The 52,893-nt window shown below is 73.8% G+C and carries 49 protein-coding genes and 1 pseudogene; 22 read left to right on the top strand and 28 right to left on the bottom strand.

The window, feature by feature from the left end; genetic code table 11:
- Positions 1-78: 78 nt before the first annotated feature.
- The 6 genes from ABZ215_RS23710 to ABZ215_RS23685 all read right to left on the bottom strand — a co-directional run bounded on the left by ABZ215_RS23710 (position 79) and on the right by ABZ215_RS23685 (position 5,055).
- Complete coding sequence (locus ABZ215_RS23710) at positions 79-561, bottom strand: hypothetical protein (RefSeq protein ID WP_354951628.1); 483 nt, start codon at positions 559-561, stop codon at positions 79-81.
- 19 nt (positions 562-580) lie between these two features.
- On the bottom strand, positions 581-2,224 hold the full coding sequence (locus tag ABZ215_RS23705) for a hypothetical protein (RefSeq protein ID WP_354951626.1): 1,644 nt from the start codon (positions 2,222-2,224) through the stop codon (positions 581-583).
- Positions 2,225-2,359: 135 nt separating this feature from the next.
- Positions 2,360-3,820, bottom strand: coding sequence for a hypothetical protein (locus ABZ215_RS23700; RefSeq protein ID WP_354951624.1), 1,461 nt, complete (start codon positions 3,818-3,820; stop codon positions 2,360-2,362).
- Between the two features lie 67 nt (positions 3,821-3,887).
- Positions 3,888-4,178 carry a hypothetical protein gene (locus tag ABZ215_RS23695; protein ID WP_157358854.1) on the bottom strand — a complete coding sequence of 97 codons (291 nt, stop codon included), beginning with the start codon at positions 4,176-4,178 and terminating at the stop codon, positions 3,888-3,890.
- A gap of 32 nt (positions 4,179-4,210) precedes the next feature.
- Positions 4,211-4,657 (bottom strand): WXG100 family type VII secretion target, encoded by a 447-nt coding sequence (locus ABZ215_RS23690; protein WP_020423215.1) that lies wholly within the window; start codon positions 4,655-4,657, stop codon positions 4,211-4,213.
- Entirely contained in the window at positions 4,654-5,055 is a 402-nt protein-coding gene (locus ABZ215_RS23685; RefSeq protein WP_354713310.1) for a YbaB/EbfC family nucleoid-associated protein, read from the bottom strand. Before ABZ215_RS23685 ends, ABZ215_RS23690 begins: the two co-directional genes overlap by 4 nt.
- 117 nt (positions 5,056-5,172) lie before the next feature.
- Here ABZ215_RS23685 and eccCa point away from each other — a divergent pair, with 117 nt between their 5' ends.
- The 4 genes from eccCa to ABZ215_RS23665 all read left to right on the top strand — a co-directional run bounded on the left by eccCa (position 5,173) and on the right by ABZ215_RS23665 (position 11,255).
- Complete coding sequence (eccCa, locus tag ABZ215_RS23680; RefSeq protein ID WP_354951622.1) at positions 5,173-9,120, top strand: type VII secretion protein EccCa; 3,948 nt, start codon at positions 5,173-5,175, stop codon at positions 9,118-9,120.
- An 11-nt stretch (positions 9,121-9,131) separates the two neighbouring features.
- Positions 9,132-9,428 (top strand): hypothetical protein, encoded by a 297-nt coding sequence (locus ABZ215_RS23675; protein WP_354951620.1) that lies wholly within the window; start codon positions 9,132-9,134, stop codon positions 9,426-9,428.
- Positions 9,429-9,430: 2 nt separating this feature from the next.
- Complete coding sequence (locus tag ABZ215_RS23670; RefSeq protein ID WP_354951619.1) at positions 9,431-10,606, top strand: hypothetical protein; 1,176 nt, start codon at positions 9,431-9,433, stop codon at positions 10,604-10,606.
- Between the two features lie 148 nt (positions 10,607-10,754).
- Positions 10,755-11,255, top strand: a complete 501-nt coding sequence (locus ABZ215_RS23665) for a hypothetical protein (RefSeq protein WP_354713303.1) — start codon at positions 10,755-10,757, stop codon at positions 11,253-11,255.
- 13 nt (positions 11,256-11,268) lie between these two features.
- Here the strand turns inward: ABZ215_RS23665 and ABZ215_RS23660 are convergent, their stop codons facing one another.
- The gene (locus ABZ215_RS23660) at positions 11,269-12,189 is read right to left on the bottom strand and encodes a hypothetical protein (protein ID WP_354951617.1); all 921 of its coding nucleotides are present in this window, start codon (positions 12,187-12,189) and stop codon (positions 11,269-11,271) included.
- 68 nt (positions 12,190-12,257) lie between these two features.
- Positions 12,258-13,055, bottom strand: a complete 798-nt coding sequence (locus ABZ215_RS23655) for a hypothetical protein (protein WP_027936651.1) — start codon at positions 13,053-13,055, stop codon at positions 12,258-12,260.
- A gap of 79 nt (positions 13,056-13,134) precedes the next feature.
- On the opposite strand from ABZ215_RS23655, the gene ABZ215_RS23650 reads away from it, so the two are divergent.
- Complete coding sequence (locus tag ABZ215_RS23650) at positions 13,135-14,532, top strand: ATP-binding protein (protein ID WP_354951615.1); 1,398 nt, start codon at positions 13,135-13,137, stop codon at positions 14,530-14,532.
- Entirely contained in the window at positions 14,529-16,487 is a 1,959-nt protein-coding gene (locus ABZ215_RS23645; RefSeq protein WP_020423224.1) for a VWA domain-containing protein, read from the top strand. Before ABZ215_RS23650 ends, ABZ215_RS23645 begins: the two co-directional genes overlap by 4 nt.
- Positions 16,488-16,754: 267 nt before the next feature.
- Here ABZ215_RS23645 and ABZ215_RS23640 read toward each other — a convergent pair whose 3' ends face one another.
- Positions 16,755-17,132, bottom strand: a complete 378-nt coding sequence (locus tag ABZ215_RS23640) for a hypothetical protein (protein ID WP_354713297.1) — start codon at positions 17,130-17,132, stop codon at positions 16,755-16,757.
- Positions 17,133-17,210: 78 nt separating this feature from the next.
- Between ABZ215_RS23640 and ABZ215_RS23635 the strand changes: the two are divergent.
- Positions 17,211-17,297, top strand: a pseudogene (locus ABZ215_RS23635) (transcriptional regulator); the annotation flags it as partial.
- A 253-nt stretch (positions 17,298-17,550) separates the two neighbouring features.
- Here ABZ215_RS23635 and ABZ215_RS23630 read toward each other — a convergent pair.
- Positions 17,551-18,342 (bottom strand): metalloregulator ArsR/SmtB family transcription factor, encoded by a 792-nt coding sequence (locus ABZ215_RS23630; protein ID WP_020422795.1) that lies wholly within the window; start codon positions 18,340-18,342, stop codon positions 17,551-17,553.
- Positions 18,343-18,425: 83 nt separating this feature from the next.
- Between ABZ215_RS23630 and ABZ215_RS23625 the strand changes: the two genes are divergently transcribed.
- A complete protein-coding gene (locus ABZ215_RS23625) occupies positions 18,426-19,355 on the top strand; it encodes a LysR family transcriptional regulator (RefSeq protein ID WP_354951612.1) in 930 nt (309 codons plus the stop codon).
- On the opposite strand, the gene ABZ215_RS23620 is transcribed toward ABZ215_RS23625, so the two are convergent.
- The 7 genes from ABZ215_RS23620 to ABZ215_RS23590 all read right to left on the bottom strand — a co-directional run bounded on the left by ABZ215_RS23620 (position 19,352) and on the right by ABZ215_RS23590 (position 24,748).
- Positions 19,352-20,026: a sigma-70 family RNA polymerase sigma factor gene (locus ABZ215_RS23620; protein WP_354951610.1), complete on the bottom strand. Its 675-nt coding sequence runs from the start codon at positions 20,024-20,026 to the stop codon at positions 19,352-19,354. The genes ABZ215_RS23625 and ABZ215_RS23620 overlap by 4 nt on opposite strands.
- Positions 20,019-20,312, bottom strand: coding sequence for a sigma factor-like helix-turn-helix DNA-binding protein (locus ABZ215_RS23615; RefSeq protein WP_354951608.1), 294 nt, complete (start codon positions 20,310-20,312; stop codon positions 20,019-20,021). The genes ABZ215_RS23620 and ABZ215_RS23615 overlap by 8 nt, the downstream gene beginning before the upstream one ends.
- A 191-nt stretch (positions 20,313-20,503) precedes the next feature.
- Positions 20,504-20,860: a hypothetical protein gene (locus ABZ215_RS23610; RefSeq protein ID WP_354710726.1), complete on the bottom strand. Its 357-nt coding sequence runs from the start codon at positions 20,858-20,860 to the stop codon at positions 20,504-20,506.
- A gap of 76 nt (positions 20,861-20,936) precedes the next feature.
- Entirely contained in the window at positions 20,937-21,473 is a 537-nt protein-coding gene (locus ABZ215_RS23605; RefSeq protein ID WP_354951606.1) for a sugar O-acetyltransferase, read from the bottom strand.
- A 3-nt stretch (positions 21,474-21,476) separates the two neighbouring features.
- Positions 21,477-22,265, bottom strand: coding sequence for a cyclase family protein (locus tag ABZ215_RS23600; RefSeq protein WP_354951604.1), 789 nt, complete (start codon positions 22,263-22,265; stop codon positions 21,477-21,479).
- A gap of 3 nt (positions 22,266-22,268) precedes the next feature.
- Positions 22,269-23,552 carry an MFS transporter gene (locus ABZ215_RS23595; protein ID WP_354951602.1) on the bottom strand — a complete coding sequence of 428 codons (1,284 nt, stop codon included), beginning with the start codon at positions 23,550-23,552 and terminating at the stop codon, positions 22,269-22,271.
- Positions 23,549-24,748 carry a M20 family metallopeptidase gene (locus ABZ215_RS23590; RefSeq protein ID WP_354951600.1) on the bottom strand — a complete coding sequence of 400 codons (1,200 nt, stop codon included), beginning with the start codon at positions 24,746-24,748 and terminating at the stop codon, positions 23,549-23,551. Before ABZ215_RS23590 ends, ABZ215_RS23595 begins: the two co-directional genes overlap by 4 nt.
- A 113-nt stretch (positions 24,749-24,861) precedes the next feature.
- On the opposite strand from ABZ215_RS23590, the gene ABZ215_RS23585 reads away from it, so the two are divergent.
- Positions 24,862-25,869 (top strand): Lrp/AsnC ligand binding domain-containing protein, encoded by a 1,008-nt coding sequence (locus ABZ215_RS23585; protein ID WP_354951597.1) that lies wholly within the window; start codon positions 24,862-24,864, stop codon positions 25,867-25,869.
- A gap of 3 nt (positions 25,870-25,872) precedes the next feature.
- On the opposite strand, the gene ABZ215_RS23580 is transcribed toward ABZ215_RS23585, so the two are convergent.
- Both ABZ215_RS23580 and sigJ read right to left on the bottom strand, forming a co-directional pair.
- Complete coding sequence (locus tag ABZ215_RS23580; protein WP_020422805.1) at positions 25,873-26,217, bottom strand: MmcQ/YjbR family DNA-binding protein; 345 nt, start codon at positions 26,215-26,217, stop codon at positions 25,873-25,875.
- A 48-nt stretch (positions 26,218-26,265) separates the two neighbouring features.
- The gene (gene sigJ, locus ABZ215_RS23575; RefSeq protein WP_354951595.1) at positions 26,266-27,147 is read right to left on the bottom strand and encodes an RNA polymerase sigma factor SigJ; all 882 of its coding nucleotides are present in this window, start codon (positions 27,145-27,147) and stop codon (positions 26,266-26,268) included.
- A 122-nt stretch (positions 27,148-27,269) separates the two neighbouring features.
- Here sigJ and ABZ215_RS23570 point away from each other — a divergent pair, with 122 nt between their 5' ends.
- On the top strand, positions 27,270-28,253 hold the full coding sequence (locus ABZ215_RS23570; protein WP_027936584.1) for a GlxA family transcriptional regulator: 984 nt from the start codon (positions 27,270-27,272) through the stop codon (positions 28,251-28,253).
- A gap of 66 nt (positions 28,254-28,319) precedes the next feature.
- Entirely contained in the window at positions 28,320-28,922 is a 603-nt protein-coding gene (locus tag ABZ215_RS23565; protein WP_354951593.1) for an isochorismatase family protein, read from the top strand.
- 345 nt (positions 28,923-29,267) lie between these two features.
- Here the strand turns inward: ABZ215_RS23565 and glpK (ABZ215_RS23560) are convergent, their stop codons facing one another.
- Positions 29,268-31,139: a glycerol kinase GlpK gene (gene glpK / locus ABZ215_RS23560; protein WP_354951630.1), complete on the bottom strand. Its 1,872-nt coding sequence runs from the start codon at positions 31,137-31,139 to the stop codon at positions 29,268-29,270.
- Positions 31,140-31,169: 30 nt separating this feature from the next.
- Positions 31,170-31,931, bottom strand: a complete 762-nt coding sequence (locus ABZ215_RS23555) for an IclR family transcriptional regulator (RefSeq protein ID WP_354951590.1) — start codon at positions 31,929-31,931, stop codon at positions 31,170-31,172.
- A 156-nt stretch (positions 31,932-32,087) separates the two neighbouring features.
- Here ABZ215_RS23555 and ABZ215_RS23550 point away from each other — a divergent pair, with 156 nt between their 5' ends.
- The 3 genes from ABZ215_RS23550 to glpD all read left to right on the top strand — a co-directional run bounded on the left by ABZ215_RS23550 (position 32,088) and on the right by glpD (position 36,217).
- Entirely contained in the window at positions 32,088-32,903 is an 816-nt protein-coding gene (locus ABZ215_RS23550) for an MIP/aquaporin family protein (RefSeq protein WP_020422810.1), read from the top strand.
- Between the two features lie 18 nt (positions 32,904-32,921).
- Positions 32,922-34,433 carry a glycerol kinase GlpK gene (glpK, locus tag ABZ215_RS23545; RefSeq protein WP_020422811.1) on the top strand — a complete coding sequence of 504 codons (1,512 nt, stop codon included), beginning with the start codon at positions 32,922-32,924 and terminating at the stop codon, positions 34,431-34,433.
- 98 nt (positions 34,434-34,531) lie between these two features.
- Positions 34,532-36,217 carry a glycerol-3-phosphate dehydrogenase gene (gene glpD / locus ABZ215_RS23540; protein WP_020422812.1) on the top strand — a complete coding sequence of 562 codons (1,686 nt, stop codon included), beginning with the start codon at positions 34,532-34,534 and terminating at the stop codon, positions 36,215-36,217.
- Positions 36,218-36,251: 34 nt separating this feature from the next.
- Here glpD and ABZ215_RS23535 read toward each other — a convergent pair whose 3' ends face one another.
- The 4 genes from ABZ215_RS23535 to ABZ215_RS23520 all read right to left on the bottom strand — a co-directional run bounded on the left by ABZ215_RS23535 (position 36,252) and on the right by ABZ215_RS23520 (position 40,417).
- Positions 36,252-38,576, bottom strand: a complete 2,325-nt coding sequence (locus tag ABZ215_RS23535; protein ID WP_354951588.1) for a galactose oxidase-like domain-containing protein — start codon at positions 38,574-38,576, stop codon at positions 36,252-36,254.
- A 75-nt stretch (positions 38,577-38,651) separates the two neighbouring features.
- Positions 38,652-39,113: a hypothetical protein gene (locus tag ABZ215_RS23530; protein ID WP_354951586.1), complete on the bottom strand. Its 462-nt coding sequence runs from the start codon at positions 39,111-39,113 to the stop codon at positions 38,652-38,654.
- 10 nt (positions 39,114-39,123) lie between these two features.
- Entirely contained in the window at positions 39,124-39,390 is a 267-nt protein-coding gene (locus tag ABZ215_RS23525; protein ID WP_237334744.1) for a hypothetical protein, read from the bottom strand.
- A gap of 100 nt (positions 39,391-39,490) precedes the next feature.
- Positions 39,491-40,417: an Lrp/AsnC family transcriptional regulator gene (locus tag ABZ215_RS23520; RefSeq protein ID WP_354951583.1), complete on the bottom strand. Its 927-nt coding sequence runs from the start codon at positions 40,415-40,417 to the stop codon at positions 39,491-39,493.
- Positions 40,418-40,592: 175 nt separating this feature from the next.
- Between ABZ215_RS23520 and ABZ215_RS23515 the strand changes: the two genes are divergently transcribed.
- Positions 40,593-42,086 carry a peptide MFS transporter gene (locus ABZ215_RS23515; protein ID WP_354951581.1) on the top strand — a complete coding sequence of 498 codons (1,494 nt, stop codon included), beginning with the start codon at positions 40,593-40,595 and terminating at the stop codon, positions 42,084-42,086.
- The gene (locus tag ABZ215_RS23510; RefSeq protein ID WP_354951579.1) at positions 42,083-43,297 is read left to right on the top strand and encodes an amidohydrolase family protein; all 1,215 of its coding nucleotides are present in this window, start codon (positions 42,083-42,085) and stop codon (positions 43,295-43,297) included. Before ABZ215_RS23515 ends, ABZ215_RS23510 begins: the two co-directional genes overlap by 4 nt.
- Before the next feature lie 5 nt (positions 43,298-43,302).
- Here ABZ215_RS23510 and ABZ215_RS23505 read toward each other — a convergent pair whose 3' ends face one another.
- The 3 genes from ABZ215_RS23505 to ABZ215_RS23495 all read right to left on the bottom strand — a co-directional run bounded on the left by ABZ215_RS23505 (position 43,303) and on the right by ABZ215_RS23495 (position 46,168).
- Positions 43,303-43,797 carry a hypothetical protein gene (locus ABZ215_RS23505; protein ID WP_354951577.1) on the bottom strand — a complete coding sequence of 165 codons (495 nt, stop codon included), beginning with the start codon at positions 43,795-43,797 and terminating at the stop codon, positions 43,303-43,305.
- A gap of 18 nt (positions 43,798-43,815) precedes the next feature.
- The gene (locus tag ABZ215_RS23500; protein ID WP_354951575.1) at positions 43,816-44,376 is read right to left on the bottom strand and encodes a class F sortase; all 561 of its coding nucleotides are present in this window, start codon (positions 44,374-44,376) and stop codon (positions 43,816-43,818) included.
- 88 nt (positions 44,377-44,464) lie between these two features.
- Entirely contained in the window at positions 44,465-46,168 is a 1,704-nt protein-coding gene (locus tag ABZ215_RS23495) for a GAF domain-containing protein (RefSeq protein WP_354951573.1), read from the bottom strand.
- A gap of 119 nt (positions 46,169-46,287) precedes the next feature.
- On the opposite strand from ABZ215_RS23495, the gene ABZ215_RS23490 reads away from it, so the two are divergent.
- The 6 genes from ABZ215_RS23490 to ABZ215_RS23465 all read left to right on the top strand — a co-directional run.
- Positions 46,288-47,769 (top strand): aldehyde dehydrogenase family protein, encoded by a 1,482-nt coding sequence (locus ABZ215_RS23490; RefSeq protein WP_354951571.1) that lies wholly within the window; start codon positions 46,288-46,290, stop codon positions 47,767-47,769.
- A 30-nt stretch (positions 47,770-47,799) separates the two neighbouring features.
- On the top strand, positions 47,800-49,161 hold the full coding sequence (locus ABZ215_RS23485; RefSeq protein ID WP_020422823.1) for an MFS transporter: 1,362 nt from the start codon (positions 47,800-47,802) through the stop codon (positions 49,159-49,161).
- On the top strand, positions 49,161-50,345 hold the full coding sequence (locus ABZ215_RS23480) for an FAD-dependent monooxygenase (protein ID WP_354951568.1): 1,185 nt from the start codon (positions 49,161-49,163) through the stop codon (positions 50,343-50,345). Before ABZ215_RS23485 ends, ABZ215_RS23480 begins: the two co-directional genes overlap by 1 nt.
- A 15-nt stretch (positions 50,346-50,360) precedes the next feature.
- A complete protein-coding gene (locus ABZ215_RS23475) occupies positions 50,361-50,804 on the top strand; it encodes a hypothetical protein (protein WP_354710747.1) in 444 nt (147 codons plus the stop codon).
- Entirely contained in the window at positions 50,801-51,772 is a 972-nt protein-coding gene (locus ABZ215_RS23470; RefSeq protein WP_354951566.1) for an amidohydrolase family protein, read from the top strand. The genes ABZ215_RS23475 and ABZ215_RS23470 overlap by 4 nt, the downstream gene beginning before the upstream one ends.
- The coding region (locus tag ABZ215_RS23465; protein WP_354951564.1) for an NADH:flavin oxidoreductase/NADH oxidase at positions 51,769-52,893 on the top strand (1,125 nt) is incomplete at its 3' end. The genes ABZ215_RS23470 and ABZ215_RS23465, both read left to right, overlap by 4 nt.

Genomic DNA, 52,893 nt, shown 5'->3' with positions numbered 1-52,893 from the left:
CATCTGGGCACTGCTGCGCGACGGCCGCGAATTCCACCACTCACCGCCGCCCATCAGCCCTACAGCTGCTTGACACGATCATTGAGACTCCTCGTCCTCCTGGCTGGTGCCCGGCCGGATGGAGCCGAGGAACCGGCGGAAGTCCTCCGCGAGTTCCCCGGCCCCGGTCGTGGCCATCACGAACCGCAGCACGGCGCGTTTGCCGTGGTCGTCGACGTCGTGCAGCGCGAGGAACGCCTGGCACTGCACGACCTCCGCCGCGCCCGGTGCGCGGACGCGCAGGACCTGCGCGAGCCCTGGCGAGCCGGCCGCGCCGACTTCCGCCCGGCGCAGCACCTCGACGACGGCGCCGGACTCGCGCAGGTCACGCACCGACTCGGCGGCGATCTCGGGCAGGCTCGCGCCGTCCGGCCGGAACCCGCCGGCGGCGGCGATGACCGCGGCCGGTTCGGACCGCACGCAGGCCACCGTCCCCAGTGGACAGCCGGTCTCCGACGGCCCGGGGGCCCGCCACCCGGGCGGAACGGCGAACCCGACGGGGAACGGCATGCTCGTGAACACGGTGGGGCTCCTCGATGCGCTAGTAGAAGGTGGGGGAGGGGATCGCGGGGCCGGGGTTGCGGAATCCATCGGCGATCGCCGATCCCAGATCGGCGAGCGTCCGGCCCGCCCGCTCCGGATCGATGACGATGTGCCCCTCCACCTTCCCGCCGATCCCGAGCGCGGCGCCGATCTTGCCGCCGATCACCCAGTCGCCGTCCTTGTTCTCGCCGAAGGTGACGCCACCCTCGATCCCGAGCCCGAGGATCCCCTCGGCCCGGCCGCTCGCGCCGATCCCGCCGTACTCGGCGATCCCGCCGACACCCGCGCGCGCCCCGATCGAACCGCCGGCCTCCCCGCCGAAGAACCGCGACCCGACATCGAGTTTCGCCTTGCCCTCCAGGCCCACCGAGGCGTTGACGTCACCCAGCGCGGTGACGTCGCCGACGGTGCCGCGCGCGACCAGTGACGCTCCGGCTCCCCACGCGGCCTTGCCTTCGAACCGGCCCGCCTTCGGGGTCGGGGTGTCCAGGTACTCGGTGTACCACCCGCCCTGGTCCGGCAACTGGTCGCTGCGCCACGCCGTGGCGTCGGCCGTGACCTGGACGGGCACGTCCCGGCCGGCGAGTTCCAGCCGGCGCTGCCCGGAATCGAGCTGGATGGACGCGTCCCGCACCGCGTCGTAGTTCACGGTCGCCGACGGATCGGTCAGCTTGCTGCGCTGGGCGTGGTCGCCGGTCTTGTTCGCCCCGGACAAGCGCTCGCGCCATCCGGCCTTCCCCTCCGCGACGGTGGTTTCCAGCCGGTGCGCGCGCTCCACCGGTCCCCGTTCGTACTGGACCGGCGTGACGTGCCAGCCCTGGTCCCGGAGGGCTTGGCCGACCTGCTCCGTCGGCTCGCGCAGCGCCCCGAACGCCTGCTCGGTGCCGCGCATGAACCGCTCGCCGGCCTGGCGCATCAGTTCCACGCCCTGGTCGATCACCTCCCGGTCGCGGGTGATCGCGTCGCGGGCAACGCGGTTCTGAGTGGCGTCGCTCTCCGGCGGGGGCAAGGTCGCGCCCGCCAGCTCGTAAACCGGGTTGTCCTGGTCGACCGCGCGCACCCGCGTATCGCGGACGCCGTCGTGGATGCGCGCGCCTTCGTCGAGGTACCGGCCGAGTGCGTCCATGCCGTCGCCGAGCGCGGCGGCGTCGGCTGCCTGGGCGTTCACCTGCTCGCTGTGCCGTTGCCCTGCCGGATCTTGCCACTGGCCATCGCCGGCCGCGCGGGTGGTGTTCTCGGCGGTGCCCCGCAGGTCCTCCCCGGCCCGCGCGGCCCGGTCGCGCGCCTCACCCAGCGCGCCGGTGTCGGCGTCGGACAGCGGATTCTCCCCGAAGACGCGCTTGCCGAGTTCGCCGCCGGGAGAATCACCCGGAGCGGAGTTGTCGTCGCGGGCCGGTGCCTGCCGGCCCGGCTCGCTCCGGGGTTCTTCCTGGCCGGAGGTTTGGGCCGATGCGGGCTCGGCCCGTTCCGCCGGTGCGTCCTTGGCTGGTTCCGCCGACGCGGGCTCGGACGATTCCGGTTCGGACGATGCCGGCCCGGCCGGTTCCGCGGGGGCGGGCTCGGCCGCGGGGGCGGGCTCGGCGGGTTTCGCCGGTGCGGCCTCGGCCGGTGCGCTGCCGCCGTTTCCTGATGACTCGGGCACCTCTGCACTCCCCTGAAGCGTCGCCGGTCTGTCCGGAGTCTCGGTGTTTTCAGTGTCGCGGCCGCGGGAGGGGCACAGTGGACGGTGACCTGTTCCGGCCACGCGGCGGCCTGGCGGGACAGCGACCCGGGACGGTCACGGCGGGAAGTCCTCGGCGCCGCCGCTGGGCACGAGGCCGGTGTGGTCCTGGTTGAACACGACCAGTTTCCCGCCGCGGATGGCCTGCTCGATCACGGCCCGGACGTCGGCGTCGGTGGCCTGCGGTCCCAGCTCCGTCGCGATCCGGCGGCCGATCTCGTTGTTGTAGAGGTCCATCGCCTCCTGCCGTTCCGCGAACAGCGGGGGCTGCCCGTCGACCGGGTCGTCGGGCCGGCGCTCGTGCGCGGTGCCGACCTGCTCGGCCGAATTCTCGCCGAACTCCCTGGTCATCAGCGCGTTCCAGTAGGCGTGGCGGAACGCGTCGCGATGGTTGTCGCCGGTGCCCTCGCGGCCGCCCGCCGGTCCGGAACCGTCGGGATCCGGGAAGCTCTGCTCGCCCGCGGCGGTGGCGTCCTCCGAGATCTCCCAGTGGCGCCAGGAGTTGGCCGGGTTCACCCTCATCGGGTCGATCATCGGCAGGCCCCTGGGGTCCCGCAGGGCGCTCGCCAGCACCTCGCTGGGCACCACCTGCTTGCCCATGACCTCGATCGTCTCCTCGTCCTCGGTCTGGTAGCCGCGCAGCAGCTCCTCGTCCGTGGGCGGCCTGGGAAGGTTCGCGACGAGGCCGTCGCGGCCCGCCTGGTCGAGCACGCGCTGGGCGTGGTCGAGGTCGCCGGCGGCGTCCGGCCCGGCGCCGCCGGGTTGGGGCGCCGGGTGACCGGGGTCCGGAGTCCCCGGCGGTTCCTCCGCTCCGGCGAGGCGGACGTTCGCCCAGTCCGCGTCCACCTGCCGTTGGGTCGCGGTGCGCACTTGCAGGTTCGCCTCACGCGCGGTCTGCTTGACCCGCTCGGTGGCGAGGTCGGCCTCGGGGCCGGGGCCCATCGTCGCGTGGGCGAGCCGCGCGTCGTCGTCCGCCTGCCGCGCCTCGGCCTCCATCTGGGACCGGGCGCGTGTGTAGGCTTCCCGCGTCTTGTTCAACGTGGCGGACACGGTCTGCGCGTCCTGAGCGACCTCGTCGGTCTCCCGCACGGCGGACCCGGTGCGCTCGGACATGGCGGCGCCGCTGTCGTCCGGCCACGCGCCGGGCAGCTCCCGCGTCGCGCCCCGGGCTTCCTCGCCGGTCTGCCGGGCCCGCTCGGCGACGGGTTCCCACCCCTCGTGCGCGGCTTGGACCGGGCCCGGATCCGGCGGCGGCACGTCCGCGAGGACCTCTCCCGCGACCCCTCCGGTCTCCGCACCGTCCGCAGTGGACCCGTCCGCACCGCCGCCGCCGTCACGGTGCCCGGCGGCCGGTGTGCTCTCGGCTTTCGAGGTGTTCTCGGCTTTCGAGGTGTTCTGGGCCTTCGATGTGTCCTCGGCCGCCTGCTCGCCCGATGCCGGTTCGGCGGACGGCGGGGCGCTCGCGGGGGCGCCGCTCTGCGGCGCGGTCGCGGTGCCGCCGGACGTTGCCTCAGCCATGTCAAGCTCCTCCGGACGACGGATGTCCCGGTGCGCCGGGTGCGCACCGGGACACCACGGTCGTGACTCAGGCGCCCAGCCGGGCGCACGAGCGCTGCACCGCGCCCATGTTCTCCTGGTTGCAGGTCTGGACACCCTGGTTCATCGCCTGCAGCAGTTCCTGGCCCGCGGCCATCACCTGCTGGCAGGCCCGGCTGATCTCGGCGAACTGCCCGCCCGCCGAGTCGAGCCAGTCGCTCTCGCCCATCCCGGAGGCCTGGCGCCAGGAATCGATGGACTGCTGCACGCCCTGCACGCAGCCGTTCATGCTCGCCGACAGGCCGTCCAGCGCACCGAACATCGCGAGTTTACGGGTCACGAGTCAACTCCTTTCCGTTGTGTGGTGTTCGGTCAGAGGGCGCGGAGCACCCCGGCGAACGCGTACGTCTGACCGGAGCCGTCACCGCCACCCGAGGTGCCACCGAAGCCGGACCCCAGGCCCCCGGACCCGAACCCGGACCCGAACCCGGAGCCCCCGAAGCCGGACCCGCTGTCGGCGCCGTTGAAGCACCGCGCGCCCTGCTGGTCGACGTCCATGTAGTCGTTGACGGCGAACTGGGTGTCCTCACCCAGCTTCTGCAGCTTCTCGCAGAGGTTGCGGATCGCCGCGTCCCACTTCTTGTGCGCCACGAGCAGCGACTGGGACTGATCCATGCTCCACTGCGCGGGAATGACGGAGTTCACCTCCCCGTCGAGCTTCCCGCGCTGCGATTCGATCTCCTGCACCACCACGGCCGCCATCTGCACCACCCTGGTGAGGGTTTCGGTGTTGGCGTCCATCAGACCGTTACCGGTCACTGGATTCTCCTTCCGTTTCCGCGGCTTTCGCCGCCCCCGACGCTAAGCCGGGCGCGGCCGCCGGAGGACGGGCGCGGCACGTTCCTGCCAGCCGCGCCGGGCGGCAGGTATTCCCGCGTGATCTCGGCGATCTGCTCGCGGCTGTCGTCCACGGCGTCCCGGATGGTGTCCAGGATGGACGCGGCCAGTGCCGTCGAATCGGGCGAGCGGTACAGGCGCGGATCGATGCGCAGCCCGGTCAGCTCGCCCCGGCCGGCGACCGTCGCGCTGATCAGGCCGTCCGGCGACTCGGCGGTGGCGGTGACGTCGGCGACCCTGGACCGGATCTCCAGCAGGTCGTCACGCAGCCGCCGGTAACCGGCGCGGCGGGCCTCGTGGTCGATGCTCGGCAGCTCCATGGAGCCAGGATCGTGCGCGCCGGACGCCGGCGGCACGACGCGGCACGTTCCTGCCACGACCGTCCTCATCGGAGCGGTTCAGGCGAGGATCGGGTCCGGGCAGAGAGGGGAGTCGCGATGGGGACCGTCGTGGTGCGCAGGCCGGTTCGCCGTCCCGCGCCGGAGCAGCCGTCGGGTGAGCTGATCCTCGACCCGCCGCCGGAGATCCCGCGCCCCGCGGGCAGGCAGTGGACGCAGGTGCTGATGGTGATCCCGATGATCGCGATGATGGCGGCGATGATGCTGCTGTTCACCGGCAGCTTCGGGCGTGGCTCCGGCGTGCTGCGGCTGGTCGTGTTCGGGCTGTTCGGCGTCGGGGTGCTGGGCATGATCGCGGTGTCGCTGCTCAACTCCGCCGGTCCGGGAAAGCGGGAGATGGCCCAGGAACGCCGCGCCTACCTGCGTCACCTCGGGCAGCACCGGCTGCGGCTGACCCGCGCAATCCACCAGCAGCGCCAGGCGATGGTGTACCTGCACCCGGAACCGGAGTCCCTGCTGACGCTTGTCGGCAGCCACCGCCTGTGGGAACGCCGCCCGCTCGACGCGGACTTCGGCGTCGCCCGGATCGGCACCGGCCCGCAGCGCCCGGCGCTGACCCTCGTGCCGCCGGAGGCCAAGCCGCTGGAGCAGCTGGAGCCGCTGTCCGCGCTCGCGCTGCGCCGCTTCCTCACCACCTACACCGCCGTGCCCGGCCTGCCGCTCGCCATGGCCGTCAACGGGTTCAGCCGCATCCACGTCACCGGCGACCACGCGCGGGGCGCGGCGCTGGCGCGGGCGGTGTTCGTGCAGCTGGCGTCGCTGCACTCGCCCGACGACCTGCGCATCGCCGCCTGCCCCGCGCACACCGCGCAGGAGGCGTGGGACTGGCTCAAGTGGCTGCCGCACGCCCTGCACCCCGAGCGGACCGACGCGGCCGGCCCGCTGCGGCTCGTGGCCACTTCGATCGTGTCGATCGAGGCGATGGTCGACGACCTGCTCGGGGAGCGGAAGCGGTTCGACCCCGCCTTCGACAACCGCGAGGCGCTGCCGCACCTGGTGGTGGTGCTCGACGGCGGGTCCACCGCCGGCTCGGACGAGCTGATGGCCGACGGCGGCCTGGACGGCGTCACGCTCGTCGACCTGCGCACCCCGCCGCCGCGCGCCCTCGACCCGGCGATCATCGTCCTGCACGTCGCGGCCGACGGCGCGCTGACGGGCGAGACGATCGACGGCACGGTCGAGCTCGGGCACGCCGACGCCCTGGACATCCCGGCGGCGGAGGCGATCGCGCGGCAGCTCGCGCCGCTGCGGGCCAGCGCGGGCGGGCGCGGTGAGCAGCCCCTGAGCACCGACCTCGACCTCGCCGAGCTGCTCGACATCGGCGACCCGCGCACGTTCGACCCGGCCGCGACCTGGGTGCAGCGCCCGACCCGGGACCGGCTGCGGATCCGCTTCGGCGTCGCCACCGACGGCACCCCGGTCGAGCTGGACCTCAAGGAGCCCGCCCAGGACGGCATGGGGCCGCATGGCCTGCTGATCGGCGCGACCGGCTCCGGCAAGAGCGAGCTCCTGCGCACCATCGTCCTCGCGCTGGCGGTCGCCCACCCGCCCAGCTCGCTGAACTTCGCGCTCGTCGACTTCAAGGGCGGCGCCACCTTCGCCACGCTCGACGAGCTCCCGCACACCAGCGCGGTCATCACCAACCTCGCCGACGAGCTGCACCTGGTGGACCGGATGACCGACGCGATCAACGGCGAGCTGCTGCGGCGGCAGGAGCTGCTGCGCGCGGCGGGGAACTTCGCCTCGCTGCGCGAGTACGAGCGCGCCCGCGCCACCGGCGCGCCGCTGCCGGAGGTGCCGACCCTGCTGGTGATCTGCGACGAGTTCAGCGAGCTGCTGTCCGCCAAACCCGACTTCATCGACATGTTCGTCCAGATCGGCCGGGTCGGCCGGTCGCTCGGGGTGCACCTGCTGCTGGCCAGCCAGCGGCTGGAGGAGGGCCGCCTGCGCGGCCTGGAAACCCACCTGTCGTACCGGATCGGGCTGCGCACCTTCTCCGAGGTGGAGAGCCGGACGGTCCTCGGCGTCGGCGACGCGGTCAAGCTGCCGCGCGCGCCCGGGCACGGATTCCTCAAGTGCGACGACGAAGCCATGGTCCGGTTCCGCTCGGCCTACGTCTCCGGCGCGCACCGCGTGCGCGACGGGGGCGCGGCCGAGCGCGGCGGCGACGACGCGCCCGAGCTGCTGGAGTACTCCACCCGGTACCTGGCGCCCGCGCTGCCCGCCGAGGCCCCGGGGGAGGCCGCCGAGGAGGACGACGCGGTCGGCGAAAGCGTGCTGGACATCCTCGTCGAGCGGATGCGCGGCCGCGGCACCCCGGCCCACCAGGTGTGGTTGCCGCCGCTGGCCGAGTCGCCCACGCTGGACGCGTTGCTGCCCGCACTCGAGCACCGCGACGACCGCGGGTTCGGCGCGCACGAGGGGCCGGCCGGCGCGCTGCGCGCCGTCATCGGGATCACCGACCGTCCGCTGGAGCAGCGCCGGGACCCGCTGGTGCTCGACCTGTCCGGGGCGGCGGGGCACGTGCTGGTGGTCGGCGGGCCGCGGTCGGGCAAGAGCACCGCGCTGCGCACGATCATCACCAGCCTCGCCCTCACCCACACCCCGCGCGAAGTGCAGTTCTACTGCCTGGACTTCGGCGGCGGGACGCTGTCGTCGATCCGCGGCCTGCCGCACGTCGGCGGTGTCGCGGGCAGGCAGAACCCCGGCGCGGTCCGGCGCACGATCGCCGAACTGCGGACCCTCATCGCACGGCGGGAGCGCGCCTTCGCCGACGGGGAGATCGACGGCATGGCGGCCTACCGGCGGCGGGGGAGCGCGGACCCGTGGGGCGACGTGTTCCTCGTCGTGGACGGGTGGTCCACGCTGCGCGGCGAGTTCGAGGACCTCGAGGCGGCGGTGACCGACATCGCCGCGCGCGGGCTCTCCTACGGCGTCCACGTGATCGTCTCCGCCGCCCGGATGTTCGACCTGCGGATGAACATCCGCGACCTGTTCGGCAGCAGGCTGGAGCTGCGCATCGGCGATCCGGTGGACAGCATGGTGGACCGGGCCTCGGCCATCAAGGTCCCGGAGGGCGCGCCGGGCCGCGGCGTCACGACGAGCAGGCACCAGATGCTGATCGCGCTGCCGCGCATCGACGGCGACGACGATCCGGCCGATCTCGGCAGCGGCGTGCGTGCCCTGGTCGAGGCGGTGGCCGCCGGATGGGCCGGCCCGCCCGCGCCGCCCGTGCGGCTGCTGCCCGCGCAACTGCCCTATGCGCAGCTCGCCGGCGAGCACGACGCGGCGTCGCACCGGCTGGCCGTGGGCATCGCCGAGGACGACTTCGGCACGGTGCACCTGGACTTCGGCGCCGACCCCCACGTCGTGCTGCTCGGCGACACCGAGGCGGGCAAGACGACGTTCCTGCGCGCGGTCGCCCGCGCGATCACCGACGCCTACGAACCCGCCAGGGCGCGGCTGATCGTCGTCGACCACCGGCGCGGGCTGCTGGGCGACGTCACGACCGAGCACCTCATCGGCTACGGCAGCGACCGGGAGACGACCACGCAGCTGATGCGGCAGGTGGCCGAGGAGATGCGGGTGCGGCTGCCCGGGCCGGACGTGACCCCGGACCAGCTGCGGGACCGCGGCTGGTGGCGCGGGCCCGAGCTGTTCGTCCTCGTCGACGACTACGACCTGACCGTGAGCCAGACCGACAACCCGTTCCTGCCGCTGCTGGACCTGCTGCCGCAGGGCCGCGACATCGGCCTGCACCTGGTGCTGGCGCGCCGCACCGGGGGCGCGAGCCGGGCGCTGTTCGAACCGCTGCTGTCCCGGCTGCGCGACGTCGGGTCGCCCGGGCTGCTGATGTCCGGCGACAAGGACGAGGGGCCGCTGCTCGGCGGGCTGAAACCGGAACTGCTGCCGCCCGGCCGGGCGTGGCTGACCGGGCGGCGGCACGCGCCGCGGCTCGTGCAGCTCGCGTGGCTCGCGAAGGACTGAACGGAGGAGCCATGTGCGAAACGCTGGACGGCGACCCGGACGCGATGCGCGAATTCGCCTCGCGGATCGAGCCGCCCGCCGCGGTCACGGAGCCGCCCGGACCGGAGCCCTGCGCCGGTGGCATGCAGGCGTGCGGCACGTTCGCCGCCGCCGACGCGGTCGCCACCCTCGCGCTCGCGGAGTTCCTGGCCGAAACCCGGGACGCCATCACGGCCCTGCGGGAGGCGGCGGCCGCCGCGGCGGCGGACTACCAGGCCGGTGACGACGCCGGGGCGCGTGCTTTCACGTTCCTGCCGGGGGAGGAGTGATCGTGGACTACGACAGGCTGCCCGCGATGGTGCAGTTCGCGCTCGCCGACGTCGAGGCCCACAGCCACCTCGAGCGGGTCGAGCAGGCCGCGCGGATGTGGCGGACGGTCGCCGGCGAGCTGAGGGACCTCTCCGCGGCGCTGGGCCGCGAACTGGACCGGCTGCGTCCGGAGTGGACGGACGCCACCGGGGCGGACTTCGCCGCGCGTGCCGAGCGTGGTCGTGCCGCGATCGAGGAGGCGCTCGACCGGATCACCGCGGCCCGGCCGTGGGCCGCGCTCGACGACCTCGCCGCCCAGCTCGTGCTGACCCGCGGCAAGGTCGCGGGCACGGTCGAGCGGGGCACCGAGGCGAGCCATACCGAAGCGGCCGGTCATCTCGACGAGCTCGACCGGTACTTCCTCGCCGCCGCCGAGGCGGTCCTGGCCGCGGTGGGCGGTGCCTCTGCCGGTGCCGCGCCGGTGTTCGTGCTCACCGGCGACCTCGCGCCCGGTCTCACGCCGGGCCTCGCGCCGGGTTCGTCGCTGCCGCCCGGGAGCGTGTCCATGCCGGGACTGGTCGCGGTCCCGTCCGGCGCCGGGTGGCCGGGCGCGAAGTCCGGCCCGCGGACCGGGGTGGGTGGTGCCCGTCCCGGAGCAGCCACGAGCCGCGCGGCGTCCGGCCGTCGTGCCGCGGCGGGGTCCGGTCCTCGCGCCGCGGCGGGGTCTGGTCTGCCGCCCCGGATCGAGCGGGCCGCCCACCCCGTCCCGCTGGCCGCGGCGCCGCAGGTCCCGCAGGCGCCGCAGCCGCCCGACCTGGCGGCCGGGGCGAAACCGGGATCACCGGGCACGGGCGGGGCGATGGTGCCGCCCATGATGATGCCGCCGATGGTTCCGGGCACCACCGCGTCGACGACGGGCCGCCGGTCCAGGGTCTCCCCGGCGGGAGAGGAGCGGCGCACCCGGGCCGGCCAGGCGACGCCGGGTGTCCCGGCACGGCTGCGTGGCCGGTCGGCTGTCGCCGATCCCACCGCCGCCGGCTACCGGCCGGTGGCGATGTCGGCGAAGACGGCCGCGCCCGCGGAGCCGGAGACGCTCGACCGCGAGGTGTGGCAGGTCGCGAACCCGGGCACGGTGTCGCCGCTCAAACCGGAGGCACCCCAGCCCGACCCCCGGCGGATCCGGCGCCCGCGGGCGTGACGGTTCATTCCGGGCCGCGGCGGGAACGTGACAGTGGCGGGCAACGCGGGTGCGGTGTCGCTGCTCAAGCGTGACCGTCCACTCCGGACCACGGCAGGAACCGGACAACGGCACCCACCCCGGCCGCGATCCCCGTTACCCATGGACCATGCGCAAGCACGTCTTCGCCCTCACGGCCCTGTCCCTGGTCCTCGCCGGCTGCGGCACCGCCGCCCCGGTCGCGCAGCAGCCCCCGCCGTCCACCACGCCGGCCCCACCGACCACGGCCCCGGCCACCACCGTCCCACCGACCACCTCGACCTCCGCGGAGCCGACGACCACGACCGCGAACCCGAACCCGCCCGCCCCGCCGAGCTCGAGGGTGCGGGACTGCTTCGACGGCGACTGCACCCTGCTGCTGTCCAAGCCCACCACCATCCCGCTGGACGCCGCGCGGTTCCACTACGCCTCGATGCGCGTCACCGCGATCAGCGCGGAGGGCCTCACCTTCAGCGTCACCTACCCCCAGGGCGGCGGCGCGCAGTCCAGCATCGGCCCCGGCCTCGGCGGCGCGAGCTTCGGCTTCCGCGGGTCCCCGTCGATCGAGGTCGGTCTCACCACGGTCGACGGCAAGCCCGCGCTGGTGCTCCAGCCGGGACCGGTCACCTGAACCGGAAGGCGGGTCAGGAAGCGCTTTCCGCGAGCAGGTCGATCGCGGTCGCGGTGACGCTCAGCAGCGACGGCCGCAGCTCGGGCGCCTGCTGCCCGGCCGCCCGCACCTCTTGCGCGAGCCGGTCGGCGTCCGGGGTGCCGGACCGCGTGATCCACAGGTCGTCCGGGCAGAGGATCGCCACCGTCAGCTCGTCCCAGCCGTGGATGCCGGACATCCGCTCGTGGAAGTCGGGCAGCATGACCGCGCCGGCCGCGCCGAAGCCGTCCGGGCGGTGCATCCGGATCAGGCGCCCGGTCTCGGTGACGGCCTCCTCCAGGACCAGGCCGTCCTTGACCGAGTCCAGCGCGGCCGTGACGATCCCGGTGAAGTCCGCCTCCCCGTCGAGGTGGTTGTTGAGCACGTGCCGCATCCCGACCGTGCCGTGCGGCGTCAGCGCGGTGTAGGCGAACGTGGCGAACAGGTCGCGCCCGGCCACCGGCAGCCACGGCATCGTCTGCCGCACCACGTCGCTGCCGCCGAGGGAACCGCTGCGCAGCACCGGCAGCAGCTCGCCGTCCGCCTGCTTCTCCCTGGTGCGACGGGCTTCCGCCGCCAGCTCCTCGGCCTCCTCGGCGCGCAGGATCTCGTCGAGCACCTGCTGCGCCTTCGCCAGCGCGCCGTCCCAGCCTGCCGGCTCCGGCCGCTCGAAGATGAACTGCAGCCCGGCGTCGGCGAAGGTCTCGTCGAGGAACCTGCGGTCCGCGGCGGAGGGCTCCCAGTAGGCGGCGATGCGGGTGACCCGGGCGGCTTCGGCGCCGTGCTCGGCCACCACGCGCTGCCAGGCGCGCCGGTAGCCGTCCTCGTCCCGCGCGCCGACCGGCTCGGTGAAGAACTCGTCGGCCGAACCGAGCGTGAACGAGATCGGGTTGGTGGTGGGGTCACCGAGATCCACGGAAGATGTCTCCTGCCGCTACGACGATGTGTGCGGATGAAGGAAACACCACGCTGTCAAGCCGCCGATCAGGGCTGCCGGTCACCCTGTTCGGTGAGTTGCCGGACCGCTTCGTTGATCGCGGCGTGCCGGGCCGTGCGGACCGCCGTGCGCAGCGGGCGCAGGGCGTCGGCGCGGCGCACCGCAGCCGACGACGACAGCGCGCCGCCCGGCTCGTCGATCTCCGCGATCGCCAGGATCGCGCCCACCTCGTCGGCCCGCTGCAGCACCCGCAGCGCCCGCCCCGGAGTTCCGGCAGGCCAGTTCAGGTGCGGCCGCGCCCGCAGCTTGGCCGCCAGTTCGGCACGCACCCCCGGCCGGTCCCGCGCGACGTCCAGCGCCTGCAGCGCGCCCGCGGAATCGCGGATCGCGTCGGTCAGGCCGTGCTCCGCCTCGCTCAGCGCCACGTAGTCCGGGCTCAGCGGCACCGCGACCTTGTGCACCGACCAGCGCACCAGCCCCTCCGCGATCGGCACCGGCACCAGCCCGAACCCCAGCCCGGGCAGCAGCACGGCCTCACCCGCCCGCATCGCGGCCTCGGTGAACGGCCCGCCGCCGCCGAGACCACGCGGGTCGCCGGGCGCGGGCAGCACCAGCCGGGCCGGGCCGGCGCCGTGCGCGCGCAACGCGGCGAGCAGCTGGACGGGCGTGCCGGGGAAGTCGCCGGCGAGCGGGAGGTCGAGCGTCACCGCGGCTTCGGCGTCCGCGGCCACCACCTCGTGGGCCTCGCCCCACGCCAGGAGCGCGTCGAGGACGTCGTCGGACGCGGCGGCGCCGGACAGCCACGCCGAGGCCCACACGGTGAGGGTCGCACTGGGACAGCACACGGCGATCCAGAATACGGCACCCGGACGCTGGAGTTGCTCCACGTCGACGACACCGCGGGACGTGCGTAGCGTCGTAGTCGTGACACCCGCACCCGAGAACCTCCCGCGCACCGCGGGAGAGCTGCGCGCCGCCGGGCACCTGCCGCGCAGCATCAAGACCGAGATCCACGACAACCTCCTCGCCGCGCTGCGCGAGGGCCGGAACCCGTGGCCGGGGATCGTCGGGTTCGACCGGACGGTGCTGCCCCAGTTCGAACGCGCCCTGCTGGCCGGGCACGACGTCGTGCTGCTCGGCGAGCGCGGCCAGGGCAAGACGCGCCTGCTGCGCACCCTGGCCGGCCTGCTCGACGAGTGGACCCCGGTGATCGAGGGCTCCGAGCTGGCCGAGCACCCGCTGGAGCCGATCACCCCGGCCTCGCGGCGGCGCGCCGCCGAACTGGGCGACGACCTGCCGGTGACCTGGCTGCACCGCGATCAGCGCTACACCGAGAAGCTGGCCACGCCGGACACCTCGGTGGGCGACCTGATCGGCGACGTCGACCCGGTGAAGGTGGCCGAGGGTCGCAGCCTGGGCGATCCGGAGACCATCCACTTCGGACTCGTGCCGCGCGCGCACCGCGGCATCGTGGCGATCAACGAGCTGCCCGACCTCGCCGAGCGCATCCAGGTCGCGCTGCTCAACGTGATGGAGGAGCGCGACATCCAGATCCGCGGCTACACGCTGCGGCTGCCGCTGGACGTGCTGCTCGTCGCCACCGCCAACCCCGAGGACTACACCAACCGCGGCCGGATCATCACCCCGCTCAAGGACCGCTTCGGCGCCGAGATCCGCACCCACTACCCGCTGACCGTCGCCGCCGAGGTGGACGTGGTGCGCCAGGAGGCGAACCTGGTCGCCGAGGTCGGCGAGCCGCTGCTGGAGGTGCTGGCCCGGTTCGTGCGCAACCTGCGCGAGTCGACCGTGGTCGACCAGCGGTCCGGCGTCTCGGCCCGGTTCGCGGTCGCGGCGGCGGAAACCGTCGCGGCGGCGGCGCTGCGCCGGGCGGCGCTGACCGGCGAGCACCCGGCCGTGGCGCGCCCGGTCGACCTGGAGGCCGTGCCCGCCGTGCTGCGCGGCAAGATCGAGTTCGAGCCGGGCGAGGAGGGCCGCGAGACCGAGCACCTGGTGCACCTGCTGCGCCGCGCGGTGGCCGAGACCGCTCGCGAGCGCTTCGGCGGGCTCAACCTGCGCCCGCTGGTCGAGGCGGTGTCCAACGGGCACCTGGTCGCCACCGGCGAGCGTGTGCCGGGCGCGGACCTGCTCGCCGCGCTGCCCGAGCTGCCGGTGCTGCACGAGGTCGCCGAGCGCGCCGGGGTGTCGGCCACCGACGAGCCGGGACGCATCGCGGCGGCCGTCGAGCTGGCGCTGGAGTCGCTGTACCTGGCGCGGCAGCTGGCCAAGGACTCCGACGAGGCGACCACGGTGTACGGGCCGTGAGCACCGCACCCGAGGGCTGGTCCTACGGGCCGTGGCACGAGGGCCCCGACCCGCTCGCCCCGCCGATCGACCTGCGCGAGGCGCTCGACGAGATCGGCCGCGAGGTCATGGACGGCGCGTCGCCGCGGTCGGCGCTGGAGGAGCTGCTGCGCCGCGGCACCCGCAACACGCGCGGGCTCGACGAGATGACCCGCCGCGTGTGGCAGCGCCGCGCCGAGATCCAGCGGCGGCACCGCCTCGACGGCACGCTGCAGGAGGTGCGGCGCCTGCTCGACGAGGCGCTGGACGCGGAGAAGCGGGCGCTGTTCCCCGACCCGTCCGACGACGCCCGCTTCGCCGAGGCGCAGCTCGACGCGCTGCCGCCGGGCACGGCCGCCGCGGTGCGCGAGCTGTCGGAGTACCCGTGGCGGTCCGAGGAGGGCCGGGAGAAGTACGAGCAGATCCGCGACCTGCTCGGCCGGGAGATGCTCGACGCGCGGTTCGAGGGCATGAAGCAGGCGCTGCAGAGCACCAGCCAGGAGGACGTCGAGCGCGTCCACCAGATGCTGGCCGACCTGAACGCCCTGCTTGACGCGCATGCCCGCGGCGTGGACGACATCGACGAGCGGTTCGACGAGTTCATGCGCCGCCACGGCGAGTTCTTCCCGGAGAACCCGCGCGACGTGGACGAGTTGATCGACGCGCTGGCCGCGCGGGCGGCCGCCGCGCAGCGGATGCTGAACTCGATGTCGGCCGAGCAGCGGGCCGAGCTGGCCGAGCTGGCGCAGCAGGCGTTCGGCGACCCGCGCATCGGGCAGCAGCTGGCCGGCCTGGACGCGCGGCTGCAGGCGATGCGGCCGGGGGAGGACTGGACGTCCTCGGCGCGGTTCCGCGGCCAGGACCCGCTGGGGCTGGGCGAGGGCGCGCAGGCGATGGCCGACCTGGCCGAGCTGGACGCGCTGGCCGAGCAGCTGGCCCAGTCCTACCCCGGCGCCCGCCTGGAGGACATCGACCTGGAGGCGCTGGAACGCCAGCTCGGGCCGGACGCCGGGGTCGACGCGCGGCGGCTCTCCGAGCTGGAGCGGGAGCTGCGGTCGCAGGGCCTGTTCGAACGCGCGCCGGACGGCTCGCTGCGGCTGACCCCGAAGGCGTTGCGGCGCCTGGGGGAGACCGCGCTGTCGGACATCGTGCACTCGCTGCGCGGCAAGACCGGCGAGCGGCAGACGGAGTCGGCGGGCGCGGCGGGTGAGCCGACCGGGGCGAGCCGGCCGTGGCAGTTCGGCGACCGCGAACCGTGGGAGGTGTCCCGCACGGTGCGCAACGCGGTGCTGCGGACGGCCTCGACGGGCGGCGGCGCGGTGCGGCTGGACGTGTCCGACGTGGAGGTGGTGGAGACCGAGCTGCGGTCGCGAGCCGCGGTGGCGCTGCTGGTGGACACGTCGTGGTCGATGGTGTCGGAGGGGCGCTGGCTGCCGATGAAGCGCACCGCGCTGGCGCTGCACCAGCTCATCTCCACGCGGTTCCGCAACGACGCGCTGCAGCTGATCACCTTCGGCCGGTACGCGGCGACGGTGGAGCTGCCGGAGCTGGTCGGGCTGGAGGGGGTGTGGGAGCAGGGCACCAACGCGCACCACGCGCTGCTGCTGGCCGGGCGGCACCTGCGGCGGCACCCGGACGCCCAGCCGGTGGTGCTGATGGTGACCGACGGGGAGCCGACCGCCCACCTGGAACCGGACGGCACCGCGGAGTTCGACTACCCGCCCCAGCCCCGCACCCTGGTCAAGACGCTGTCCGAAGTGGACCGCCTGGCGAAGATGGGCGCCTCGGTGTCGGTGTTCCGCCTCGGCGACGACCCGCGGCTGGCGGCGTTCGTGGACCTGATCGCGCGCCGGTCGGGCGGGCGCGTCGTGGCGCCCGAGGTGGACGGCCTGGGAGCCGCGGTGATCAGCGACTACCTCCGCACCCGGCGGCGATAGCGGCCGGCCGTCGGCAGCCCGTCGGGCGGTGATGCGCCGATCGCTCCGGCCCCACCGCCTGCGGGCGGCGCGGCTTGGCGCGGCGATCGCCGTTGCGCCGGGAGGATTTCGGTCGTCCGGGCCGGCGGCGGCTGCCGCGCCCCGCGGGGGTAGCGCACCCCGGTTCCGCCGCACCCGGAGGCGGCAGGCCGGTGCCCGCAGCCCGCGGCGCGGCGATGTGCCGTCTCCCGCCTTGCCCCGCCGCCCGTGGGGTCGCGATCGCCCCCGCTAGCGGAGCCCGATCCGCATCCCCGGGCGGCGGCGGTGCACGGTCAGGTACGACAGGCCCTCCGGGCCCGCCTCGATCGCCCTGGCCTGCCCGTGCGCCAGCCACATCAGCGAGCCGGGGCCGACGTCGAGCGTCTCCTCGCCGGTGGTCAGCTTCCCGGCGCCGGTCACGACCACCAGCAGCAGGTCGAGGTCGGGCTCGGCGTGCGTGCCGATCCGCTCGCCCGCGGGCAGGTGCACGAGGTTCGCGTCGAGCTGGCGGCCCTCCTCGCGCAGCCGCCACAGGATGCCCGGCGCGCCGTCGCCCGCCGCGGCGATCTCCTGGAGGTTCGCCGGGAGGGTTTCGCTCGGGCCGTGCCGGTGTGCCGTGGTGCGCAATCCAACCCTGCCCTGTTAGTACGAAAAATCCTTGGATAAATTCAGGCCCAGGATAACCCGCGCGCAGGGGAGGCCACGATGACGCACCAGGTGCCGGGACGCCGTGCCGAAGTGCTGCGCGCCATCCGGGAGACGGGCCCGGTGGGCGTGGCCGAACTGGCCCGGCGGCTCGGGCTGCACCCGAACAGCGTGCGCTTCCACCTGGACCAGCTGGTGGCCGACACCGAAACCGACGTCGTAGGGCGCGCCGGCCGGCACCATCGCGTGCCCGATGCTGCCGAGCGCGCGACCGAACGCGCGGAGGATCCGGGCCACCGTCACCACCCCCTGAGCCGTGGAAGTCCCTCGGATCATGGAGGATTCCGGCGGATTCGCGGTAGCCGTCCCACAGAGCGGGCAACCGCTCAGCGCGGCCCGGTCAGGCGTGCGCCTCCGACATCTCCCACGGCGCCTGCGGCAGCACGTCCCCGGTCTCCAGCAGCGACTTCAGGTTCGCCAGCACCGCGGGCCAGCCGCTGGAGATGCCGTTGCGCATCTCCACGTTGGGCAGCCTCTCGTGGGTCACGGTGAGGCGCACGATCTGCTCGTGCGGCTCGACGAGGAAGGTGACCACCGACGGGTCCCGCGACTCGCCCAGCGAATCCTCGAACGTGATCACCAGACGGGTCGGCGGCTCGGACTCGAGCACCTTGCCCACCACGTCCACGGCGCCCGACCCGTCCACGCGGCGGTGCTCCCACACCGAACCTGGCTGCCAGTCGGAGATGTTGGCGTGCCCCCAGTAGCGGGCGGTCAGGTCCGCGTCGGTGAGCGCCCGCCACACCTGGTCGGCGCTCGCGCGGATGTAGGTGACGTAGACGTAGTCCGGGACGGTCATGGCGTACTCCTCTGCCTGGTCTTTGATGGCCGCGAGCGCACGCAGCCGGGGTTTGTCGAACTCGGCGATCCAGCGCTGCTCGATCTCGTGAATGGGCCCGGGGTTGAGGTAGTGCAGGCGTTCCCGGCCGCGGCGCACCACGGTCACAAGATTGGCCCGCACCAGGACGTCGAGGTGCTGGGTCGCCGACTGACGGGCCATCCCCAGCGGCTCGCACACCTGGCTCAGGGTCTGCCCGTTCTGCTCCCGCAGGCGGTCGAGCACCAGCCGCCGGGTCGGGTCGGCCAGCGCCTTGAACACCGCGTCCATCGCTTCCGCGCTCACGCCGACCATTATGCAGGTAAATACCTGCCTTTTGTCAACAACCGCCTCGACGCGGCGGCACAACCGCTGGTTGTGGCAGTAGGTTCGGCGCCGTGGATCTCGAGGCGGTGCGGACCTTCGCCGCGGTCGCCGCGGCGGGCCGGTTCCAGGCGGCCGCGGACGAGCTGGGCGTCACGCAGCAGGCGGCGTCGAAACGGGTGGCCGGCCTGGAGCGGCAGCTCGGCGTGCGGCTGTTCGTGCGCACGGCCGGCGGTGTGCGGCTCACCGTGGACGGGCAGGCGTTCCTGCCGCACGCCCGCGAACTGCTCCGCGCGGCCGAGCGCGCGCTGACGGCGGTCACACCGGGGCGGCGGGCGCTGCGGATCGACGTGCTGAACCGGCGGGTCGCGGCCGCCGGCATCCTGCACGACTTCTACCGGCAGCAGCCCGGCATCGAACTGGACGTGGTCACGCTGACCGTGGACGCGGCGTCGGCGCTGGCCGAGGTCGTGGCGGGCACGCTCGACGCCACCTTCCGGTCGCTGCGGGCGACCGCCGGGAAGGTGCCTGCCGGGCTGCGGGCGGCACGGGTGATCGACGACCGGCACCAGGTGCTGGTCGGTCCGCGGCACCCGCTGGCCGGCGCGGCCGCGGTGACGCTCACCGAGCTCGCCGGGCACCCGATCTGGATGCCCGGCCTCGCCGACACCGAGGCGAAGGGCTACTACGAGGACCTCGCGGCCGCGTTCGGGCTCACCATCGACACGATCGGGCCGAGCTTCGGGGTGGAGGCGCTGCTCGCGGAGATCGCCGACTCGGCCCTGCTGGCGACCTTCGTCGGCGAGGGCTCGCGGTACCTGTGGCCGGAGAGCTACGACCTGCGCCGGATCCCGGTCGTCGGTCCGACGCCGGTGTACCCGCACTCGGTGATCTGGCGGGCCGACAACGCCCACCCGGTGCTGGCGAGCTTCCTCGACTACCTGCGCAGCCGCCACCGGGCCACCGCCGGCGGGGACGTGTGGGTGCCGGAGTGGGCACGCTAGACCTCGCTGGCGGCGAGGGCCTTGCGCAGGCTCGCGAGCGCCCGGTGCTGCGCGACGCGCACGGCGCCCGGCGTCGACCCGACCAGCTCGGCCGTCTCCTCCGCGGACAACCCGGCGACCACCCGCAGCACCACGATTTCCCGCTGCTTGTCCGGCAGCACCCGCAGCAAGCGCGACATGCGGTCGTTCAGTTCGCGGTGCAGCAGGCGCGCCTCGGGGCCGGTGTCGCCGTCGGCCTGGTCCGGCACCTCCGCGACGGGTTCCGCCCGGTTCCGGCCCGCCGCGCGGTGGGCGTCGGCGACCTTGTGCTGGGCGATGCCGTAGACGAACGCGAGGAACGGCCGGCCCTGGTCGCGGTAGCCGGGCAGGGCGGTGAGCACCGCGAGGCACACCTCCTGGGCGACGTCGTCGGCGGCGGCGAACGACCCGTGCCTGCCGACGCGGGCCCGGCAGTACCGGACGACCAACGGCCGGATCTCCGCGAGAAGCCGTTCGACCGCGACGGGATCCCCGGCCACGGCGGCGGCGAGCCCGTCGCCGGCGACCTCGCGCGCCACCCGAGCCCGGAACGCCCGGACGCGCACCGGATCGTCGAGATCGGTCGTGAAGAGGCGGTCGAGGTGCGCGCCCGCGGCGGTCAGCCGGGCGGTCAGGACGTCGTCGTCAATCATCGCTGTGCCTCCCGCCGGGCGGTTCGAGAAGGTCCCGCAGCGCCCGCCGCCCCCGCGAGACGCGCTTCTTGGCCGCGGGCACCGAAATCCCGAGGGCATCGGCGATCTCCCGGAGGGAGAACCCCTCCGCGGCGAGCACCACCGCGTCGCGATGGCCGCCGGGCAGGGAGCGGAGCGCACGCAGGGTCTCCACGGTTTCCAGGTGAGCCTCCGGCGAGGCCCAGGTGCGCTGCCGCGTCCGGTCGGCGATCAGGTGGGCGTGGCCGCGAACCACCAGGCCCGCCACGCGGGGGGACGGACGTCGCGGAGCGCACCGAACACGGCTTCAGCGCCTGGTTTCCGCGGTGGGCACCCACGACTTCGGCGCGAGGCTTTCGCGATGCGCACCGAGGACTACTCCGTCGCGCAGGTGTCGCGGTGCGCATCGAGCGGGACTCGGGGCGCCTGTCCCCACTGGTCGACGTACCCGAAAGCTTCTCAGGCGGCGCGCCGCGCGCTGCGGGATGCCGCGGCGAGGCTCGCTTCGCAGGCGGTGATCAGTTGCGCGTCGGCGCGGGTGTGGCTTCCGCGGGCGCACTTGGGGCACCTCAGGGCGACCGTGCCGAGCACCTCGTCGACCGCCACCTCCAGCGCCCGTTTGCACGGGCGGCACCACCGGTGCCCGCTGACCTGGCTGACGTGCAGGTCGCTGTGGCAGCACTGGTGGATCCAGCGGCGGTGCACCGGGCAGGTGATCCGGTCCAGCGGGTCCAGGAACCCGCACTCCTCGGCGTGGTCCTCGGCGACGAGCGCGTCGTCCAGTGCGATCCGGGTCAGCAGCGTCGTGGTGGTCATCGCTCTCGTCCTTTCTCCTCGTCCTTACCGGTACGTCGAGCCACCACGCGCCGGATCGACAGGACGGGGAGGGAATTCAGAGTTTCTTCACCACGCGCGCCGGGTTGCCGACCGCCACCACGTCTGGCGGCAGGTCGCGCGTCACCACCGACCCCGCACCCACCACGGTGTTCTCGCCGATCGTCACGCCGGGGCACACGATCACGCCACCGCCGAGCCACACGTTGTCGTGCAGGGTGATCGGCTCCGCGGCCTCCCACTTCTCCCGCCGCAGCCGCGCGTCGAGCGGGTGGGTGGGGGTCAGCAGCTGCACGCCGGGGCCGATCTGGGCGTCCGCGCCGATCGTGATCGGGGCGACGTCCAGCAGCACCGCGCCGTAGTTGAGGAACGCGCGCGGCCCGATGCCGATGTGCGAGCCGTAGTCGACGTACAGCGGCGGCCGCACCTCGGCGTCCTCCCCCAGCGACCCCAGCAGCTGACGCAGCACCGCCGGGTCCCCGCCGTCGTTGAACCGCCGCTGCAGCTCCGCCGCCCGCCGCAGCGCGGCCTGCAGCTCCGGGTGGTCCGCGCGGTACAGCTCCCCCGCGAGCATCCGTTCCCTCTGACCGGTCACGCGTCACCACACTGCCAGCGGCCGCACGGGCGCGCCAGTGGCCCCGACGACCGGCAGCGGCGCGCACACGAACAGGAACTCCGCTGGTCCCGCCGCCGCCAGGTCCTCCAGGTTCATCACCTCGATGATGTTGATCCCGTTCTCCTGCAACAGGATCCGGTGCACCGGCAACCGCCCCAGCCCCGCCTCGGGGCTGATCTGCTCCAGCGCGATCGTGTCGCCGCCGACAGCGCGCAACCCGCGCTCGGCCAGCCACCGCGCGCCGCTCGCGTCCAGTCCCGGCACGCCACCCTCGCCGCCGAGATAATCCGCGGGCCGGGCCCACAGCTGCGCCCACCCGGTGCGGACGAGCGCGACGTCCCCCGCGCGCACTTCCAGGCCGGTCGCCGCGAGGTCCTCCGCCGTGACGGCCTCCCCGGGCCCGAGCCGCGGCACGCCCCGCAGCCGCGGGATGTCGAACAGCACCCCGCGGCACAGGATCGGCGGCACCGCCTCGATGCCGCCGACCCGGTAGCGTCCCCGCTCCAGCGCCTGCGCCACCGGCACCCCGCCGTGCAGGACACCGTCGGCCGCGACGTGGCTGACCGCGTCCATGTGGGTGCCGACATGCCCGCCCATGGTGATGAGCTCGTGCGACCCGGTCAGGCCGTCCTCGCGGACGACGTCACCGTGCCGCTGGGCGAGCGCGAACCGGAACGGCGGGTGCGTCGGCGAGGACGGCATGCCGTTCTCCAGCGGCTGCGAGAGATCGGCGATGCGGTGGCCGTCGGTCAGCGCGTCCAGCAGGGACATGGTTCAGCTCAGTTCCTTGGCTCGGGTCTCGGGCAGGGTGGCGATGGCGGCACTGGACACCAGCATCAGCAGGACGAGGTACCCGGTGAAGGCGGAGCGGCCGAACTCGGCGCCCACCCACGCCTGAAGATACGGCGCGGTCCCGCCGAAGGCCGCGACGGCGATCGAGTACGGCACGGCGAGCCCCAGCGCGCGGATCGCGGTCGGGAACATCTCCGCGTACACCGCGGGCAGGATCGACACCCCGGCGGAGATGAACACCGCCGCCAGGCTCATGCCCAGGAACAGCTGCCACGCGCTGGCACGCACGATGAACTGAACCGGGAACAGCAGCGCCGCGCACCCGAGGGTGGAGATCAGCAGCACTGGTTTCCGCCCGATCCGGTCGGACAGCATGCCCCAGAACGGCATGGTGACCATGAGGATCACCGCCGACCCGACCCCGGCCCACAGCGCGGCGGTCGACCCGATGTGCAGGGAGCTGATCGCGTACGCCGGGGCGGCGATCACCCACGAGTAGTAGACGACGGTGAACCCGATGGACAGCCCGATCACCTGCAGCGCCTGCCTGCGGTGCTCCAGGATCGCCGGCCACAGCCGGACCTTCTCCCGCCGCCGCGACGCGGTGAAGGTCTCGCTCTCGGTCAGGTTCCGTCGCATGTAGACGGCCACCAGCCCGAAGACGCCGCCGAGCAGGAACGGAATGCGCCAGCCGAAGGACTGCATCTGCTCCGGCGTCAGCACGACCGTGAGGACGAGCCCGAGCACGACGCCGACGGTGTTGCCGAAGACGCTGGCGATGTAGATCAGGCTGGACCAGCGCCCGCGCTGTGCCGCGGGCGCCATTTCGGACAGGTAGGTCTGCGCGGACGGCAGTTCCCCGCCGCACGCCAGGCCCTGCACCACGCGGGCGAGCAGCAGGATCAGCGACGCCCACGCGCCGACGGCGGCGTAGGTGGGGGCGATGCCGATGACGAAGCTGGCGCCCGCGATGGTCGCGACCGTGACCGTCATCGCGGTCCGCCGCCCGGCGCGGTCGGCGAACCAGCCGAACAGCAGCCCGCCCAGCGGCCGCGCGACGAACCCGACGGCGAACACGGCCAGGCTGGACAGCACCGCGGAGAACTGGTTGCCGCGGTCGAAGAACTGCGTGGCGAAGAACGGCACGAAGATCGCGTAGATGCCCCAGTCGTACCACTCGAGCGCGTGCCCGAGCCCGGTGCCGACGAGCGTGGTGGTGCGGCTCGTGGCCGGGGCCCGGGTGCCGCGCTGCGCGGTCTCGGTCATGGTCGGTCTCCTTCGGACGCGAGCCGGCGCCGTGCCAGCTCGGTGAACAGGGCCGCGCCGTCGGCGAGCACGGAGTCGTCGAACACGGCGTGGGGGCTGTGGTTGAACGCCGCCCGGCGCGGGTCGGCGCCGGCGGGCAGCGCGCCGAGGGCGAGGAAGCAGCCGGGCACCTCGGCGAGGACCCGGGAGAAGTCCTCGGCGCCGGCGATGGGGTGGGGCATGGTGGCGTAGCCGTCGTCGCCGAACGTCTCGCGCACCACGTCGCGGGCGAACGCGGTCTCGCCGTCGTCGTTGACCGTCGCGGGGCGGGCTTCCAGGTACTCGGCGTCGGCCTCGACGTCGTGGGCCTGTGCGATCCCCCGGACCAGCCGGACCGCGGCGTCCCGCACACGCTGCCCGGCGTCGCGGGAGAAGGTCCGGACGGTGGCCTCGAACCGGGCGGTCTCCGGGATGATGTTGCTGCGCGATCCCGCCCGCACCACCCCGACGGTGAGCACCACGGGGTCGAACACGTCGAACCGGCGGGTGACCATCGTCTGCAGCGCGGTGATCATCTCGGCGGCCACCGGCACCGGGTCGCGCGCCAGGTGCGGGGCCGAGCCGTGCCCGCCGCGGCCGCGCACGGTGACCGCGAACGACGCGGAGGCTGCCATCATCGGGCCGGGCCTGCTGGTGAAGCCGCGCTCGAACGTGGAGAACACGTGCAGCCCGTATGCGGCTTCCACACGCGGGCCTGCCGCGTCGAGCACGCCTTCGTCGATCATCGCCCGGGCGCCCTCCCAGCCCTCCTCCCCCGGTTGGAACATGAACACCACGTCCCCGTCCAGATGCTCGCGGCGGTCGGACAGCAGCCGGGCGGCGCCGGCGAGCATCGCGGTGTGCAGGTCGTGCCCGCAGGCGTGCATGGTCCCCTCGGCGCGGGAGGCGTAGTCCAGCCCGGTCGCCTCCTGCACGGGCAGCCCGTCCATGTCGGCGCGCAGCAGCACCGCCCGGCCGGAGCGGGCGCCCCGCAGCACGGCGGTGACCGCGGTGGAGCTGCGGCCGGTGGTGATCTCCAGCGGCAGGCCGTCCAGCGCCGCGAGCACGCGCTCCTGCGTGCGGGGCAGGTGCAGGCCGACCTCCGGCTCGCGGTGCAGGTCCCGCCGCAGCCGGACGAGGTCCTCCGCCATCGCCCTGGCGTCCGCCACCACCGACATCCGTTCTCGCCCTCCTCGTGGTCACGTTGTTCCCAGGAGTTTGCGCAGCGGCTACCCTGTGGCCGCCGAAATCGCATGATTCGCGCACCGTTTCCGGACTCAGGAAGGTTTTCGTGCATCCGGACCTGGACGAGCGGGACCTCGAGCTGCTCCACGGGCTGCAGATCGCGCCGCGGGTGACCTGGGCGGACGCGGCCAGGATCCTGGGCACGACCCCGGCGACGGTGGCGGCGCGCTGGGCCCGCCTGCGGGAGGCCGGGGTGGCGTGGGTGACGGCCCACCCCGGTGGCGACTACCGGCGGGTCGTCCTGGCGCTGGTCGAGGTGGACTGCCAGCCCGACGCGCGGGACGAGGTGCTGCGGGCGGTGTGCGCGGATCCGCGCGCGGTCACCGTCGAGGAGTCGACGCGCGGCCGCGACCTGCTGCTCACCGTGATCACCCCCGATCTGGCCGGGCTGACCACGTTCGTGCTCGACGACCTGCCGCGAATGCCCGGCGTGCAGCGGCAGCGCACGCACGTCGTCAGCGCCACCCACCGCGACGGCAGCTCGTGGCGGCTGGACGCGCTGAACCGGTCGCAGGAGCTGGCGTTCGAGGCCACGGCCCGGGCCACCCGCCCGGCGCCGGGCGTGACCGCGCCGCCGAACGCGGGCCCGTTGATCTCCGCGCTGGCCCACGACGGGCGGCGCACGGCCGCCGAGCTGGCGTCGCTGACCGGCCGCAACCCGGCGACCGTGCGGCGGCAGATGGCCCGGCTGCTCGCCTCGGGGCTGCTGTCGTTCCGGTGCGAGGTCGCCCAGTCGGTGTCGCGCTGGCCGATCAGCAGCACCTGGCTGGCCAGCGTCGCCCCGGCCGACCAGCAGCGCACCGTCGAGGCGATCACGACGCTGCCGGAACTGCGGATGTGCCTGTCCACCACCGGCGACAGCAACATCGCCTTCACCGTGTGGACCCGGTCGCTGGCCGACCTGCTGCGGCTGGAGCGCCTCATCGGGGAGAAGCTGCCGTGGCTCACCGTGCGCGACAACGGGATCAACCTGCGCACCCCCAAGCGGATGGGCTGGCTGCTCACCCCGGACGGGCGCGCGACCGGCGAGGTCGTGCCGCCGGTGACGTGGTGATCGCTACCGCGGCAACGGCTGCGCGGCGATGAGCTCCTCCGGCGCGGACAGCCGCCACGCCTCGTAGACCAGTTCGGCCAGCTCGTCGGCGTCGATGCCGGCCAGGTGGACCACCACCCAGCCGAACCCGCCCGCGGTGAACTGCTCCTCGAACACCTCCGGCCGCTCCGCGACCAGCGCCTGCTGCTCGATCAGGGTCTGCTTCAGCCCCACGGTCTCCGTGCGCGGCCAGTAGTAGCCGAACCGCTTGCCGCGCACGCTGTAGGACGTGTACTCGCTGCCCTTGCCGCGCTCGACCTCCGCCAGCGCGTCCACCATCTCGTGGAACTCCGCACTGCGCACGCTCATCGCACACCCCCGTCGTCCGGCCCTCAGCCTAGACAAACCGGGCAGGGGTCAGGAATCGGTCCAGGGCCGCAGTTTCTCCGGATTGCGCACCGCCCAGATGCGGGTCACGCGGTCGCCGTCGACCTCGAACGCCAGCACCGCCTCGGTGCGGCCGGCGTGCCGGACCACCAGGCCGGGCTGGCCGTTGACCGGGCGTTCCTCCAAGCCGAGACCGGGGGCCTGCTCGACGAGCGCGGCCATGTAGCGGGCGATCTCCTCCGCGCCTTCGATCGGGTGCGGCGCGGCGCTGACGAGACCGCCGCCGTCGGCGACCACCGTCGCGCCGGGGTCGAGCAGCCCGACCAGCGCCCGGATGTCCCGGTTTTCCCACGCCCGCTTGAAGTTCCGGACGACCTCCGCCCGCTGCTCGGCGGAGGCGGCGGGCACCCGCGCGTCGCGGACGCGGCGCCGCGCCGACGTGGCGAGCTGACGGCACGCCGCGGGTGTGCGGCCGACGATCTCGGCGACCTCGGCGAACGGGTAGCGGAAAACGTCGTGCAGCACGAACGCCACCCGCTCGGCCGGGGTCATCGCGTCGAGCACGACGAGGAAGGCCATGCTGACCGACTCGTCGAGCGTGACGCGGTCGGCCGGGTCGGCGGCGGACTCGCGGTCGGGCAGGGGCTCCGGGATCCACTCGCCGACGTACCGCTCGCGGCGGGCGCGGGCCGAGCCGAGCAGGTCGAGGCAGATCCGGCTGGCCACGGTCGTCAGCCAGGCGCCCGGGGACTCGATCGCCTCCTGCTGGGCGCGGGACAGGGAGTACCACCGGGCGTAGGTCTCCTGCACGACGTCCTCGGCGTCGGCGAGGGTGCCGAGCAGCCGGTACGCGAGGTTGATCAGCTGACGCCGCTCGCTGATGACGGCGCTCAGGCCCGGATCGGTGGTCATGGTGGCTCCCTCGGTCTCGTGCTCCCCCTCTTGACGAGACAGCGCCCCCGATTGTGAGGCGTGTCCGGATGTGACAGAACACCGTCATTGCCGCCATGGCCGCCGCCGGTCACGATGGGTGCATGGCAACCACCCGCCGTGTCGTGATCGCGGTCTTCCCCGACGTCGACCTCCTCGACGTCACCGGCCCGGCCGAGGTGTTCACGCTGGCCAACCGGACGACCCGGGGCGCGGCCGGCTACGCCGTCCAGCTCGCCGGACCGGACGGCGGCGTCGTCACGACGTCGGCGGGGGTGCGGCTGGTGACCGATCTCGCGTTCGCCGAGGTGGACGGCGCGCTGGACACTCTCCTGGTGCCCGGCGCGGTCGACCTGCGCCCGGACGGGCCGGTCGCCCGGATCGACCAGGACGTGGTGACCTGGGTGAAGGCGACCGCGCCGCAGGCCCGCCGCGTCGCCTCGGTGTGCGTGGGAGCGCACGTGCTGGCCGCGGCCGGGCTGCTGGACGGCAAGACCGCCACCACCCACTGGTCGACCGCCGCGCAGCTGGCCGCCGACCACCCGGCGGTGCGGGTGGACCCCGACCCGATCTTCGTACGCTGCGGGGACGTGTGGACCGGCGCCGGGATCAGCGCCTGCATGGACCTCGCGCTGGCGCTGGTGGCCGAGGACCTGGGCGAGGAGGTCGCCCTGGACGTGGCGCGGCAGCTGGTCATGTACCTCAAGCGCCAGGGCGGGCAGAGCCAGTTTTCGGTCCCGCTGAGCTCGCCGCCCGCCGCGCGCCGGGACATCGACGAGCTGCGGATGTTCATCGCCGACCACCTCGGCGGCGACCTGTCCACCGCGGCGCTGGCGGCCCGGATGTGCCTGAGCGAGCGGCACTTCGCCCGCGTCTTCCGGCAGGAGACCGGCCGCACGCCGGCCGCCTACGTCGAGGCCGCCCGGGTCGAGGCCGCGCGCCGCCTGCTGGAGAGCACCGACGAGCCGCTGGACCGGATCGCCGCGGCATGCGGGCTCGGCTCGGTGGAGACGCTGCACCGGGCGATGCGCAAGCAGATCGGCACCACGCCGGCCGCCTACCGGCGCCGGTTCCGCACCACCGTCTGACTTTCCTGTTTCGGGCGCGGCAATCCCGCCGCGCCTGCCGTTTCCCTGCCCAGAAGGAGTTCCGTCATGCCCGTTTCCCCGACCCTGCGGGAGGTACTCGGCCTCGGCGCCGAGCTGCCCCGGCTCGCCGACACCACCGTCGTGCTGATCGACTTCCAGAACACCTACCGCACCGGGGTGATGACCCTCGAGGGCGCGGAGCCCGCCCTCGCCGCGGGGGCCCGCCTCCTCGCCGCGGCCCGCACGGCCGGCGCGCCGGTGGTGCACGTGCTCAACGACGGCGGGCCGGGCAGCCCGTACGACATCCGGGCCGAGATCGGCGCGACCAGCCCCGAGGTGTCGCCCGCCGACGGTGAGCCCGTGGTGGTCAAGCGCTTCCCGGACGCCTTCCACGAGACCGAGCTGGAGAAGGTGCTGCGCGAGCTGGGTTCCGGCACGGACCTGGTGCTGGCCGGTTTCATGACCCACATGTGCGTCACGTTCACCGCCCAGGGCGCCTTCAACCGCGGCTACCGCCCGACGATCGTCGCCGAGGCCACCGCGACCCGGGCCCTGCCCGCCCCGGACGGCACCGCGGTGGCGGCGGGCACGCTGCAGACCGCGGCCCTGACCACGATCGGCGACCTGTTCGGCACGATCGCGCCGACGGTGGCGGACCTGACGCGCTGACCGCTCCGGCGCGGCGGCCGGAACGCCCTTGGTCGCGTTCCCGACGGGCTGGGCACGGACACTGTCGGTGCCCGACGGCCAAGGCGACCGCGGGCAACCGAACCGGCAGTGGATCGCCACCGTCGTGGTCGCGCTGCGGCGTGTCGCCGGCGCCCTTCTCGGGGCTGGATCGGAGCGAACGCCACGCTCCGATCCAGCTCCGCCACACTGACTGAACAGCGCACCCACAACGTCGCCCGTGCCCGACAGGTAGCCCTGACGGTAGGCGGCCGACAGTGCGAAACGTGAGACCGTGCAGTGCGGTCACACCCTCGTCCGCAGCCGTCGCCGCGGATCGCCGGGTGCTCAGCGCAGCCGACGCGCGCGTTCCGCCGCGAACGCCCGGCCCAGCCCGATCCGCTCCGCCGGGGAGACCGTCCGCCGCAGCTCGTTGAGCAGGCCGCGCTCGACGGCGCGGATGTGCTCGGCCACGATGCTTTCCAGGCGCAGCAACGCTTTCTCCCCCTCCGGGCCGGGGTCCAGCGCGGCCCGCGCGTCCGCCGCGAAGTCCGGCACGACGGCGCGCAGGACGCGCGAAGCCGCCGTGGCGTGGGCGGTCAGCAGCGACACCAGCTCACCCGCCAGCGCGGCCCGGTCGGCCTCGTCGTTGCGCAGTTCGCGGAACAGCTCCTCCATCCGCCGGTGGTCGGCCTGCACCAGCTCCGTCACGTCGGTGCCGGGCGTCGCCGCCGGGGACGGGCGCGTCCAGCCGAACGTCAGCTCCACCGCCTGCCGCCAGTGCGCGTACTCCCGCTCGCGGCGGGACGGGTCCATCTCCGGCAGCCACTGGCCCGCCCGGTGCCAGTTGCGCCGCAGCCCCTCCAGGTCCGGCCAGTACCCCACCGACAAACCCGCCGCGTAGGCCGCGCCCAGCGACACCGTCTCCGCCACCATCGGGCGCACCACCGGCACGTCCAGGACGTCCGCGACGAACTGCATCAGCAGGTTGTCCGCGGTCATCCCGCCGTCGACGCGCAGCGTGGACAACGCGATCCCGGAGTCGGCGTTCATCGCCTCGACCACCTCACGCGTCTGCCAGCCGGTGGCCTCCAGCACCGCCCGCGCCAGGTGCCCCTTGGTGATGTACGAGGTCAGCCCGGCGATCACCCCGCGCGCCTCGCTGTGCCAGTGCGGCGCGAACAACCCGGAGAACGCCGGCACGATGTAGCAGCCGCCGTTGTCCTCGACGGTGCGCGCCAGCGTCTCGATCTCCGGCGCGCTGCCGATCAGGCCGAGCCCGTCGCGGAACCACTGGACCAGCGACCCGGTGACGGCGATCGAGCCTTCCAGCGCGTACACCGCGGGCTCGTCGCCTATGCGGAAGCCGACCGTGGTGAGCATGCCGTGCGTGGACAGCACCGGGGTCGTCCCGGTGTTGAGCAGCAGGAAACTGCCGGTGCCGTAGGTGCACTTCGCCTCGCCCGGCGCGAAGCAGGTCTGGCCGAACAACGCGGCCTGCTGGTCACCCAGCGCGGCGGCGATCCGGATCCCCGGCACCACCCGCGACGTCGTGCCGTACACCTCGGTGGACGAGCGGATCTCCGGCAGCATCGCCCGCGGCACGTCGAAGAACTCCAGCAGCTCGTCGTCCCAGGACAACGTGCGCAGGTTCATCAGCATCGTGCGCGAGGCGTTGGTGACGTCGGTGACGTGCACCCCGCCGTCCGGCCCGCCGGTGAGGTTCCAGATCAGCCAGCTCTCGATCGTGCCGAACAGCACGTCCCCGCGCTCGGCCCGCTCACGCAGGCCCGGCGTGTGCTCCAGCTGCCAGCGGATGCGCGGCGCCGAGAAGTACGTCGCCAGCGGCAGCCCGCACAGGCGCCGGACGCGGTCCGCGCCCGGTTCCCGCGCCAGCGCCTCGACCATGGCGTCGGTGCGGGTGTCCTGCCACACGATCGCGCGCCCGACGGGGGCTCCGGTGTGCCGGTCCCACAGCACGGTCGTTTCGCGCTGGTTGGCGATCCCGAGCGCGGCGACCTGCTCCGCGCCGATACCGGCGTCGGCCAGCGCCTGCGGCACGATCCGGCCGAGGTTGCGCCAGATCTCGGTAGCGTCGTGCTCGACCCAGCCCGGACGCGGGAAGTGCTGCTGGTGCTCGCGCTGCGCCACGGACACCAGCCGCCCGCGGGCGTCGAACAGGATGCACCGGGTGGACGTGGTGCCCTGGTCGACCGCCATCACGTAGTGCTGCACCGGATCACCTCCTCCTCACCGGGACGCGACGAGGTCGCGCGAAACCGCCCTGGCCGCGTCGCGGACCTGCTCCAGCAGCCGCGGTTTCGGGTGCCCGCTCGGCTCGCAGATCCGGTCCTCGGCGCCGGACACGCCGATCGCGCCGACCACGATGCCACCGTGCCCGCGGATGGGCGCGGCGATCCCGGCCTCGCCCGGCACCATCTCACCGCGCTCGGCCGCCCACCCGGCCCGGCGCACCTCGGCCAGCGCGCGGGCGACCGCGGACGGCGGGAGGGTCCGGCGGGTGTAGGCCTCCGGCCCGGCCGCGTGCCAGGACGCCAGCAGCGCGGCGTCGTAGGCGAGCAGCACCTTGCCCAGCGCGGTGGCGTGCAGCGGCAGCATCGCGCCGACGTCCAGGGTCTGCGGGCTGTCGTCCGGGCGGAACACGTGGTGCACCACCAGCACCCGGCCCTCCAGCGGCGCGCCGATCCGCACCGCCTCGCCGCTGCGGGCGGCCAGCGCGTCGGCCCAGTTGATCGCCCGCGACCGCAGCTCGTTCACGTCGAGGTGGCTGCTGCCCAGGTGCAGCAGGGCGGCGCCGAGCTGGTACTTGCCGGTGTCGCGGTCCTGCTCGACGAACCCGACGCCGGCCAGGGTGCGCAGGATGCCGTGCGCGGTGCCCTTGGCCAGCTCGAGCGACTCGGCGATCTCCACGACGCCGAGGCGCCCGGAACCACGCGCCAGCAGCCGGAGGATCGCGGCGGCGCGCTCGATGGACTGGATGGGACCCGGCACAGCGGGGACCCTAACCCGCCCGCACCGGGTTCGACAATGTCGAACCGCACTTCCGAGTGTTCGACAATGCCGACCACCGCGCGTTGCCGCGGTCTCACCGCCGGTCATAGCTTCGGCGTCACCAATGGGGGGAACCGGTCCTTTGTGGAGGAAGCAATGACGCGAAGCCTCAAGGCCCGCGGACTCGCCGGCGAACTCGCCGCCGAGTTCGTGGGGACGATGATCCTCATCCTGTTCGGATGCGGGGTGGTGGCCCAGGTGTCGGCCGCCGGCATCGGGGACCACGACAGCATCGCCTGGGCCTGGGGCATCGGCGTCACGCTGGGCGTCTACGTCGCCTCGCGGATCAGCGGCGCCCACCTCAACCCCGCGATCACCGTCGCGCTCGCCGTGTTCCAGGGCTTCTCCTGGCGCAAGGTCGCACCCTACGCGCTGGCCCAGACCGCGGGTGCGTTCGTCGCCGCGCTGCTGGTGCGCTGGAACTACACCGAGGTCCTGAACGCCGTCGACCCGGGCCTGACCATCAAGACCCAGGGCGTGTTCTCCACCCTGCCGGGCAACGGCACACTCCCGGTCGGCGACTGGGGCGCCTTCCGCGACCAGGTGATCGGCACCGCGATCCTGGCGCTGGTCATCTTCGCCATCACCGACCTGCGCAACACCGCGCCCGCGGCCAACCTCGGCCCGGTCGTCGTCGGCTTCCTGGTCGTCGCGATCGGCATGGCCTGGGGCACCAACGCCGGCTACGCCATCAACCCGGCCCGCGACTTCGGCCCGCGCCTGGCGTCCTGGCTGACCGGCTACGACACCGCGTGGAGCGACCAGTACGGCAACCCGTACTGGTGGGTCCCGATCGTCGCGCCGATCGTCGGCGCGGTCATCGGCGGCGCGATCTACAAGTACTTCATCAGCCGCCACCTGCCCCGCACCGAGGACATCGGGCCCGCCAAGGCCCTCGAGCCCACCGCCTGAGTTCACGAAGGAGTGACCATGCCCGATTTCGTCGGTGCCGTCGACCAGGGCACCACCAGCACCCGGTTCATGATCTTCGACCACGGCGGCAACGAGATCGCCCGCCACCAGCTGGAGCACGAGCAGATCCTGCCCCGCCCTGGCTGGGTCGAGCACAACCCCACCGAGATCTGGGAGCGCACCCGCGCGGTGATCGCGAGCGCGCTGACCAAGGCCAACCTGACGGTCGCCGACCTGGCCGCGCTCGGCATCACCAACCAGCGCGAGACCACCGTGGTGTGGAACCGGCGCACCGGCCGCCCCTACACCAACGCCATCGTCTGGCAGGACACCCGCACCGACCGCATCGCCTCCGCGCTGGAGCGCGGCGGCCAGGGCGAGGTGATCCGCCGCAAGGCCGGCCTGCCACCCGCCACGTACTTCTCCGGCGGCAAGCTGCAGTGGATCCTGGAGAACGTCGACGGGGTCCGGGCCGACGCGGAGAACGGCGACGCCCTGTTCGGCACCACCGACAGCTGGCTGATCTGGAACCTCACCGGCGGGGTGGACGGCGGCGTGCACGTCACCGACGTCACCAACGCCTCCCGCACCATGCTGATGGACCTGGAGAAGCTGGACTGGGACGACGAGCTGCTGTCGTTCTTCGGCATCCCGCGGCGGATGCTGCCGGAGATCAAGCCGTCGTCCGGCCACTTCGGCACCACCCGCGCTGACGGCCCCCTGGGCGGCGAGATCGCGATCACCGGCGTGCTGGGCGACCAGCAGGCGGCCACCGTCGGCCAGGTGTGCTTCCGGCCCGGCGAGGCCAAGAACACCTACGGCACCGGCAACTTCCTGCTGCTCAACACCGGCCACGAGCTGGTGCGGTCGAAGCACGGGCTGCTCACCACGCTGTGCTACCAGTTCGGCGACGACAAGCCGGTGTACGCGCTGGAAGGCTCCATCGCGGTCACCGGGTCGGCCGTGCAGTGGCTGCGCGACCAGCTCGGCATCATCAGCGGCGCCTCGCAGAGCGAGACGCTGGCCCGGCAGGTCGAGGACAACGGCGGGATCTACTTCGTCCCGGCGTTCTCCGGGCTGTTCGCGCCGTACTGGCGGTCCGACGCCCGCGGCGCGATCGTCGGCCTGACCCGCGCCACCACCAACGCCCACCTGGCGCGCGCCACCCTGGAATCGATCTGCTACCAGACGCGCGACGTCGTGGAGGCCATGCAGAACGACTCCGGCGTCACGCTCGACGTGCTGCGCGTCGACGGCGGCGTCACCGCGAACGAGCTGTGCATGCAGCTGCAGGCGGACATCCTCGGCGTGCCGGTGTCCCGGCCGGTCGTCGCCGAGACCACCGCGCTCGGGGCCGCCTACGCGGCCGGGCTGGCCGCCGGGTTCTGGCAGTCGACCGACGAGCTGGAACAGAACTGGAACGAGGACCGGCGCTGGGAGCCGTCGTGGAACGACGCCCAGCGCGCCGAGGGGTACGCCGGCTGGCAGAAGGCCGTCGGCCGCACCCTCGACTGGGTCGACGTCGAGTGAATCCCGTGCCGGAGCGGCCTGCGTGGCGGCGCCCGCCCAAGGCGCCGCCACACGCGGCTCGCCGCTCCGGCACCACGCTTGGAAAAGAGGAGAGAGCCGTGTCCCAACCCCTGTCCCCCGCCTACCGCGGCGACGCGCTGCGGCGGCTGGCGAACGAAGAGTTCGACGTGCTCGTCGTCGGTGGCGGCGTGACCGGCGCGGGCGCCGCGCTGGACGCGGCCTCACGCGGGCTGTCGGTCGCCCTGGTCGAGGCCCGCGACCTGGCCGCGGGCACATCCAGCCGGTCGAGCAAGCTGATCCACGGCGGGCTGCGTTACCTGGAGCAGCTGGACTTCAAGCTGGTGCGGGAAGCGCTGCGGGAACGCGGGCTGCTGCTGCGCACCCTCGCGCCGCACCTGGTGCGGCCGGTGAAGTTCCTGGTCCCGCTCCAGCACCGGGTCTGGGAGCGCGGGTACATCGGAGCCGGGGTGACGTTGTACGACACGCTCGGCGGGGCGCGGGCGCTGCCGCGGCACCGGCACCTGAGCCGGCGGCGCGCGTTCGAGGTGGCGCCCGGCCTGGCCGACGACGCGCTGATCGGCGCGATCCAGTACTACGACGCGCAGGTCGACGACGCCCGGCACACCATGATGATCGCGCGCACGGCCGCCGACCAGGGCGCGGCGGTGGTCACCAGGACGCGCGTGACCTCGCTGGTCCGCGAGGGCGAGCGGGTCGTGGGCGCGCGGGTCACCGACCGGGAGAGCGGCGCGGAGATCACCGTGCGGGCGCGCGTGGTGATCGCCGCGACCGGGGTGTGGAGCGACGACATCGCCGAGGCCGCCGGCATCGAGAAGCCGTTCACGGTGCGCGCGTCGAAGGGCATCCACCTGGTGGTGCCGCGGGAGAAGATCGACCTGGACACCGGGCTGATCCTGCGCACCGAGAAGAGCGTGTTGTTCGTGATCCCGTGGGGCCCGCACTGGATCGTCGGCACCACGGACACCGAGTGGGACCTGGACCGCGAGCACCCGGCGGCCAGCCGCGCGGACGTGGACTACGTGCTCGACCACGTGAACGCGGTGCTGCGCAAGCCGTTGACGCACGACGACATCGAGGGCGTGTACGCCGGGCTGCGGCCGCTGCTGGCGGCGAAGGCGACCGCGACCACGAAGCTGTCGCGGGAGCACGCGGTGGCGCACCCGGTGCCGGGGCTGGTGGTCGTGGCCGGCGGGAAGTACACCACGTATCGGGTGATGGCCGCCGACGCCGTCGACGCGGCGATGTCCGATGTGGACCGTCCGGCGCCGCCGTCGTGGACGGACAAGCTGCCGATCGTGGGCGCGCGCGGGTACGCGGAGGTCTGGGAGGGCCGGTACGCGCTCGCGCGGCGGGCGGGTCTGCCGGTGGCGCGGATCGAGCACCTGCTGGGCCGGTACGGCACGGCGGTCGAGGAGGTCCTCGCGCTGGTCGCTGAGCGGCCGGAGCTGGGCGAGGAGATCCCCGGCGCGCCGGACTACCTGAAGGCCGAGGCGGTGTACGCGGTGACGCACGAAGGCGCGCTGCACCTGGAGGACGTGCTCACGCGGCGGACGCGGATCTCGATCGAGCAGCGGGACCGCGGACTGGCGGCGGCCCCGGCGGTGGCCGACCTGATCGCCCCGGAGCTGGGCTGGACCGCCGACCGGCGCGACCGCGAGGTGGCGCACTACCGGGCGCGCGTCGAGGCGGAACGCACCGCGCAGGAAGCGCCCGACGACGCGACGGCGAACGAACGCCGCCTGGCGGTGCCGGCACTGGGCTGAGACCCGCCCCGGGTGATCTCCGTGAGGGGTGGGATCACCCGGGGCTCAGCCGCACCCACACCGCGGGTGACGGAACACCCGCGTGGTTCACCACCGTCAGCAGGTACCAGCCCGGCGGCGCCAGTTCCGGCGAGCCGGGCAGCCGCATCCGGAGCCGGTCCGTCCCGGCCACGGTCACGGGCAGGTCCACCAGTCGCTGTTCCAGCTCACTGGAGTGGGTCGTGGCGCCGGGGCGGATCAGCGACGCGCTCGCGATGTCCGCCGCGTCCGGCACGTCCGCCTCCAGCGTCCCGCCGTAGTGCACCTCGGGCGTGGTCACCACGACCAGCGGGCGCGGGCCGGCGAACAGGTACGGCGGCCAGAACACCTCGATGCGCATCTCCTCGGTCTTGCGCGCCGGGTTGGAGCCCGCGGTCACGACCTTGCCGTCCGGCACCAGCAGCGCCACCGAGTGGTACAGCCGCGGCACCCGGCTCGCCGCGGCCATCGTCCACGTCCCGCTCACCGGGTCGAAGATCTCGGCCTCCAGCGCCGCCGCGGCCGCGTGCTCCTCCATCATCGAACCGCCGTTGACCAGCACGGTCCGGTCCGGCAGCAGCGTCGCGCACAGGTGCATCCGCGCCATGTGCAGGTCCGCCGCGGGCGTGTAGCGGGGCGCGGAGGCGGACAGGTCCGCGATGGCGGCCGAGGCGGTCGCGCCCGAGTGGTCGTGCATGTCCCACGGCCCGCCGCCGATGATCATCACCCGCTGGTCCTGCGCGGGCGGCAGCAGCACACTCGCGGACTGGTTGCGTAGCCCCGCGTCGGGCAGGCCCGGGACGTCGGTCACCGCGTTTGAAGCGAGGTCCCACACGCCAGGCCGCACCCCGTTGTTGCTGCCGTACTGGCCGCCGCTGTAGAACACGCGGCCGTCGGCGAGCAGGAACAGGTGCCCGTACATGGGCCAGTGCGCCGACCCGGGCCGGGTGGTCCAGCCCGCGCCTTCGGTGTAGACCTCGGGGACGGTGTTGAGCATGCCGGTCTCGTCGAGCCCGGCGACGGCGAGGACCCGCCCGTCCCCCAGCGCGAGCAGCGACGGGTACCACCGGCCGCCCGCCATGTCCGGTTGCGCCGTCCAGGTCAGGGTGTCGGGGTCGAACGCGACCGACTGCCGCAGGCCGAGGAACGGGTCGTACTGCCCGGTGCCGCCGGCGGCGAGGAGCCGTCCGTCGGGCAGGAACGCGTGGCCGACGCAGAACAGGTCGACCGGCGTGTGCGGCTGCTCGACCTCCTCGCCGGGGTAGTGCCAGATCGTGGTGCCGTAGAGGTGCGCGTGGTGCCGGTCGGGGTCGTTGCTCGACCCGGCGAAGAACAGCACGTCCCCGGTGCGCAGCAGCGCGGCGTGCACGGCGAGCGTGCCGGAGTCGCGTTCCAGCAGGCGCCACACCCCCATTTCGGGCGCCATGTGCAGGTCGGTGAGCGGGTGCAGCAACCGGTGCAGCGCGGCGTTCTGCCCGGCCGGGTCGTCCACGGCCAGCACGACGAAGTGCGGTTCGCCGCCGAACCCGGCGACGGCGAGGCCGCAGCCCTGGTTCTCCCAGAACCCCCAGTCCGGCACGGGGATCCACGGTCCCCAGCCGTCCGCGGGCCGCACGTCGTCGTCGAGCCGCCAGCCGATCGTGCACAGCGCGCGGTTCTGGCCTGCCGGGTTGTCGACGGTCAGGACGATCAGCTCGTCGTTGCCGTCCCCGTCGAGGTCGGCGACCGCGACGGCCGCGCCCTGGTTGTCCCAGAACCCCCAGTCGGGCACGGCTCGCCACGGTCGCCAGTCCGTCACCACGCCGTCCGGGTTCAGGGTGCCGCTGCGGTAGAAGCCGGCGTTGGCGCCCTCGGGCGCGTCGACCATGAGCACGACGAGCTGCGGGCCGGCGGCGGTGCGGGCGACGGTGATGTCCCCGCCCGCGTTGAGCCAGGCGAACCAGTCCGGCACCGGCTGCCAGGGCGTCCAGCCGCCGGTGACCGCGCCGGTGTCCCGGTCGAGCGACCAGCCGACGCGGTAGAACGCCTGGTTCGGACCGTCCGGCGCGTCGACCAGGTAGACGATCAGGTCGGGTTCACCGTCGCCGTTCACGTCGGCCACGGCGACCCCGGCGGCGTCGTTCTCCCAGGAGAACCAGTCGGGCACCGGCTGCCAGGCGGTCCACCCGCCGGTCAGGGCGCCGGTGTCGTCGAGCCCCCGCCCGAGGCGGTAGAAGGCGGCGTTCTGGCCGGGCGGGTTGTCGACCATCAGGAGCACGAGGTCCCCGCCCGCGGTGGCGATCGACGCGCCGCTGTTCTCCCAGGAAAACCAGTCCGGCACGGCGGTGAAATCGGTCTGCACCGGCCCGATCCCACCCGGTCCACGACCACCCCGGCTAGGGCCGAACGCCTCTTACCCCGGGTACGTGCCCCGGTCTCATGTGGACTTGGCGGGAGGCAGCTGGGACAGATCGTGCCGGTAGTCCTCGGCGTTCTCCGGCAGCAGCGCGCTCAACAGGCCGAGCGCGTGCCGGGCCCCGGCGCTCAGGGCTTCCACGAGTTCCGCTTCGCCGACGGAGGTCCGCCGGACCTCGCGGCCGCCCGAACAGCTGACCAGCACCCGCCCTCCGCCGATTCGCTCGATCGCGAACTCGACCGGCATGTCGGGGAACAACGTCGAGACCCGCTGCTCGGCCGGCAGCCGGGCGAGCAGGGTGCAGATGTAGGCCCACAACTGGTCGACGAGGTCCCAGTGCGTCAGGCCCATGATCTCGACGCCGTCGATCACCAGCTCGATGGCGCCCTCGACGTAGAGGGGGTCCTCCGGCGGATCCGAGGTCGCGAGGAGTGGTTCGAAGGTGCCGTCCTCGCGGCGGAGGAAGTTGCGGATTTCGATCACGGTGTCCGGCTCACCCGCCCCACAGGTGGTGCAGCTCGTTGCCCTGGTGGTCCGATGTCGTGAAGCTGCCGCGCACCCACACCGAGATCCCGCCGGGCCAGTACGTCACTTCGAGGGCGCGGATCTGGGTCTCGTCGAGCAGTGCGCACACGTGTTCGCCGTCGGCCAGGTCGTAGCACATCCCCGCCGGTTCGAAGCACACCTGCCCGCCGCCCTCGCCCGCCACGCGGAAACGGAGCGTGCTGCCCGTCCCGTCCGGTGCCTGAGCCAACGCCATCCCTCCTCAGGGAATCCGGTGCAGCACGGACTCGTGGCCGCCGCTCCCCGCACCCTACGGCCGCCAAGCCCCGCGCCACGACCGATTTCCCGGTCCAGACCTATTCGGCCAGCGGAAGCGCCCGGTCGTTCTCCTCCTTGATGGCCCGCAGGTGCGTCCACGCCTCGACCGTTCGCACGCCCGGCAGGCCGCGCACGCGCTCCAGCGTGGCGAGCACGTCGTCGAGTGAGCCGGCCCGGATGGTGCCGATTCCGCTGCACCAGCCGATCCCGGTGGCCAGGCAGTCGATCTCGTCGAGCGCGGCGATCTTGCGCGCCACGGGTTCGGTGTCACCGTTGACGTCCAGCGCGAACCCCATCGTGTGGATACGGCTCAGCGGCGTCAGCCGCACGAGCGCGCCGACGTGGACCACCCCGGTCTCCAGCAGCCGCAGCACCCGGGCACGCGCCGCGCCCGCGGAGAGGCCGGTGACACTCGCCAGCTCGGCGAAGGAAGCCCGGCCGTCGGCACGCAGGTGCGCCAGCAACGCGTGGTCGTGAGCGTCGAGCTCGATGTGCGCGAGCGGGCCGGGGCTCTCCAGCGGCCCGGGCGGGAAGTAGGGGTCCTTCCAGATGCGCAGGTAGGTCATGGTCTGCAGCGCGCGCACCCCGGGCACGGCCTGCACGCGCGCCAGGCCGCGGGCGAAGGACTCCAGGTCGGCCGTGCGCAGCTCGGCGGTGACGGCGAACCGGCCCGCGGTGGTGGTGACGAAGGAGACCTCGCCGAGTTCGGCGACCTGCCGCGCGACCGGGCCCGCGGGGCCGTCGGTCTCGATGGTCACGTGGCCGAGCTGGTGCAGCCCGAACACCGCCGGGTGGATCGCACCGACCAGCCGGAGCCCGCCCTCGCCGAGCAGGCGCTGCACGCGGGCCTTCGTGGTGGACCGGGCCAGCCCGACCAGGCGGGCCAGCGTCTCGTAAGAGGCTCGGCCGTCCTCGTGCAGGGCGCGGACGAGCCGCTCGTCGATCTCGTCCAGGTTCCCGTGCACGGGGACAACCTAACGCATACCAGCCACCCCGACGATCTGTTCACGCAAATCGCCCATCAAAAGTCGCAACGGCGACAGTCAACGCTCACGACAGTCGAATCATGCATTGATCACCGGCCCGCGCGGATGTAACGTCTGCGCCCACTGACACGGTCGGCTCGGAGGTGCGGTGGGCGTGGGGAGTACGGATCGGGTGTTCTTCGGCCAGCCGCGCGGGCTGGTCGGGCTGTTCTTCGCCGAGGCGTGGGAACGGTTCTCCTACTACGGCATGCGCGCGCTGCTGCTGTACTACATGACCGACCGGATCCTGGACGGCGGTCTCGGCATCGACCCGGGCAGCGCGAAGTCGCTGATCGCGGTCTACGGCTCGGCGACGTACATGGCGGCGATCCTGGGCGGCTGGATCAGCGACCGGCTGCTCGGGGACCGGCGGGCGACGCTCACCGGCGGGGTCCTGATCATGTGCGGCCACATCTGCCTCGCGATCCCCGCCGGGGCCGGCGCGCTGTTCGCGTCGATGATCTTCATCGCGAGCGGCACCGGGCTGCTGAAACCGACGATCTCCTCGTCGGTCGGCGACCTCTACGCCCGCGACGATCCGCGGCGCGACTCGGGGTTCAGCATCTACTACATGGGGATCAGCGTCGGGGCGGTCGCCGCGCCGCTGGTCGTGGGCACCGTCGGCGAACGGTACGACTACCACCTCGGATTCGGTCTGGCGGCGATCGGCATGGCGCTCGGACTCGTGGTCTACGTGCGCAGCCAACGCCACCTCAGCCCGCTCAGCAGCGCGCCGAAGAACCCGTTGCGGCTGGGCGAGGTGCCTCGCTCGCGTGTGGTCGCGGTGGCGGCCGGGGTCGCGGTGCTCGTCGCCGTGCTCGCCGCGACGATCGGCACCGGCGCGCTCGGCCCGGGCGGGGTCGTCGACCTGATCAGCGTGCTCGCGATCGCGCTGCCGGTCGGCTACTTCACGGTCATGCTGCGCAGCAAGCGCACCACCGCGGCGGAGCGGGCGCGGGTGCGCGGCTACATCCCGATGTTCGTCGCCGCGGTCGCGTTCTGGTGCATCCAGGAACAGGGCGCGACCGTTATCGCGCAGTACGCGGACGAGAGCACCGACCTGGGGGCGTTCGGGTTCACCATCCCGGCGTCGTGGTTCCAGTCCGTCGGGTCGCTCGTGCTGATCGTCCTGACGCCGCTGTTCGCGTTGATGTGGCTGCGGCTCGACCGGTCCTCCCGCTCCCCCGGCACGGCGCACAAGTTCGCGGCGGGCCTGGCGATCGCCGGGCTGTCCTACCTGATGCTCGTGCTGCCCGCGGCGAGTCCCGGCCAGACCAGCCCGCTGTGGCTGATCGGCAGCCTCGCCGTGGTCACGATCGGCGAGATGTGCCTGTCCCCCATCGGGTTGTCCGCGACGACCCGGCTGGCGCCCGCCGCGTTCGCCACCCAGACGATGGGCCTGTGGTTGTCGTCGAACGCCGCCGGGCAGGGCATCGGGGCGCAGCTGGTGAAGTTCTACGACGCCGGGTCGGCGGCCGCCTACTTCGGCCTGCTCGGGATGGGCGCGGTGGTCCTCGCCCTGGTGCTGTTCGCGCTCGCGCCGCTCATCCGGCGGCAGTCCGAACGCGGCTTGTCCACAGTGGAACTCACACGCGAGGGGCAGCGATGACCCGCACCGTCTTCCGCGGCGGCACGGTGTTCGACGCCGCCTCCCGCACCGCCGGTCCCGCCGACGTGGCGGTCGAGAACGGCTGGATCACCGACGTCGGCACCGGCCTCGACGGCGACGAGGAGGTCGGCTGCGCAGGCCGCGGCGTGCTGCCCGGGCTGATCGACTGCCACGTCCACCTCACCATGACCGGCGCGGACCTGTTCGCCGCCGCGCAGGAGCCGTTCTCGCTGCAGTTCTACGAGGGCGCGCGGAACATGGTCAGGACGCTCGCGGCCGGGGTGACCACGGTCCGCGACGCGGCGGGCGCCGACCTCGGGATGCGCGTGGCGCAGGAACGCGGCCTGATCCCGGGTCCGCGCATGCAGATCTCGCTGAACATGCTGAGCCAGACCGGCGGGCACGGCGACCCGTGGTGGCCCTCGACGTGCGTGGTGGACCTGCTGCCGCCGCACCCGGGCCGCCCGCCGGTGATCGTGGACGGCCCGGAGGAGATCCGGCGCAAGATCCGCGAACTCGTGCGTGCCGGCGCGGACGTCATCAAGGTCGCGACCAGCGGCGGCGTGGTGTCCAGCGGCGCCGGGCCGCGGATCCCGCACTTCCGCGACGACGAGATCGCCATGATGGTGACCGAGGCGTCGGCGGCGGGCCTGCACGTCATGGCGCACGCGCACGGCGAGGGCGCGAAAGCGGCGGTGCGCAACGGGGTCCGCTCGATCGAGCACGGTCACTTCCTGGACGACGAGACGCTGGAGATGATGGCCGCGCGGGGCACGTGGCTGGTGCCGACGCTCAGCGCGGGCGTCGGGCTGCGGCAGGCCGTCGAGGCGGGTGTGCCGTACCCGGACCACATCGCCGAGAAGATCCGTCAGAGCTCCGGCGACAGCGTGCGGCGCGCCGTCGAGGCGGGCGTGCGGATCGCGATGGGGACCGACGCGCCGCTGTACCCGCACGGCGAGAACCTGCTGGAGCTGGAGCTGCTCGTCGAGCACGGCCTGTCCCCCGGCGAGGCCCTGCACGCCGCGACACTGTCCGCGGCCGAGCTGATGGGGCTGGAGTCCACGCTCGGCTCGATCGCCCCGGGCAAGCGCGCGGACCTGGTCATCGTGGACGGGGACCCGCTCGACGTGCGCGATCTGGGCAAGCGGATCCTCGCCGTGTACCAGGACGGCCGTGCCGTGCACGTGGCCGACCGGGACGTGCCGGACTGACGCCCTTACCCGGCGTAGGTGCCGTCGCCGGTCTCCGGTGCGCCCTTGGGCAGCACCTTGACCTGCGGGGCCTTCGTCGTGGTCTTCGACGGCGCGGGTGGCCGCGTCGACGTGCCCGGCCGCGGCTTCGTGGTCGTCGTCGAGGTCGGGCCGGTGATCGTGAACGTCGCGGTCGCCGTGCCGTTGCCTGCCGGGCCGCCGCTGCCGGAGCAGGTGAAGGTGGCCTGGTAGCTGCCGGGTTTCGCCGCGGCCTTCCCGGTGCCGGTGTAGCCGTCCAGGACGCGGGTGAGCGTCACCGGGGCGGCGAGCCCGGGCGAGGTCACCGTGCTGGCGTTGCCCGCACAGTACGCGCTGAACTCGAGTGTCTGCCCCGGCGACACCGACGACGGCGACACGCTGAGCTTCGGCGGCGGCGCGGTGGCGCTGGCGGCCGGCGCGGCGAGCACCCCGGCCGCGAAGGCGAGCAGCCCGGCGCCGGCGAGAATCTTCTTGTGCTGCATGGTTTCCTCCCAGAATCGTCACCGCAGTGCGGCGTAGACGATGATGTTGTCGCGGTAGCTGCGCGCGGCCCGGTCGAAGCTGCCGCCGCAGGTGATCAGCCGCAGCTCGGGCCCGGCGGTGTCGCCGTAGACCGCTTCGGTGGGGAACTCGTCCTTGTCGATCTGCTCCACGCGGGTCACCGCGAACGTGACGGTGGAACCGTCCTTTCGCGACACCACCACCTCGTCCCCCGGCACGAGTTCCTTGAGGCGGTGGAAGATCCCCGGCCTGCCGCCGCCGTCCACGTGCCCGAGGACCACCGCGGGCCCCGGCTCCCCCGGCGACGGCCCGAGCCGGTACCACCCGGCCGGCATCGGCTGGGTCACCGGCGGCACCTCGATCGTCTCGTCGGCGTTGAGGCCCAGCGGGACGAGCGTCGAGCGAGCGCCGATCCGCGGGACGTCGAGTGCTTCCGGTTCCACCGGCGCCACGACCTCCGGCTCCGGTGCGGGCTGCACCGGCTGCACGGGCGCGGGCTGCGCGGCGCACCCGCCCAGCAGGAGCAGGGTGAAGGCGAGCAGGAACCGCACGGCGACCATGCCGCTAACTCGCTCCCCGGCCCGGTCCGGTTGCCGCCGAAACCGAACCGTGATGTCCGGGGGACTTCCGTCCACCTCGGACTTCCGATCACGCCTCGGCGTGCGTCCCGTTCGCCACGTCGAGCACCACCAGCGCGGACTGCGCGTCCACGACGTCGCGCGCCGAGCGCAGGTCCAGACCGCTCAGCGCCTCGATGCGGCGCAGCCGCTGGCTGACGGTGTTGGGGTGCACGGTGAGCGCCGCGGCGGTGGCCTGCCGGTCCAGCCCGGCGGCGAGGTGCACCCGCAGCGTCTCCAGCAGGGCGGTGCCGTGGTCGCGGTCGTAGGCGACCAGCCCTCCCAGAGTGCGGTCGGCGTACTCGCACAGCGGGGCCGGGTCGCCGAGCTGGAGCAGCAACCCGGCCACGCCGAGCCGGTCCAGTGTGATCGTGGCGCCCGACTGCCCGGCGTGGGCGGCGACGGCGAGTGCTCCGCGGGCGACCCGGTAGGCCTCGGCGTGGTTGACGGCAGGCGCGGACACCGCGACGGTGGCGTCGTCGACCCCGCGCGCGGTGAGCAGCGCCCGGCGGAAGCCGTCGACGGACTCGCCGTCGGGCCACAAGGCCACCACGTCCCCGCGGTACAGCGCCACCAGCGGGCGCGGCCGGACACCGGCGGCGAGCCGGGTCGCCTCGGCCACCGCCCGCTGGGTCGCGCCCGGCGGCGCCGGTTTCCCGCCCGCCACCACCTGGGCGACGAGCGCGCGGTGCGGGCGCGTCAGGTCGTGGCCCAGCAGCCCGGCGCGGTCCCGCACCGACGGGGCCGACGGGTCGGCCCCGGCCAGCAGGTCGGCGAGCAGCTCGCCACGCAGGTTCTGCTCCACCTCCAGCGCGGTCCGCTGCCGCAGCAGTTCCAGCGACAGCACCACCGAGGCGTGCTCCAGCGCCCGGCGGTCCAGCGGCGGGAGCGGCCCGCCGGGCAGCCACACCCGGGCGGCGACCTCGCCGGTGAGCACGACGTCGGCCACGACGTGCGCACCGCTCTCCCGCACCAGCTCCGCACGCGGTGACCACGGCCCGGCGTCACCGGCCTCCACCGGGCCGCCCGCGGCGGCGAGCTCCTCGCCCCGCGAGTCGCGGACGAGCACCGGCCTGCCGAGCAGGTCGTGCAGCGCGGCCGCGATCCCGGCGACCCCGCCCGCCTGCACCGCGACGCGCAGCAGCCGTTCGTGGATCCGCTCCGACCGCGTCACCAGGTCGTGCTGGCGGCGCAGGTCGTCCAGCACCCGCGCCGAGGTGATCGCGATGGCGGCGTGCTCGGCGAGCAGCTGGAGCCGGCCGACCTCTTCGGCGCCGAACTCGTGCACGGTGGAGCGGTAGCTGTTGAGCGTGCCGATCACGCCGGAGGCCGTCACGAGCGGGACCGACAGCATCGACAGGTAGCCCTGCTCACGCGCGACACCGCCCCAGACGAAGTCCGGCTCCCGTGAGATGTCCGAGACCGCGCACGGACGGCCGGACAGGAACGCCTGGCTGGACGGCGCCCCGACGTCGGCGGTGGCCTCGATGCGCACCGGCCGGTCGGAGTTGACGCGGGCGACGTAGGCCTCGGTCAGCCCGCTCCACCCGGCGATCACCAGGTTCGCGCGCGCGGTGTCCGGCACCAGGACACCGCAGAAGTCGAGCCCGAGCAGCTCCCGCGCGGTCGCCGCGACCAGGTCGAGCACCTCCCGGAGCCCCTGACCGGCGTTCACCGCCGCGGTCAGGGCGCCGATCGCGCCCAGCCACTCGCGCAGCTCGGAAACCTCATCCACCCCGGAAGTGTCAGCGGGAACACTCCACAAGTCAACTCTGTGTCGTCGCAGACATCGCCCGGCGCGGCGCCGTCGATCAGACTCGGGAAGCGCTCCACCCACGACCGAAAGGGCCCGGGATGTCGACGACGACCACCTCCCCCACCACCGCCGGGACCGGACACGCGCGACCGATCCTCGATCCGGCCACCGGCCGGGTGCTCGACACGGTGCCGGACAGCACCCTCGACGAGGTCGACGCCGCCGTCGCCCGCGCCCGCGCGGCGTTCCTCGGCGGGCCGTGGCCGTCGCTGACCCGCACCGAGCGTGGACGGCTGCTGCTGCGCGTCGCGGACGTCGTCGAAGGCGCCGCCGAGTCGCTGTACCGGCTGGAGACCCGCAACAACGGCCGCCCGGTGACCGAGACCCGCGCGCAGCTGTCCCGGGTGCCGGAGTGGTTCCGCTACAACGCCGGGCTGCTGGCCGCCCAGCGCGACGCCGTGCTGCCCTCCGACGGCCCGTACCTGACCTACCAGCGGCGCGCGCCGCTCGGCGTGTGCGGCATCATCACGCCCTTCAACCACCCGCTGCTCATCCTCGCCCGCAGCCTGTCCGCCGCGCTGGCGACCGGGAACACGGTCGTGGTCAAGCCCTCCGAGATCACGCCACTGTCCACTGTGGCCCTGGCCGATCTGGTTCGCGAAGCCGGTGTCCCGGACGGCGTGGTGAACGTGGTGACCGGCGGCCGGGAGGTCGGCGAGCGCCTCACCGGCCACCCGGACATCGCCAAGATCACCCTCACCGGTGGCACCGAGGCCGGCCGGGCCGCCGCGGTCGCCACCGCGAAGCGGTTCGCCCGCGTCACCGCCGAACTGGGCGGCAAGACCCCGATCGTCGTGTTCGACGACATCGACCCCGAGGCGGCCGCGGAGGGCGCGGCGTTCGCCGCCTTCGTCGCGGCCGGGCAGTCCTGTGTGGCCGGTTCCCGGTTCCTGGTGCAGCGCGGGAACTACGAGCGGTTCGTGGCCGCGCTGGCCCGCCGCGCGGACGCGATCCGGATCGGCGACCCGTCCGACCCGCGCACCCAGCTCGGCCCGCTGGTCAGCGCCGCGCAGCGGGACAAGGTGCTGAACCTGATCGGCGCCGGGATCGCCGAAGGCGCCCGGCTCGCCGCGGGCGGCGGGGCGCCCGACCTGCCCGCGCCGCTGGACGGCGGGTTCTTCCTGCGGCCCACCGTGCTCGCCGACGCCACCAGCGAGATGCGGGTCGCGCGGGAGGAGATCTTCGGCCCGGTCGCCGTCGTCGTCCCGTTCGACGACGAAGCCGACGCCATCGCCAAGGCCAACGACAACCGCTTCGGCCTCGGCGCTGGGGTCTGGACCCGCGACCTGGCCCGCGGCCACCGCGTCGCGGACCGGATCGCGGCGGGCATGGTCTGGATCAACGACCACCACCGCCTCGAACCGTCGCTGCCCTGGGGCGGCATCAAGGAATCCGGCACCGGGCGGGACGCCGGATCCGAGTCCTTCGACGACTTCACCTGGATCAAGACCGTCGTCGCCCGCACCGCCGCCGACGACGTCGACTGGTACGGCGCCGACACCCCCGGCCGCCTCAACTGACCCCTGTCCCCACGGCAAAGGAGCCGTCCCATGGCCAACCCCTCCGCGCCACCGTGGCGCACCGAGATCACCCGCACCCAGTGGCTGGTCCTGCTGGGCACGACGATGGGCTGGGCCCTCGACGGGTTCGCGGGCAGCCTGTACTCCCTGATCCTCGGCCCGGCGATGACCGAACTGCTGCCGCACAGCGGGATCGCGCCGGCCACCGGCAGCATCGGGCTCTACGGCGGCATCACCGTCGCGTTGTTCCTGTTCGGCTGGGGCACCGGCGGGATCCTGTTCGGGATCCTCGCCGACTACTTCGGCCGCGTCCGCGTGCTGTCCGCGGGCATCGTGACCTACGCGGTGTTCACCGCGCTCGCCGCGTTCGCCGACACCTGGTGGCAGCTGGGCGTCCTGCGGTTCATCGCCGGCCTCGGGTCCGGGGTGGAGGCGCCGGTCGGCGCCGCGCTCGTCGCCGAGGTCTGGCGCAACCGCTACCGGGCGCGGGCCTGCGGCGTGATGATGTCCGGCTACGCGTTCGGCTTCTTCCTCGCCTCGCTGGCCTACGCCGTCCTCGGCGGGCACGGCTGGCGGCTGATGATGGGCATCGCCGTGCTGCCCGCGCTGCTGGTGTACTTCATCCGCCGTCACGTGCCGGAGCCGCCGGAGATCAAGGGCTCCATCGCCGCCCGCCGGGAGCGCCGCGCCCGCGGCCACCGCACCGAGCAGGACCGGTTCGTGCTGCGCCGCCTGCTGTCCCGGCCGCTGCTCAAGCACACCCTGGTCGGCACCGCGCTGGCCACCGGGTCGCTGGTCGCCTTCTGGAGCGTGTCCACCTGGTACCCACAGGTGATCCGCCAGGCGGCGACCGCGGCCCAGCTGACGCCGGCGGTGGCCAACGAACGCGTCGCGCTGGCCTCGATGCTGTTCAACGCCGGCGGCGTGCTCGGCTACGCCACCTGGGGTTTCCTGGCCGACGCGATCGGCCGCCGGAAGGCGTTCGCGACCAGCTTCGCGGTCTCCGCAGTCAGTGTCGGGTTCCTGTTCCCGTTCTCGCCCGGCTGGGGCGTGTTCCTCGCCGTCATCCCGGTCGCGGGCTTCGGCCTCTACGGCGCGCTGTCCGGGATCCTCGTCTACGGCCCGGAGCTGTTCCCGCCGAGCGTCCGCGCCACCGGGATGGCGCTCTACAACGGCATCGGGCGCTACCTCACCGCGGCCGGGCCGCTGGTGGCCGGTGTGGTGGCCGCGTCCTGGTTCGGCGGCGACCTCGGCCTGGCGACCACGTGCGTCGTCGCGGTCGGGATGCTCGGCGCCATCGGGCTGTTCTTCGCGCCGGAGACCCGCGGCGCGCCCCTGCCCGCCGATCCGGTCCAGCCCGGCCCGGTTCCCGCTTCGGAGGAGATCCACTGATGAGTGCCTACGCAGGCGCCCGCGCCGCCGTGATCGGCGGGTCGATCGGCGGGCTCACCACCGCGCTGCTGCTGCGCGACCTCGGGTTCGAGGTCGAGGTGTACGAGCGCACCCCGACGCCGCTGGACGGCCGGGGCGGCGGGATCGTGCTGCAGCCGGACACCGTGCGCTGGTTCGCCGAGCGCAGCGCGCAGAACCCGGAAGCGCTGTCCACCGCGACCGAGTACGTGCAGTACCTCGACCGCGGCAACGGTGTCGTGCACCGCGACCGCCGCCGCTGGACCTACACGTCCTGGGGCACCTTCTACCGGGCGCTGCTCGCCGACTTCGGCAGCGAGCACTACCACCTCGGCCAGTTCGCCTGCGGTGTCGCGCAGGACGAGGACCGCGTGACCGTCCGGTTCGTGTCCGGGCACCGCGCCGAGGCCGATCTGGTCGTGTTCGCCGACGGCATCACCTCGATCGGCCGGTCCCTGCTCGACCCCGGCGCGCAGCTGGAGTACTCCGGCTACGTCGGCTGGCGCGGCACTGTGCCCGAGCACGAACTCACGCCCGCGACGCGGGAACTGCTCGGCAACGCGATCTCCTACAGCGTGGTGCCGCACTCGCACATCACGGTGTACCCGATCCCCGGCGAGACCGGCCCGTCGGAGCGGCTGATGAACTACGTCTGGTACCGCAACGTGCCGGCCGGCAGTGAGCTGGCGGAGATGCTCATCGACAAGCGCGGTTTCACCGGCACCGTGTCCATCCACCCGGGACAGGTTCAGGACCGCTACGTGGACGAGATGCGGGAAACGGCCGCGGAACTGCTCGCACCCGCCGCCGCCGAGGTGGTCACCCGCACCGCGCAGCCCTACATCCAGGTCGTGTCGGACGTGCGCGCCTCGCGGATGGCGCAGGGCCGGGTCGCGTTGATCGGCGACGCCGCGGCCGCCGCCCGCCCGCACGCCGCCGCCGGCACCGCGAAGGCCGCCGCCGACGCCTGGGCGCTGGCCGGCGCGCTGACCGACGCCGACGGCGACGTCCCCGCCGCCCTGCGCAAGTGGGAGCCGGCACAGCTGGAGCTGAGCGCCCGGCTGCTCGACCGCGTCAAGGCGATGGGCGCGCGCTCCCAGTTCCACAACACCTGGACACCCGGGGACCCGGACCTGCGATTCGGCCTCTACGGGCCCGGCCACTGAAACGAGGAGAAGACCATGTCCGACACCAGTTTCCTGTCCGACCTGCCGCTGGCGGGCACCCTCGTCGCGAGTGGTTTCGACGGCTGGAGCCCGCAGCTGCGCGCCGAGTTCGAGGCCCACGCCCACGACGGCGAGGTCGGCTCCCGCCTGCTGAGCGAGAACGACCGCGTCCGGGTCTGGGAGATCCGCCTGGCGCCCGGCGAGCGCTGGCACGCCCACCGGCACGTGCTGGACTACTTCTGGACCGCGGTCAACGCCGGGCGCAGCCGCCAGCACACCAGCGACGGCACCACCCGTGAAGTGTCCTATGTGGCCGGTGAGACGCGGCACTTCACGTTCGGCCCCGGCGAGTACCTGTTGCACGACATCGAGAACATCGGTGACAGCGAGCTGGTGTTCACCACGGTCGAGCACCTGGACAGCGCCAACGCGCCGCTGCCGCTGGGAGAGCGGCGGTGATCGGGCCGATCGCGGACGGGCCGGTCGACGTCCACGCGCACTGGCTGCCCGCCGAGCTGTTCGGCCTCCCGCCGGGCGCCCCGTACGGGCCGCTGCGCGACTCCGGCGGCGAGCTGCACCTCGGTGAGGTGCCGTTGTCCATCCCCACGCGGGCCATGAGCGACGTGCCGGCGATCCTCGCCGACACCGCCGCGGCCGGGCTCGGCGTGCGGGTGCTGTCGGCCCCGCCGTTCGCCTTCCCCGTCGCCGGCCCGGCCGCCGAGTACGTGGACGCGTTCAACACCGCGCTCGCCGAGGTCGTGGCGTCCGCTGGTGGTGCGCTCGCCGGGCTGGGCCTGGTCTCCCTGGACGGCGAGGCGGTGGCGACCGAGCAGCTGAAGCGGCTGGCGGCGCAGCCGGGAATCGCGGGGGTGGCGATCCCGCCGCTGCTCGGCGGCGAGTCGCTGGACCGCGGCGTGCTGCGGCACGTGCTCGGCGAGTCCGCCCGGCTCGGCCTGTCGGTGCTGGTGCACCCGATGCAGCTGCCGCGCCCGGAGTGGCAGGACCACTACCTGGCCAACCTGCTCGGCAACCCGGTCGAAACCGCCACGGCGGTCGGCGCGCTGCTGCTCGGCGGGGTGCTCGACCAGCTGCCGGACCTGCGGATCTGCTTCGTGCACGGCGGCGGGTGCACACCCGGGGTGCTGGGCCGGTGGGACCACGGCTGGCGCACCCGGGCCGACGTCCGCCGCGACTCGTCGCGCCCGCCGGGCGAAGCGGTGCGGGCACTGTGGTTCGACACGGTCACCCACGACCCGGAGCTGCTGCGCCTGCTGACGGCGCGGGTGGGCGAGCACGCGGTCGTGTGCGGCAGCGACCACCCGTTCGACATGGCGCAGCCGGACCCGGTCGGGTTCGCCACCGCGGCCGGCCTGGACGTCGCGACCCTGGCCGCGAACGCGCGGGCGTTCCTCGGGGCGGGCTCGTGAGCAGGCTGTTCACCCCGCTGACGCTGCGGGAGCTGACGGTGCCGAACCGCGTGTGGCTGTCGCCGATGTGCCAGTACAGCGCCGGGGCGGACGGGGTGCCGGGCGACTGGCACCTGGTCCACCTCGGCGCCCGCGCGGCAGGCGGGTTCGGGATGCTGATCACCGAGTCCACCGCGGTGTCCCCGGAGGCGCGGATCAGCGCGCGGGACACCGGTCTGTGGTCGGACGCGCAGGTCGCGGGCTGGCGGCGGATCACCGGGTTCGCGCACGCGCAGGGCGCGCCGATCGCGGTGCAGCTGGGCCACGCGGGGCGCAAGGCGTCGGCGTTCGCGCCCGGCGAGGGGCGCGGCACGGTGCCGGCGGGCGAGGGCGGCTGGACACCGCTCGCGCCCTCGCCGCTCGCCTACCGCGGCTTCGCTTCCCCGGTGGCGGCAACGGAATCCGACCTGGCCCGGATCGTGGCGGACTTCGCCGCCGCGGCCCGGCGAGCGGTCGACGCGGGGTTCGACGCGGTCGAGATCCACGCCGGCCACGGGTACCTGCTGCACCAGTTCCTGTCACCGCGGGCGAACCAGCGCACCGACCGCTACGGCGGCGCGTTCGGCAACCGGGTGCGGCTGCTGCTGGAGGTGGTCGACGCGGTGCGCGCTGCGTGGCCCGCGGAGCGCCCCTTGCTGGTGCGGTTGTCGGCGACGGACTGGGTCGAGGGCGGCTGGACCGCCGCGGAGACCGCGGACCTGGCGCCGCTGCTGCACGACCGCGGGGTGGACCTGATCGACGTGACCACCGGCGGGCTCGACCCGGACCAGCGGATCCCGGTCGGACCGGGGTACCAGGTCCCGTTCGCCGGGCAGGTCCGCGCCCGGACGGCGCTGCCGGTGGGCGCGGTCGGCCTGATCACCGAGCCGGAGCAGGCGGAGGCGATCCTGGCCGCGAAGTCCGCGGACGTGGTGCTGCTGGCGCGGGAGGCCCTGCGGAACCCGGCGTGGCCCCTGCACGCCGCGGAAACCCTGGACCCCGGCTCGGCGCGGGAGAAGTACCCGTGGCAGTACCTGCGCGCCGCACCCGCCGAGGGCGCGCCCGCCCGGCGGGCAGTTCACCAGCAACGGCCCGGCGGCGGC

This window comes from Amycolatopsis sp. NPDC006131 (assembly GCF_040614175.1).
Classification (GTDB): domain Bacteria; phylum Actinomycetota; class Actinomycetes; order Mycobacteriales; family Pseudonocardiaceae; genus Amycolatopsis_E; species Amycolatopsis_E tucumanensis.
Note: the sequence above shows the minus strand (reverse complement) of the source record. Positions and strands in the feature narration are given on the sequence as shown.

What these genes read in the sequence shown, in the direction of transcription:
- ABZ215_RS23485 (WP_020422823.1), top strand. Translation starts at nt 47,800, where the DNA reads ATGGCCAACCCCTCCGCGCCACCGTGGCGCACCGAGATCACCCGCACC.
- ABZ215_RS23600 (WP_354951604.1), bottom strand. Translation starts at nt 22,265, where the DNA reads ATGTCCCTGCTGGACGCGCTGACCGACGGCCACCGCATCGCCGATCTC.
- ABZ215_RS23610 (WP_354710726.1), bottom strand. Translation starts at nt 20,860, where the DNA reads ATGACCACCACGACGCTGCTGACCCGGATCGCACTGGACGACGCGCTC.
- glpK (WP_354951630.1), bottom strand. Translation starts at nt 31,139, where the DNA reads ATGGCGGTCGACCAGGGCACCACGTCCACCCGGTGCATCCTGTTCGAC.
- ABZ215_RS23685 (WP_354713310.1), bottom strand. Translation starts at nt 5,055, where the DNA reads ATGGAGCTGCCGAGCATCGACCACGAGGCCCGCCGCGCCGGTTACCGG.
- ABZ215_RS23595 (WP_354951602.1), bottom strand. Translation starts at nt 23,552, where the DNA reads ATGACCGAGACCGCGCAGCGCGGCACCCGGGCCCCGGCCACGAGCCGC.
- ABZ215_RS23505 (WP_354951577.1), bottom strand. Translation starts at nt 43,797, where the DNA reads ATGCAGCACAAGAAGATTCTCGCCGGCGCCGGGCTGCTCGCCTTCGCG.
- ABZ215_RS23510 (WP_354951579.1), top strand. Translation starts at nt 42,083, where the DNA reads ATGACCCGCACCGTCTTCCGCGGCGGCACGGTGTTCGACGCCGCCTCC.
- ABZ215_RS23700 (WP_354951624.1), bottom strand. Translation starts at nt 3,820, where the DNA reads ATGGCTGAGGCAACGTCCGGCGGCACCGCGACCGCGCCGCAGAGCGGC.
- ABZ215_RS23480 (WP_354951568.1), top strand. Translation starts at nt 49,161, where the DNA reads ATGAGTGCCTACGCAGGCGCCCGCGCCGCCGTGATCGGCGGGTCGATC.
- ABZ215_RS23590 (WP_354951600.1), bottom strand. Translation starts at nt 24,748, where the DNA reads ATGTCGGTGGTGGCGGACGCCAGGGCGATGGCGGAGGACCTCGTCCGG.
- ABZ215_RS23665 (WP_354713303.1), top strand. Translation starts at nt 10,755, where the DNA reads ATGCGCAAGCACGTCTTCGCCCTCACGGCCCTGTCCCTGGTCCTCGCC.
- ABZ215_RS23630 (WP_020422795.1), bottom strand. Translation starts at nt 18,342, where the DNA reads ATGGTCGGCGTGAGCGCGGAAGCGATGGACGCGGTGTTCAAGGCGCTG.
- ABZ215_RS23570 (WP_027936584.1), top strand. Translation starts at nt 27,270, where the DNA reads ATGGCAACCACCCGCCGTGTCGTGATCGCGGTCTTCCCCGACGTCGAC.
- glpK (WP_020422811.1), top strand. Translation starts at nt 32,922, where the DNA reads ATGCCCGATTTCGTCGGTGCCGTCGACCAGGGCACCACCAGCACCCGG.
- ABZ215_RS23620 (WP_354951610.1), bottom strand. Translation starts at nt 20,026, where the DNA reads ATGATTGACGACGACGTCCTGACCGCCCGGCTGACCGCCGCGGGCGCG.
- ABZ215_RS23580 (WP_020422805.1), bottom strand. Translation starts at nt 26,217, where the DNA reads ATGAGCGTGCGCAGTGCGGAGTTCCACGAGATGGTGGACGCGCTGGCG.
- ABZ215_RS23475 (WP_354710747.1), top strand. Translation starts at nt 50,361, where the DNA reads ATGTCCGACACCAGTTTCCTGTCCGACCTGCCGCTGGCGGGCACCCTC.
- ABZ215_RS23525 (WP_237334744.1), bottom strand. Translation starts at nt 39,390, where the DNA reads ATGGCGTTGGCTCAGGCACCGGACGGGACGGGCAGCACGCTCCGTTTC.
- ABZ215_RS23675 (WP_354951620.1), top strand. Translation starts at nt 9,132, where the DNA reads ATGTGCGAAACGCTGGACGGCGACCCGGACGCGATGCGCGAATTCGCC.
- ABZ215_RS23550 (WP_020422810.1), top strand. Translation starts at nt 32,088, where the DNA reads ATGACGCGAAGCCTCAAGGCCCGCGGACTCGCCGGCGAACTCGCCGCC.
- eccCa (WP_354951622.1), top strand. Translation starts at nt 5,173, where the DNA reads ATGGGGACCGTCGTGGTGCGCAGGCCGGTTCGCCGTCCCGCGCCGGAG.
- sigJ (WP_354951595.1), bottom strand. Translation starts at nt 27,147, where the DNA reads ATGACCACCGATCCGGGCCTGAGCGCCGTCATCAGCGAGCGGCGTCAG.
- ABZ215_RS23565 (WP_354951593.1), top strand. Translation starts at nt 28,320, where the DNA reads ATGCCCGTTTCCCCGACCCTGCGGGAGGTACTCGGCCTCGGCGCCGAG.
- ABZ215_RS23490 (WP_354951571.1), top strand. Translation starts at nt 46,288, where the DNA reads ATGTCGACGACGACCACCTCCCCCACCACCGCCGGGACCGGACACGCG.
- ABZ215_RS23500 (WP_354951575.1), bottom strand. Translation starts at nt 44,376, where the DNA reads ATGGTCGCCGTGCGGTTCCTGCTCGCCTTCACCCTGCTCCTGCTGGGC.